General features: G+C 72.0%; 37 protein-coding genes and 3 tRNA genes (1 of these 40 running past the window's edge). 13 read left to right on the plus strand and 27 right to left on the minus strand.

The genetic code is table 11. The annotated features are described in order from the left end of the window. Positions 1–184: the beginning of a DUF305 domain-containing protein gene (locus DQ384_RS30185; RefSeq protein WP_245966885.1), read on the minus strand. 467 nt of this gene lie to the left of the window's left edge; only the first 184 of its 651 coding nucleotides appear in the window; its start codon is at positions 182–184; the stop codon falls past the left edge of the window. Positions 185–279: 95 nt separating this feature from the next. Here DQ384_RS30185 and DQ384_RS30190 point away from each other — a divergent pair, with 95 nt between their 5' ends. Continuing rightward, a complete protein-coding gene (locus DQ384_RS30190; RefSeq protein ID WP_245966886.1) occupies positions 280–1,692 on the plus strand; it encodes an LVIVD repeat-containing protein in 1,413 nt (470 codons plus the stop codon). Here the strand turns inward: DQ384_RS30190 and DQ384_RS30195 are convergent, their stop codons facing one another. The 3 genes from DQ384_RS30195 to hutH form a co-directional block, all read right to left on the minus strand. Next, complete coding sequence (locus tag DQ384_RS30195) at positions 1,693–2,523, minus strand: aminotransferase class IV (protein WP_114032279.1); 831 nt, start codon at positions 2,521–2,523, stop codon at positions 1,693–1,695. A gap of 179 nt (positions 2,524–2,702) precedes the next feature. Next, complete coding sequence (locus DQ384_RS30200) at positions 2,703–3,689, minus strand: chorismate-binding protein (protein WP_245966887.1); 987 nt, start codon at positions 3,687–3,689, stop codon at positions 2,703–2,705. 69 nt (positions 3,690–3,758) lie between these two features. Continuing rightward, positions 3,759–5,354 carry a histidine ammonia-lyase gene (gene hutH, locus DQ384_RS30205; protein ID WP_114032280.1) on the minus strand — a complete coding sequence of 532 codons (1,596 nt, stop codon included), beginning with the start codon at positions 5,352–5,354 and terminating at the stop codon, positions 3,759–3,761. A 406-nt stretch (positions 5,355–5,760) separates the two neighbouring features. On the opposite strand from hutH, the gene DQ384_RS30210 reads away from it, so the two are divergent. From DQ384_RS30210 to DQ384_RS30220, 3 genes are all read left to right on the plus strand, one after another. Further along, positions 5,761–5,833 (plus strand) — tRNA-Gly (locus tag DQ384_RS30210). Positions 5,834–5,863: 30 nt separating this feature from the next. After that, positions 5,864–5,934, plus strand: a tRNA-Cys gene (locus tag DQ384_RS30215). A gap of 11 nt (positions 5,935–5,945) precedes the next feature. Beyond that, a tRNA-Val gene (locus tag DQ384_RS30220) sits at positions 5,946–6,020 on the plus strand. A gap of 197 nt (positions 6,021–6,217) precedes the next feature. On the opposite strand, the gene DQ384_RS30225 is transcribed toward DQ384_RS30220, so the two are convergent. The 3 genes from DQ384_RS30225 to DQ384_RS30235 are packed head-to-tail and all read right to left on the minus strand — an operon-like array spanning position 6,218 to position 9,550. Beyond that, positions 6,218–7,234, minus strand: coding sequence for a lysylphosphatidylglycerol synthase domain-containing protein (locus DQ384_RS30225; protein ID WP_181871497.1), 1,017 nt, complete (start codon positions 7,232–7,234; stop codon positions 6,218–6,220). Further along, positions 7,231–8,313 carry a glycosyltransferase gene (locus tag DQ384_RS30230; RefSeq protein WP_114032281.1) on the minus strand — a complete coding sequence of 361 codons (1,083 nt, stop codon included), beginning with the start codon at positions 8,311–8,313 and terminating at the stop codon, positions 7,231–7,233. Before DQ384_RS30230 ends, DQ384_RS30225 begins: the two co-directional genes overlap by 4 nt. Before the next feature lie 10 nt (positions 8,314–8,323). After that, entirely contained in the window at positions 8,324–9,550 is a 1,227-nt protein-coding gene (locus tag DQ384_RS30235) for an endonuclease/exonuclease/phosphatase family protein (RefSeq protein ID WP_114032282.1), read from the minus strand. Positions 9,551–9,746: 196 nt separating this feature from the next. Here DQ384_RS30235 and DQ384_RS30240 point away from each other — a divergent pair, with 196 nt between their 5' ends. The 4 genes from DQ384_RS30240 (at position 9,747) to DQ384_RS30255 (ending at position 14,132) form a co-directional block, all read left to right on the plus strand. Beyond that, the gene (locus tag DQ384_RS30240) at positions 9,747–10,754 is read left to right on the plus strand and encodes a glycosyltransferase family A protein (RefSeq protein ID WP_114032283.1); all 1,008 of its coding nucleotides are present in this window, start codon (positions 9,747–9,749) and stop codon (positions 10,752–10,754) included. Between the two features lie 89 nt (positions 10,755–10,843). Continuing rightward, positions 10,844–11,875, plus strand: coding sequence for a glycosyltransferase family 2 protein (locus DQ384_RS30245; protein WP_114032284.1), 1,032 nt, complete (start codon positions 10,844–10,846; stop codon positions 11,873–11,875). A 3-nt stretch (positions 11,876–11,878) separates the two neighbouring features. Next, a complete protein-coding gene (locus tag DQ384_RS30250; protein ID WP_114032285.1) occupies positions 11,879–12,922 on the plus strand; it encodes a glycosyltransferase family 2 protein in 1,044 nt (347 codons plus the stop codon). Between the two features lie 52 nt (positions 12,923–12,974). Then, a complete protein-coding gene (locus tag DQ384_RS30255; protein WP_114032286.1) occupies positions 12,975–14,132 on the plus strand; it encodes an endonuclease/exonuclease/phosphatase family protein in 1,158 nt (385 codons plus the stop codon). On the opposite strand, the gene DQ384_RS30260 is transcribed toward DQ384_RS30255, so the two are convergent. The 6 genes from DQ384_RS30260 to DQ384_RS42405 all read right to left on the minus strand — a co-directional run bounded on the left by DQ384_RS30260 (position 14,113) and on the right by DQ384_RS42405 (position 22,979). Further along, entirely contained in the window at positions 14,113–14,901 is a 789-nt protein-coding gene (locus DQ384_RS30260) for an AfsR/SARP family transcriptional regulator (RefSeq protein ID WP_181871499.1), read from the minus strand. The genes DQ384_RS30255 and DQ384_RS30260 overlap by 20 nt on opposite strands. Before the next feature lie 48 nt (positions 14,902–14,949). Next, on the minus strand, positions 14,950–15,843 hold the full coding sequence (locus tag DQ384_RS30265; protein WP_181871500.1) for a UbiA prenyltransferase family protein: 894 nt from the start codon (positions 15,841–15,843) through the stop codon (positions 14,950–14,952). 107 nt (positions 15,844–15,950) lie between these two features. Then, the gene (locus tag DQ384_RS30270) at positions 15,951–16,991 is read right to left on the minus strand and encodes an NAD-dependent epimerase/dehydratase family protein (RefSeq protein ID WP_114032289.1); all 1,041 of its coding nucleotides are present in this window, start codon (positions 16,989–16,991) and stop codon (positions 15,951–15,953) included. Beyond that, entirely contained in the window at positions 16,973–18,406 is a 1,434-nt protein-coding gene (locus tag DQ384_RS30275) for an aspartate aminotransferase family protein (RefSeq protein ID WP_114032290.1), read from the minus strand. The genes DQ384_RS30270 and DQ384_RS30275 overlap by 19 nt, the downstream gene beginning before the upstream one ends. Positions 18,407–18,597: 191 nt before the next feature. After that, on the minus strand, positions 18,598–20,880 hold the full coding sequence (locus DQ384_RS30280; RefSeq protein WP_147268942.1) for an AfsR/SARP family transcriptional regulator: 2,283 nt from the start codon (positions 20,878–20,880) through the stop codon (positions 18,598–18,600). Between the two features lie 455 nt (positions 20,881–21,335). Next, complete coding sequence (locus tag DQ384_RS42405; protein ID WP_245966888.1) at positions 21,336–22,979, minus strand: serine/threonine-protein kinase; 1,644 nt, start codon at positions 22,977–22,979, stop codon at positions 21,336–21,338. 441 nt (positions 22,980–23,420) lie between these two features. Between DQ384_RS42405 and DQ384_RS43775 the strand changes: the two genes are divergently transcribed. Continuing rightward, entirely contained in the window at positions 23,421–23,552 is a 132-nt protein-coding gene (locus tag DQ384_RS43775; RefSeq protein ID WP_281274129.1) for a hypothetical protein, read from the plus strand. Beyond that, positions 23,552–24,670 carry a YeiH family protein gene (locus DQ384_RS30290; RefSeq protein ID WP_114032292.1) on the plus strand — a complete coding sequence of 373 codons (1,119 nt, stop codon included), beginning with the start codon at positions 23,552–23,554 and terminating at the stop codon, positions 24,668–24,670. The genes DQ384_RS43775 and DQ384_RS30290 overlap by 1 nt, the downstream gene beginning before the upstream one ends. Positions 24,671–24,781: 111 nt before the next feature. Here DQ384_RS30290 and DQ384_RS30295 read toward each other — a convergent pair whose 3' ends face one another. The 3 genes from DQ384_RS30295 to DQ384_RS30305 all read right to left on the minus strand — a co-directional run bounded on the left by DQ384_RS30295 (position 24,782) and on the right by DQ384_RS30305 (position 30,026). Then, the gene (locus tag DQ384_RS30295; RefSeq protein WP_114032293.1) at positions 24,782–26,809 is read right to left on the minus strand and encodes a family 20 glycosylhydrolase; all 2,028 of its coding nucleotides are present in this window, start codon (positions 26,807–26,809) and stop codon (positions 24,782–24,784) included. 104 nt (positions 26,810–26,913) lie between these two features. After that, positions 26,914–28,371, minus strand: a complete 1,458-nt coding sequence (locus DQ384_RS30300; RefSeq protein ID WP_114032294.1) for an ATP-binding protein — start codon at positions 28,369–28,371, stop codon at positions 26,914–26,916. Next, positions 28,368–30,026 (minus strand): NAD(P)/FAD-dependent oxidoreductase, encoded by a 1,659-nt coding sequence (locus DQ384_RS30305; protein ID WP_114032295.1) that lies wholly within the window; start codon positions 30,024–30,026, stop codon positions 28,368–28,370. The genes DQ384_RS30300 and DQ384_RS30305 overlap by 4 nt, the downstream gene beginning before the upstream one ends. A gap of 162 nt (positions 30,027–30,188) precedes the next feature. On the opposite strand from DQ384_RS30305, the gene DQ384_RS30310 reads away from it, so the two are divergent. After that, positions 30,189–30,758 carry a hypothetical protein gene (locus DQ384_RS30310; protein ID WP_114032319.1) on the plus strand — a complete coding sequence of 190 codons (570 nt, stop codon included), beginning with the start codon at positions 30,189–30,191 and terminating at the stop codon, positions 30,756–30,758. A 40-nt stretch (positions 30,759–30,798) separates the two neighbouring features. Here the strand turns inward: DQ384_RS30310 and DQ384_RS30315 are convergent, their stop codons facing one another. The 3 genes from DQ384_RS30315 to DQ384_RS30325 all read right to left on the minus strand — a co-directional run bounded on the left by DQ384_RS30315 (position 30,799) and on the right by DQ384_RS30325 (position 34,287). After that, positions 30,799–31,440: a phosphatase PAP2 family protein gene (locus tag DQ384_RS30315; RefSeq protein WP_245966889.1), complete on the minus strand. Its 642-nt coding sequence runs from the start codon at positions 31,438–31,440 to the stop codon at positions 30,799–30,801. Between the two features lie 95 nt (positions 31,441–31,535). Further along, positions 31,536–32,630 (minus strand): N-acetylglucosamine kinase, encoded by a 1,095-nt coding sequence (locus tag DQ384_RS30320; protein WP_114032296.1) that lies wholly within the window; start codon positions 32,628–32,630, stop codon positions 31,536–31,538. Between the two features lie 67 nt (positions 32,631–32,697). After that, entirely contained in the window at positions 32,698–34,287 is a 1,590-nt protein-coding gene (locus DQ384_RS30325) for a glycoside hydrolase family 10-like protein (RefSeq protein ID WP_245966890.1), read from the minus strand. Positions 34,288–34,593: 306 nt separating this feature from the next. Between DQ384_RS30325 and DQ384_RS30330 the strand changes: the two genes are divergently transcribed. After that, positions 34,594–36,180, plus strand: coding sequence for a glycoside hydrolase family 3 protein (locus tag DQ384_RS30330; protein ID WP_245966891.1), 1,587 nt, complete (start codon positions 34,594–34,596; stop codon positions 36,178–36,180). An 84-nt stretch (positions 36,181–36,264) separates the two neighbouring features. Beyond that, entirely contained in the window at positions 36,265–37,173 is a 909-nt protein-coding gene (locus tag DQ384_RS30335) for a MurR/RpiR family transcriptional regulator (protein WP_114032298.1), read from the plus strand. Between the two features lie 46 nt (positions 37,174–37,219). Here the strand turns inward: DQ384_RS30335 and DQ384_RS30340 are convergent, their stop codons facing one another. From DQ384_RS30340 to DQ384_RS30375, 8 genes are all read right to left on the minus strand, one after another. Next, entirely contained in the window at positions 37,220–37,651 is a 432-nt protein-coding gene (locus DQ384_RS30340) for a hypothetical protein (RefSeq protein ID WP_114032299.1), read from the minus strand. A 125-nt stretch (positions 37,652–37,776) separates the two neighbouring features. Continuing rightward, positions 37,777–37,944, minus strand: coding sequence for a DUF4175 domain-containing protein (locus DQ384_RS40560; protein ID WP_147268943.1), 168 nt, complete (start codon positions 37,942–37,944; stop codon positions 37,777–37,779). 159 nt (positions 37,945–38,103) lie between these two features. Next, positions 38,104–38,817 (minus strand): hypothetical protein, encoded by a 714-nt coding sequence (locus tag DQ384_RS30345; protein ID WP_114032300.1) that lies wholly within the window; start codon positions 38,815–38,817, stop codon positions 38,104–38,106. Positions 38,818–38,986: 169 nt separating this feature from the next. Continuing rightward, positions 38,987–42,433: a glycosyl hydrolase 2 galactose-binding domain-containing protein gene (locus DQ384_RS30355; RefSeq protein WP_220183220.1), complete on the minus strand. Its 3,447-nt coding sequence runs from the start codon at positions 42,431–42,433 to the stop codon at positions 38,987–38,989. Positions 42,434–42,693: 260 nt separating this feature from the next. Next, positions 42,694–43,755, minus strand: coding sequence for a hypothetical protein (locus tag DQ384_RS30360; RefSeq protein WP_114032301.1), 1,062 nt, complete (start codon positions 43,753–43,755; stop codon positions 42,694–42,696). 482 nt (positions 43,756–44,237) lie between these two features. Then, positions 44,238–47,747 carry an ATP-binding protein gene (locus DQ384_RS42410; RefSeq protein ID WP_220183221.1) on the minus strand — a complete coding sequence of 1,170 codons (3,510 nt, stop codon included), beginning with the start codon at positions 47,745–47,747 and terminating at the stop codon, positions 44,238–44,240. Continuing rightward, positions 47,744–48,451, minus strand: coding sequence for a hypothetical protein (locus DQ384_RS30370; protein ID WP_114032302.1), 708 nt, complete (start codon positions 48,449–48,451; stop codon positions 47,744–47,746). Before DQ384_RS30370 ends, DQ384_RS42410 begins: the two co-directional genes overlap by 4 nt. Further along, the gene (locus tag DQ384_RS30375; protein ID WP_147268944.1) at positions 48,444–49,418 is read right to left on the minus strand and encodes an endonuclease domain-containing protein; all 975 of its coding nucleotides are present in this window, start codon (positions 49,416–49,418) and stop codon (positions 48,444–48,446) included. Before DQ384_RS30375 ends, DQ384_RS30370 begins: the two co-directional genes overlap by 8 nt. Positions 49,419–49,714 lie beyond the last annotated feature (296 nt).

Below are 49,714 nucleotides of genomic sequence, written 5' to 3' on the forward strand. Positions count from 1 at the left end.
ACGCCCGTGACTCCGACCGGCCGACGCGCTCGCCGGGCGTGGCCGTGCGGCCGGTCTCCCCAGGGGCTCCCGGGACGATCACCGGGGCGCCGTCACCGGCGACGACGGGCGCGCCCTGTCCCCCGGCCGTCCGGTCCGTGGCGGTGCAGCCGGCCAGGACGGAAGCCGCCCCGGATGCCAGCACAACCGTTACGAAAACCCCCCACGCACGGGTCCGGTTCGACATAGCTTCCATACTGGGGCACATTCCCAGCATTCGATCCGACAACGGGGGGCATAGTGGGCACGTGGCGAATCGGGGCAACCGCCGCCGCACTGGGGACGGTCCTGATCCTGGGAGGCTGCGCCGGCGACCCGGAGCCCTCCGCCACCCCCGCGGCGACGTCCGGCGGCACGCCCGCGTCCTCGGCTCCCCTCACGACCGGCGGCGTCCAGCACAGCGCCAACGCCCGGCTCCTGGCGAACGTCCCGCTCTCGGCGCCCTTCGACGGCGAGGAGGCGTGGGGCACGGACCTGGCCTTCCAGGGGAACTACGCGTTCACCGGCAACTACGAGGGCTTCACGATCCACGACATCAGCGATCCCGCCAAGCCGAAGGTCGTGACGCGGGTGGTCTGCCCCGGCGGGCAGAACGATATCTCGGTGACCGGGAACCTGCTCTTCCTCTCCATCGACGAGCCGAGGAACGACAACACCTGCGAGAGCGACCGCGGTGACGAGCTCACGGGATGGGAGGGCATCCGGATCTTCGACATCTCGGACAAGACCCACCCCCGGTACGTCAAGTCGCTGGCGACCGACTGCGGCTCGCACACCCACACCCTCGTGCCCGGCAAGGACGCCTCGAAGGTGTACCTCTACATCTCCTCGTTCGGCCCCGACCCGGCGGCCTCGCACTGCAAGCCGCCCCACGACTCCATCGGGGTCGTCGAGGTGCCGGTGGCCGACCCGGCCCAGGCGCGGACGGTGGCCCAGCCGGTGCTGTTCGACGACGGCGACGACGAGTCCAAGCCCGGTTCCACCAGCGGCTGCCACGACATCACGGTCTACCCGGAGAAGGACCTGGCCGCGGGCGCCTGCCTCGGCAACGGCATCCTGATGGACATCTCCGACCGCGCCCACCCGAAGGTGCTGCAGGAGGTCACCGACACGGAGAACTTCTCCATCTGGCACTCGGCGACCTTCAGCAACGACGCGAGCCGCGTGATCTTCTCCGACGAGCTCGGCGGTGGAGTCGCCCCCACCTGCGACGCCAAGACCGGATCGCTGCGGGGCGCGGACGCGGTGTACGACATCACGCCGGACCACACGCTCCGGCGCCGGGGATACTTCAAGATCCCGCGCCACCAGACCGCGGCGGAGAACTGCGTGGCGCACAACGGCTCGCTGCTGCCGGTGCCCGGCAAGACCATCCTGGTGCAGGCGTGGTACCAGGGCGGCGTCTCGGTGATCGACTTCACCGACCCGGACGCCCCCAAGGAGATCGCCTACGTCGACCGGGGCCCGATCGACACCGAGGAGCCCAAGCTGGGCGGGTCGTGGTCGGCCTACTACTACAACGGCTACATCTACTCCAGCGACATCACCAAGGGCCTGGACGTCATCGCGATCGACGATCCGCTCACCGATCCGGCGAAGACCGTCAGGATGGACGAGTTGAACGCCCAGACCCAGGTGTCGTACCCGGAGTGATCACGGGTCGACGTCGGCCGCGGAGCGCTCGGCGAAGACGCGCATCGCCTTGGCGGTCACCGGGCCGGGCGCGGCCGGCAGGACCGTGTCGTCCACCAGCCGGATCGGCTGGATGTCGCGGGTCGTGGAGGTCAGGAACGCCTCGTCCGCCCCGTACAGCGCGGAGATCGGGACGTCGGCCTCCTCACCGCCGTGCCATTCGAGCACCAGCGCCCGCGTCACGCCCGCCAGGCACCCCGAGGCGAGCGTCGGGGTGACGAGGTGGCCGTCCCGGACCACGAAGATGTTGCTGCCCGTGCCCTCGCACAGGTCGCCCGCGAGGTTGGCGAAGATCGCCTCCTCGCCGCCGCGCACCTTGGCGTAGGCGAGCGCCTTGGCGTTGTCGCCGTAGGAGGTGCTCTTCACGCCGGCGAGCGCGCCGCGCTCGTTGCGGGGCCAGGGGACGACGGTGACGCTCGCGGTCTCCGGGAACGGGGGCTGCGCCGCGACGATCACGATCGCGGTCGTGCCCTGGTTGCCGCGGTCGGAGCCGAGGGGGCCGTTTCCGCTGGTGTAGGTGACGCGGACGCGCCCGAGCGGCCACGGCGGCGCCGCGGCGAGGCAGGAGCGCACGCCCTCGGCGATGGCCGAGAGGTCGGGGGCGGGCAGGCCGAGGCGCTCGGCCGACAGCGCGAGGCGGTCCAGGTGCCGGGTGAGCGCGAACGACGCGCCGTTCACGCACTTGATCGTCTCGAAGACGCCGTCGCCGACCATCAGCCCGTGGTCGAAGACGGAAACGCTGGCCTCTGCGGGATCCAGCAGTTCGCCGTTGACCCAGACCGGTACGTTCATCCCAGTTCTCCGTTCTTGCGAAATATGGCCGGGCACAGCCAGGTCTACCCGGTTCGAGGTGCCTCCTCCGCGGTGACCTGCCGTGGAACGGCGGTCGCGTGCGGCGAGGGGACCGTGCGTGCTGATTCGTTCGTGCTCATTCGTGCGGGCCGATCCGCGCGGGCCGGGGCGTACGGCCGTCAGGCCTGCCCCGAGGCGAGCGCGATGAGCCGGGCCGCCTTCAGCTCGGTCTCGCGCCACTCGCGCTCCGGGTCGGAGCCCCAGGTGATGCCGGCTCCGGTGCCGAAACGGATGAGGTCGCGCTCGACCCAGAAGGTGCGGATGCCGACGGCCAGCGCGGCCTCGCGCCGGTCGGCGTCGACCCAGCCCACTGCCCCACAGTACGGCCCCCGGGGCTCAGGTTCGAGTTCATTGATGATACGCAGGGCCGAGGACTTCGGCGCGCCGGTCACCGAACCAGGCGGGAACGTCGAGGCGAACAGCTCGGCCCAGCCCTGTCCCGGCGCCAGCCGGGCGCGGACGGTCGAGACCAGGTGGACGAGGCCGGGATGCTCCTCGACCGCGCACAGGGACGGGACCGTGACCGACCCCACCTCGGCCACCCGGCCGAGATCGTTGCGCACCAGGTCGACGATCATGACGTTCTCGGCGTAGTCCTTCTCCAGGAGGTCCTCCGCGGTCACCCCCGTCCCCTTGATCGGCCCGGACTCGACCACGTCCCCCGAACGCGAGAGGTACAGCTCGGGCGAGGCGGAGACCAGGGTCATCCCCGGCACCACCACGGTCGCGGCGTACGGCGCGGGGTTGCCGCGCGCCAGCCGGCCGGCCAGCACGAGCGGGTCGGAGTCCGGGGGCAGCTCGGCGGTCAGGACGCGGCACAGGTTGGCCTGGTAGACCTCGCCCTGCTCGATGTAGGCCCGGATCCGCCGGACGCCGTCCTCGTAGCCCTCCCGGTCGAGCGAGCCGGTCCACCGCAGGGAGGCGGGCCAGGGGCCGGCCGGCCGGGGCAGCGGGGCCGGGCGCACGTCGTCGAAGCGGGCGCAGGTGACCTTCCCCTCGTAGGTCACCACGACGGCCCACCAGCCGGTGGCGTCCAGGGCCGCGAGGTCGGTGGTCACATCCCGCAGCCCGGTCGCCAACCGGCCTCCGACATGGGCGAAATACACCCTTCCATTGTCTCGCGGTCCGGCCACTCGCCCGCCCCGCCCGGGAGACGCTCGCCTACATCCTCACTGTCAGGCGAGGGGGCCGGTGACGGACTCGGCGGCGGTGACCAGCGCGCCGTCGCCGACCATCCGGACCACGGCCTCGATCTCCGGGGCGAGGAACCGGTCCGGGCCGGGGCCGGGGACCTCCTGGCGCAGCGCGGCGACCACGGCGCCCGTCGCGGGGGCGGGCCGGAGCGGCCGGCGCAGGTCGATGGCCCGCGCGGCGGTCAGGATCTCGATGGCCAGCACGCGCGTGAGCCCGTCGATCGAGCGGCGCAGCTTGCGCGCGGCCGACCAGCCCATGGAGACGTGGTCCTCCTGCATGGCCGAGCTCGGGATCGAGTCGACGCTCGCCGGGACCGCCAGGCGCTTGAGCTCCGAGACGATCGCCGCCTGCGTGTACTGGGCGATCATGTGCCCGGAGTCCACGCCCGGGTCGCCGGCCAGGAAGGCGGGCAGGCCGTGGCTGCGCGCGACGTCCAGCATGCGGTCGGTCCTGCGCTCGGCCATGGAGGCGACGTCGGCCAGGGCGATCGCCAGGAAGTCCAGCACGTAGCCGACCGGCGCGCCGTGGAAGTTGCCGTTCGACTCCACCCGGCCGTCGTCGAGCACGACCGGGTTGTCGATCGCCGAGGCCAGCTCCCTGCCCGCCACCACGGCGGCGTGCGCGGCGGTGTCGCGGGCGGCCCCGGCCACCTGGGGCGCGCAGCGCAGCGAGTACGCGTCCTGCACGCGGGTGCACGAATCGTCACGGTGGGAGGCCATGATGCCGGAATCGCGGAGCAGCGCCCGCAGGTTCGCCGCGGAGTCCGCCTGACCTGGGTGGGGCCGAAGGGCCTGCAGGTCGGCGGCGAAGACGCGGTCGGTGCCGAGCAGGGCCTCCACGGACATGGCCGCGCCGACGTCGGCGGCCCGGAACAGCCGGCCGAGGTCGTCCAGGGCGAGCACGAGCATGCCGAGCATGCCGTCGGTGCCGTTGATCAGGGCGAGCCCCTCCTTGGCCACCAGCTCGACCGGCTCCAGGCCCGCGCGCTTCATCGCCTCCCGCGCGGGCCTCAGCACGCCCTCGCCGTCCCGCACGTCGCCCTCGCCCATGAGCGCGAGCGCGACGTGGGACAACGGCGCCAGGTCCCCCGAGCAGCCGAGGCTCCCGTACTCGTGGACGACCGGCGTGATCCGCGCGTTCAGCAGGCCCGCGAGCAGCGCGGCGGTGGCGGGTCGCACGCCGGTGTGGCCGGTCGCCAGCGTGTGCAGGCGAAGGAGCATCATCGCGCGCACGACCTCGGCCTCGACCTCGGGGCCCGACCCGGCGGCGTGCGAGCGGATCAGGGAGCGCTGCAACTGGGCGCGCAGCTCCGGGTCGATGTGCCGGGTGGCCAGGGCGCCGAAGCCGGTGGACACGCCGTAGGAGGGGGTGGGGCTGGCGGCCAGCTCGTCCACGCGGGCACGGGCCTTGGCCATGGCCGTGACCGCCTCGTCGGTGAGGCGGACGGCGGCGCCGTGCCGGGCCACCTGGACGACGTCGGCGAAGCCCAGCGGGCGCGGGCCGACCTCGACGACGGCGGCGGCCCGGACCGGGCCGTCGTGATGCTCCCCGAAGTTCACGACCTCGTTGTCGCGCATGGTGTCACTCTCTTGCTAGGTAACTGGCGTATTGGATGTTAGCCCCTTACAGGGGAACATCGCCGCCAGGCCCTTCCTGCCCAGGTCGGTGAGCTGGAGCACGCGCCTGGTGGTCCCGCGCCGGTACCAGTCGCGCTCCAGCAGCGCGCGGGTGATCTCGGCGCCGTTGTGCCACCATGTCTCGACGCTAACCCACCCACGCTTCGGCCCGCACCGAAGCGTCCCCGGCCCGCGACGCCCCTCACGTGGGCGTTTCCCTCGCGTGGGCGCCGGGGCGATCCCCCGAGCACGGGACCGCCGCCGGGCTCACGGGGCACGGAGGGCCGGGGTGCGATTTCGGTTTGGGGAGTTGGCCGGGATTCGCTAGAGTTCTCTGCGTGAGGCCGGGTGTTCACCGGCCGATCACGCGGACGTGGCTCAGCTGGTAGAGCATCACCTTGCCAAGGTGAGGGTCGCGGGTTCGAATCCCGTCGTCCGCTCGGAGAGGTCTCCACAGAGGGGGCTTGCCCGGTGGAGTGGCCGAGAGGCGAGGCAGCGGCCTGCAAAGCCGCGTACACGGGTTCAAATCCCGTCTCCACCTCTGTTGTACCGGGGCGATTAGCTCAGTGGGAGAGCGCTACCTTGACACGGTAGAGGCCACTGGTTCAATCCCAGTATCGCCCACCACCACCCGCAGCACATCCGGGCCGATCTGGTCGGCCGGCCGCCGAAGTCCCGCTCAGGGCACTTGGCGGCCTTCTCCTTTTCCGGCCGGTATCGGTCTTCCGTGCTCCTGTCAGGCGTGAGGCCGGCAGAGGGTGCCCGGCCGGACAGGTTCACCGCACGGCATCGGAGACGTCAGGCCGGGCCTGACGTGCGCGCGGTCACAGTTCGGCGTGATGGCCGAGTCCGGTGGGCGGGGGGCCGGTGGGCAGGGCGATCTCATGAGGGTCGGCCGGGCGGCGGCGGATCAGGTATTCGGCGACGCCCAAGGCGGCGGCTCCCAGTATCACCTCGCTCACCGTGGAGACCAGGCGGCTGGCCAGGGCGACCACCGCGGCGGCCGGGGCGGGCAGGACCAGGGTGAGGGCGGCCGTCATCACCGCCTCGCGGACGCCGATGCCGTCGGGGATGAAGACGCTCGCGATGCCGATCGTCGTGGCCAGCGTGAACGCACCGACGCACAGCGCCAGCGACCGCGCCGGGGGCGCGCCCATCGCGATGGCCAGCGGCCACACGTGCAGCCCGGTGACCGCCCACGAGACGGTCTGCCAGGCGACCGCCAGCCGTACCCCGCGGGCCGAGGCGGCCTTGGCCGCGTCGGGCCGGCGCAGCAGCCGCAGCAGCAGCGCGGAGCTTCGGTTGATCAGTTGCGGACGCACCAGGACGACCACGATCAGCACGGCGGCCCCCGCCAGCCACGCCGCCCGCGCGCCCAGCAGCTGCACCCCGGCGAGCAGCCCGACCGTGAGCCCGCTGAGCAGGACCAGGCTCATGACCAGCGCCGAGATGCTCATCAGCCGCCCGAAGGTGACGCCGTTGGCCGTGGCCACCTTCGTGATGGCGATCATGCCCGGCACCCGTCCCGGTACGTACTTGGACAGGAAGCCCACGAAGAAGATGCGGACGACCCGGGGCTCGCTGACCGGCGCGCCGGTCTCCAGCAGCACGACGCGCCAGGCCAGGAACCCGAACGACAACCCCGCCATACCGGCCAGCAACGAGCAGGCCAGCAGCAGGCTGATCTGCCCGGTGTCGCGCCGCGAGAACAGGACGGCGACGACGCTCCAGTCCAGCCGGGTGAGCGTCAGCACGATCGCGCCCGCGACGACCAGCGCGAACGCGGCGATCAACGCCCGCGCCAGCGGGCGCGGCAGCCGGGGAAGCCGGAGCGCCCTCACTCGCGCGCACCGGCCGGCGGCGCGGCGGCCAGGCCGGTCCTGACCGGCTCTCCCTGCCGGCGGCCCAGCTCGTAGGCGACGCGCAGCAGCCCGACGCAGGCGCCGAGGAAGAACGCCGTGTGGAAGCAGAGCTGCATCCAGGTGACCCACAGCGCGAACCCGGTGCCCCGGTGGCGGCGGGCGAACCCGAGGAATCTCCGGTTCATCCACGCGAACACCCCGAACGTCACCGCGGGCACGGCCAGCAGCCAGGGGCTGAGGAACGCGAGCGGCAGCGTGAGGAAGGTGGCCGTCGCCGACGCGGAGGAGATCCGAGGCGGTTTGCGGCGCTTGTGCTGGCCCGTTCCGATCATGTTGAGCTGGAAGCCGACCCTCCCGTCGTCGCGCAGCCGCCGCGCCCTGACCATGATCACGGGAAGGGTGGTGGACCGGACGAACCGCTCCGCGAGGCACGCCCAGAACTTGTCCTCGTCGTCGGCCTTCGTGACCACGGAGGTGGTCACCACCAGCCGGTAGCGGGCCGGGACCCGCGTGCCGAACTCGAAGTCCTCGCCGTCGCGCAGCCGCTCGTCCAGCCGCCCCGCCTCCTCGAAGACGTGACGCGGGATCAGCGTGCAGGACAGGAACGTCGCCGTGGTCTGACCGCGCTCGTAGTGCTCGCACAGGACCCGGTAGCGCTCCACCGGGCCGTCGTCGTACAGCGGTTCCCTGTCGTAGATGCCCTGGACCATCCCGGCGTCCGGCGTCTCGCGGTACGCCTTGACCGCGTTGTGTACGGCGTCCGGCGCCAGCGCCGTGTCGGAGTCCACGAAGAACAGCAGCGGGGCCGAGGTGCTGTCCACCCCGAGGTTGCGCGCCCCGGCCGGGCCCTGGTTGCGCGGCGGCTCGACGATCGCGCACGGGAACTCCCGCGCTATCTCCAGCGAGCCGTCGGTGCTGACGTCGTCGACGACGACCACCTCGGCCGCCGGGTACGTCTGCGCGTACACCGACTCCAGGCAGGCCCGCAGGGTCTTCTTCTTGTTGTAGTTCGGCACGATGACCGCGACATCCGCACGCCAGGCCACCACGTCAGGCATATCGTTCCCTTCATCGGCTCACCGACAGGACCACGCGCTGGGCGCGATGGTCGGACAGCCCCGCGGCGCCGGGCAGTTCGTAGCTGTGCACGGTCACGTCGGGGGTGGTGTACATCCAGTCGATCCGCCACAGTTCGGCGGAGCCTGCCAGATAGGTCGCCGGGTACAGCGACGAGAGCGCCGGGGTCTGGTCGACCAGTCCTTCGGGAAGCAGGCGGCGGATTCCCATCGCCGGGGAGGTGTTCAGGTCGCCGGCCAGCACCACGGTGTTCCGGTTGGCCGCGACGTCCGCGCGGATCGCCCGGTAGCTCGCCTCGCGCCGGAGGGTCCTGCTGTGATTGATGTCGCGGGATTCGGCGCTGTACAGCCGCCATTCGAGCGGGGGCTGGGAAATCTGCCCGTCGTAGAAGGAAATGACCTTTCCGTTCACGTCGATGTCGGTCCGCAGCGTCTCGACCGTGTAGCCCTCGGTCCAGTCCCGGAGCGATTCGGGGATCTCCTTCTGGTCGGCCGGCAGCCACGGGCGCAGGTCCAGGCCGCGGTGCCCGGCGATGGGGAACCGCGAGAGCGTGACCTGCTCGCCGGACACCGCGACCTGGTAGCCCGGGAACTCACGGCGAAGCTCCGCCAGCTTGTCGATGCGCAGGGCCATGTCGCCCGTCCAGCGCTTGGTCCGCATGTCCCCCGCCGCGGTGTCGACGTACAGGTACTCCATCAGCAGATAGACGTCGGCGTTCAGCTTGTGGAGGTAGTCGTAGAACCCGGGGGAATACCGGTCGCCGTTGGCGGTGCGCCAGTCCTGGTCCCAGAACTCGGTGTTCCAGGCCACCACGCTGATGGCTCCTGGCGGCGCGGGCGGCGGCGTGTACCAGAGGGTCGCGTAGTTGACCCCGCTCTGCCCGGCGGAGAGCAGGGCGGTGACGACCAGCAGCGACATGATCCGCCAGCGGACCGGACGGGCCAGCGGCGCGACGATCATCAGCAGCGCGGGGACCGCCAGGAACAGCAGCGGCGGGATCAGGTCGACCGGCGCCCACAGCGACGTGCGCCCGCTCGCCAGCAGATGGCAGACCACGAACAGCAGCCACGCGACCGAGGCGGTCACGACCAGCTTGGTGCCCCGGCACCAGCGCCGCCGCGGGCGGACGAAGTGTCCCAGGCGCGCGGCCCAGCCCGTCCGGGGCTGAGATGACGCGCCGGCCAAGTGCTCATCGATCACGACGTCCCGGTCGCTCATCGGCACCACCTCGGTGAGTAGCCAGCGTTGAACGTACTGAGGGGATCTTGTCGCTTTCTTGTCAGCGCCGCCACGGGAGGGCGCGGCCGCTGCGGGAGGGCGCGACAAGAATGGGACAAGCCCAGATGGCTAGCGTGATCCGGACGCGAGGTCCTGCGCACACGGAAGCGACGACCTCTGGCCACGGGAGCACATCATGAGTCGGGAGCACCCGCTAGTCTCGGTCATCATCCCCAGCTTCAACCGATCCGACGTGTTGCGACTCTGCCTGGATGCGGTGAAGAGGCAAACTTATCCGCATATCGAGGTCATCGTCGTGGATGACTGCGGCACCGAGGACGCGGCGCGGGTGGCCGCCTCGATGGGGGCCAAGGTGCTGCGCACCGAGGCGAACGGCGGCCCCACGCCGGCGCGCAACCTCGGCGCCGCGCACGCCACCGGGGAGATCCTGATCTTCCTCGACGCCGACATCGCCCTCGACCCGGACGCCGTCCAGAACGCCGTGGACATAATGGCGGCCAGGCCGGAGATCGGCGCCCTGGGCGGCATCCTGCTCCCGGAGTCACTGATGTCCCAGAGCCTGGCCTCGCGGTACCGCGCCCTCCAGATGTACCGCTGGTGGATGCCGGCCCACCGTCCGACGCTGGAGCTGCACGCGTCCATGCTCGCCGTGCCCGCCAAGGTGTGGGCGGAGATCGGCCCGTTCGACCCGGCGCTGCGCGAGACCGTGTCCGCCGACTATCGCACCCGCGTGCAGCCGTTCTACGAGGTGAAGCTGACCGACACGGTCCGCGGGCGCAAGGACCACGACGCCACGGTGCCGACGATCCTGCGCAAGGTGTTCCGCCGCGCCCGCATCAGCGCCATGGACTGGCGCAAGGGCGAGACGCCCGGCGACTCGGTGCCCCGGGCGATCGGCGGCGTCCTGCTGCTGGCCTCGGTCCCGTCGCTGGCGCTGCCCCTGGTGGCGGGACGGATCGGCCTGGCCGTCCCGCCCGCGCTGGTCGCCGCCGCCATCGCCCTGGACGCCGACACCTACCGCTTCGCGTTCCGTCACCGGGGCGCGGCCTTCGGCCTCTACTTCACCGGCGTGCACGTCACCGTCACGTTCGCGGGCGCCCTCGGCGGAGCGCTCGGCGTGCTGCAACGCGTGGCGGTCTCCCGGCTGAACAAGCGCGCCGAGCTGCTCGCCGCCCAGGAGTAGGCGGTGGCGCGCGTCATCGGCGCCGGCTTCGGCCGGACGCCGGCGCCGCAAGACGCACGTGGACACGATGACCCTGGAGGACATTGATCATGGACGAGCCACGGCCGCTGGTTTCGGTCATCATTCCGAACTACAACTACGCGCGGACGCTGGACCTGTGCCTGGGCGCGCTGGAGCGCCAGACCTATCCTCACGTGGAAGTGATCGTCGTCGACGACCGCAGCACCGACGACTCGGTGGAGGTGGCCCGCCGGCACGGGGCGCGGGTCCTGGTCACCGACACCAACATCGGCGCCCCCGCGGCGCGCAACCTCGGCGTGCGGCACGCGCGCGGGGAGGTGTACTTCTTCCTCGACTCGGACGTGGCGCTGGCCGGGGACGTGGTCGAGAACGCGGTGAACCTGCTGGTCTCCGACCCCGCGATCGGGGTGGTGTGCGGCACGTACGACCCCGAGCCGCTGATCGCCGACAGCCTCGTCGAGCGGTACCGCAGCCTCCAGCTCCACTACTGGATCTCCGGCGACGAGGGCGACATCACCACGATCTACTCGGCGATCTTCGCCATGCGGGCGAAGGTCTTCCACGAGGTGGGGCCGCTCAACCCCGCGCTGCGGCACAGCGAGAACGCCGAGTACGGCCACCGGATCACCCAGGCCGGGTACCGGATCGTGCTGGACAACTCCATCAGGGGCCGGCACGACCACGACGACCGGCTGCGCGTGGTGCTGTCGAAGTTCTTCCACCGCGCGCGCATGCACATCCCCCTCTACCTCCGCCGCCCGGACTTCAACGGCGGCCCGGCCAACAGCAGCCGCGGCTGGGGCTCGCTGGCCGCCCTGTTCGCCGTGGTGACCGCGCCGCTGCCGGCGCTGCTCGGCCCGGCCTGGCTGGTCGCGCCGGTCGCGCTGCTGGCCGCCTCGATCGCCTCCGACCTCGGCATGTACCGCTTCGTCCGCCGTTACGCCGGCACGCCGTTCACGGTGTACTTCGCCGGGGTCCACTTCCTGGTGAACGTCACGGTCGCGGTGGCGGTGTTCGTCGGCGCCGCCCACTGGCTGGTGTCCAGCCGGTTCCGCCGCACCTACGACGTGACCGGCCTGCCCGCGCCGGTGGAGGTGTGAGCGATGAGCGAGCAGGCGCCCCTGGTGTCGGTCATCGTGCCCAACTACAACTACGCCGCCTCGCTGGAGCTGTGCCTGCGCGCGCTCCAGGCCCAGACCTACGCGCCGATCGAGCTGTTGGTGGTGGACGACCACAGCACCGACGACTCGGTCGCGGTCGCGCGGCGGCTCGGCGTCCGGGTCGTCCAGACGGAGCGCAACATGGGCGTGGCGGGCGCGCGCAACCTCGGCGTCGCCCACGCCGGTGGTGAGATCCTGGTGTTCGTGGACTCCGACGTGGCCGCCTACCCCGACGCCGTCGAGGTGGCGGTGGCCATGCTCGCGGCCGACCCTCGTCTCGGGGCGGTGTCCAGCATCCACGACCCCGAACCGCTGATCCGCGACAGCCTCGTCGAGGACTACCGGGCGCTCCAGTACTACTACTGGACGGCCAGCTCCGAGGGGTCCATCTCGTTCCTGTTCCCGGCCCTGGTCGCGATGCCCCGCCGCGTGTACGACGAGATCGGGCCGTTCAACACGCAGCTGCGCGAGACCGAGGAGGTCGACTACGGCCACCGCCTCACCCAGCGGTACGACATGGTGCTCACCTCCGCGGTGCGCTCGCGGCACGACCACGACGACAGGCTGGGCAAGCTGCTGCGCAAGCTGTACCGGCGGGGGCGCGCCCGGGTGCCGCTGTACGCGCAACGGCGGCGCTTCGCCTGCGGGTTCGAGACCTCCAGCCGGGCCGGGGGCAGCCTGGCGGCGCTCGCGGCGCTCGCGGCGCTGCCGGTGGCGGCGCCGCTCGGCCCGGCGGGCGCCATGCTGCCGGCCGCGGCCCTCGCGGTGTCGATCATCGCCGACCTGGGGATGTACCGGTTCGTGCTGCGCAGGCGCGGCCCGCTGTTCCTGCTGTACTTCGGCGTCGTGCACTTCGTGGTGAACGTGACCATCGCGGCCGGGGTGGCGGCCGGGGTCGTGCGGTGGTTGTTCTCGGCCAGGTTCCGCCGGCTCTACGAGCCGGACCTGCACGTGCGGCCCTCGGCCGCCGGAGAGGCGGCGACGTGACGGCCCGCGCGCTCCCCCGGACGCCGACGCGTCCCGAGCCCGGCGGCCGCCGGTGACCGACACGCGGGTCGCGACGCGGCCCGGCGACTCCCGGCGGGCCCCGCGGGCTCGCCGGGGGATCCCGCTGGTGATGACCGCGGCGATCCTCTGGCTGGTGTTCGCGGGGCTCCACCTCGCGCTGTCCGGCCGGGTGTGGTGGTGGCAGGTTCCGGAGCTCGTCCCGCCCTTCGCGTTCGTGGTCGTCCCGGCGCTACTGCTCGTGGCCACCCTGGCGGCGCGCCGGGCGCGGCGGGCCACCATCGTGATCGCGGCGGCCTCGCTGGTGCTCGGCGGGGGTGTGAGCGGGCTCAACCTCGCCGCCCTGTGGCACCGCCCCGTTCCCGCCCCGGCGGACGCGCTCAAGGTGTTCTCCTGGAACACCTGGTACTGGGACCAGCGGGCGGAGGGCGGGCGGCCGATGCCGCCGCCCACCGGCACCCCGCCCCGGGACGTCGCGGACTTCTACCGGTACCTGCGGGACCAGCACGCGGACGTGCTGCTCCTTCAGGAGTACGTCTACTTCGGCGACGGCTCCCAGCCGATCCGGGTGAACGACCTGGACAGGCTGCGCCGGGAGTTCCCCGGCTACCACATCGCCACGGCCAGCGAGCTGGTGACGCTGTCCCGCTACCCGATCGTCCTGGAACGCGGGATCGACGTGCGCCCGTGGGCGGCGGACGATCCGGACACCACCGAGCCGCCGACCCCGGACCTGCCCGACTTCTTCGCGGTCAAGACGCTGCGCACGGACGTGCGCGCCGGCGCGAGGACCGTCTCGTTCTACAACGCCCACATCAACTCGCCCGTGGAGCCGTTCCCGCCCGGCCTGGACCCCCGCCGGCTCAGCCGGAGGCAGCATCTGCTGCGGCAGGCCAACCTCCGCGCGGTCGCGGCCGACGTCGCGGGCAACCCGCACCCGGCCGTCCTGTCCGGGGACTTCAACGCCTCACCGGCGATGGGCCTGCTGCGCATGGTGCCGGAGCGGATGGCCGACGCCACCCCGGCACTCGCGTCGCTCTACCCCGCCTCCTGGGACGAGCGGCTGCCCTGGTGGCGGATCGACTGGACGTTCGCCACGCCGGAGGTCACCGTGCACGAGTACCGGTTCGTCCGCTCGAACGGCCTCTCCGACCACAGCGGGCAGCGCCTGGTCATCTCGACGAGCCGGTGACCTGGGCGAACAGGAGCTCGCGCGTTCCGGACCGCCCGGCCGCCCGCGTCAGCGGGTCGTGGTCGCCGCGCAGCAGCTCCTGGTGCAGCGCGCGCAGCTCCGGCCCCGGCTCGATGCCCAGATGATCGGTGAGGTACCCGCGCAGGCGGGCGTACAGGGCCACCGCCTCCGCGGTGCGTCCCAGGGCGCGAAGGCCGCGCATCAGCATGCCGGCGAGCGGCTCCGCGAGCGGGTGCCGGGGCACCAGGGGGGTTAGCTCGGTGACCACCAGGTCGGGGCGTCCCATCCGCAGCTGCGCCTGCGCCCAGGTGACGATGGCGCCGACGAACTGCTGCTCGATGCTGTACCGCACCCGGGCCGCCCAGTCCCCCGGGATGCCGGTCAGCGGCGCGCCGCGCCACAGGTCCATCGCCTCGGCCAGCAGCGTGGCCCGGGTGAGGTCGTCGCCGGCGTGGGTCTGCGCCTCCTTGGCCAGCCGGCGGAACCGGTGGGCGTCCACCCGGTCGGGGTCGACCTCCAGCGCGTAGCCGCCGCCCCGGCGCTCGATGGAGACCTCGGTCCCCGTCAGCGCCTGCCGGAGGCGCGCGATGTGGGCGTACAGCGAGTCCGTCGCCCGGTCCGGCGGAAGATCCCAGACACGCTCGATCAGCGTCCCGAGTGATACGGGGTGGTCGGCGTCGACCGCCAGGGCGGCCAGCACCGCGCGCCGCTGGGGCGGCCCGAGGGGGACGCCCCGGTCGTCGACGGTCACCTCGACCGGTCCCAACAAGCGGATCTCCATCGCTTCCTTCCGTGTCGCTCTCACAACGGGTCGCTCTCACAACGGGACGGCCGCCGCCAGGGTCGGGTTGTGGGCGATCACGAGCGTCACGCCCAGGGTGGCGGCCCACAGCATCGAGTTCGCGACCATGACGCGGTCGCGCAGCAGGATGCGGACCGGGTCACCGCCCTCTTCGCCCACCAGCTGGAGCTGCAGGTAACGGAAGAGGGCGAACAGCGCGAAGGGGGTGGACAGCATCATCGCCGTCTGACCGAACTGGGGGCCGAACGGGCCTTCGTCGCGCAGGTACATGAGGCCGGAGACGAGGGCGAGCACGGAGGCGATCTGCAGCAGCCAGTTGGTCAGCTCCATCGAGTAGCCGTGCAGCGCCGGCCGGTGCGCGGCCCCGCCCTCCAGCAACTCCCGGCGCCGCTTGCCGATGAGGAGCAGCAGGGACATCGAGAACACCGTGACCAGCAGCCAGGCGGGCAGCCGCGCCCCGGTCACCTCGTACCCCTGGACGACGCGCAGGACGAAGCCGAGCGCCACCGTGCCCACGTCGACCAGCGGGATGTGCTTGAGGATCCGGCTGTAGGCGACGTTGAGGGCCAGGTACACCAGGACCGGCCAGTACGACGCGGGCGATCGGGCGACGATGGCGCCGAGCAGCGCCAGCAGGACGGCGCAGTACAGGTACGCGGCCGGAAGGCCCACCCGGCCGGCGGCGACCGGGCGATGGCACTTGACGGGATGGTGGCGGTCGCGGTGACGGTCGGCGATGTCGTTGCCGATGTAGACGGCGGCGGAGGCCAGGATGAACGCGACCGTGGCCGGCAGGATCCCGCGCACTTCGGCGAGGTTCCACGGGAAGGTGCCGAGGAGCGCGAGCGGCACGAGCAGGATCGCCTTGGCCGTGTGCGAGGGGCGTATCAGCCCGGCGAGATCCGCCATGCGGCGCGCCCGGGTCCTCACCTCCCGGGCCGGTTGCGGTTCCGGACGCTGCGGGCTTTCTGGAACGTCCGCCGATTCGACGACGTGCATGCTTTACCCCGGTCAGCTCAGAAGAACACTTTGGCCAGCGAGAGCGCGCCCTGCCGCCACGCGTCGCGGCTCGTCCGGCCCGCGCCGCGCGGTGAGCCGGTGGCGCGGTGTTCGCGCCACCACGCGTAGGTGCGGAGGATCGCGTCCCGGTTGGACAGCCGTGGCCGGAAGCCGAGGCGCTCACGGGCCTTGTCGATGCTGACGTAGGAGTCGGCGAGCAGTTTGTGCACCAGCCGGCCGTACACCGGGGACAGCCCGCTGCGCTCCAGCAGCCGCAGGCCGGCCAGGGCCGGGCGGGCGGGCAGCGAGACGACGCGCTTACCGTGGCCGGCCGCGTCGAGCACCGCCTGGAAGTCCTCGCGCAGGGTGCCGAACTCGGCGGCGGCGAGGTTGTAGGTGTCGTCGGCGACGTCCGCCGGCGCGGTGAGGACGCCGGCCACGGCGTCCACGAGGTCCTCGATGGCGAACATCTGGATGCGCACGTCGCCGCGGCCGAGTACCGGGAAGCCGCGTCCCTCCTCCGCCCACTCGAAGAGCATGGCGAACAGGCCCATCCGGCCGGGGCCGAGGAAGGTCTTCGGACGCAGGATCGGCACGCACATCCCGCCGGAGCGGTACTTCTCGGCCAGTTCCTCGGCCTCGGTCTTGGCCCTGGTGTAGGGGTCGACCGGCTCGCGGGGATGCTCCTCCGGCGTGGGCACCAGCTTCGGCAGCCCGTACACGGCGGTGGAGGAGATGTAAACCAGCCGCCCCACGCCCGCCCGGCGCCCGGCCTCCAGCACGGTGTGGGTGCCCCCGACGATCAGCCCGTGGATCTGCTCGGGCGGGTAGCTCGGCAGCGCGCCGGCGCAGTGCACGACCGCGTCCGCGCCGGTCATCGCCTCGGTCATCAGCGACAGGTCGCGCACGTCGCCGATCCGGTGCTCCGCCCCGGGAAGGGGGTCGGGCGGCGGGCGCAGGTCCACGCCGAGCACGTCGTGCCCGTCGAGCACGAGCCGGCGGGCCAGGTTGCCGCCGAGCATTCCGGCGCTTCCGGTCACTACGACCCGGTGGACCATCGCGACCCCACCTTCTCGCGCACGAATCCGCCGAGCAGCCGCGGCAGGCCCTTGGCCAGCGTCTTGTCGAGGCTCTCCAGGAAGTACTCGACGTCATCGGGCTCGATGGCGAGGGTCGGCGCGACGACGAGGGGGTTGTCGGCGTTAGGGCTGTAGTACGACACGATCCCGTGCTCACGGTAGAGGTCGGCGATCACCGACAGGGTGATCAGCTTGGTGCGGAACTGCGGATCGCCGGAGAAGCCCGGGGCGAGCTTGGCCGCCAGGTCGAGCACCTTCGGGCCGCCGATCAGGAACACGCCCCACAGCGACCCGGTGCCGGCCACGCGGCCGACCGCGTCCGGGTGGCGCTTCTGGATGTTCTCCAGCCCGGGCCGCAGGATGCGCTCGATCTGCCGCGCCCGCCCGGGGTAATCGTCCTCGACGACCACGTTGATCGCCTCGATCGCGGTGACGGTCTCCTCGCCGAACCCGTAGTAGGTGGTGCTGTGCAGGATGACGTCGGAGAGCCGGTCGTAGGCCTTGCGGAAGATCGACTCGCGCGCGGTGTACCCGGAGATCGACGCCTTCCCGCCGCCCAGCGACTTGGAGTACACCAGGAGGTCGGGCACCAGGTCGGGGTGGCGCATGAAGTAGAAGAGGCTGCCCGTCTTCCCCCAGCCCGTGTAGACCTCGTCGAAGATCAGCATGATGTCCTGCGCGTCGCAGAGCCGCCGCAGCTCGTACAGGTCCGTCTCCGACCAGGAGCGCATGCTCGACGCGCTGTACGGCTCGACCATGATCGCGTAGACGTCGCACTTGCCGTCGGGGGTGCGCGCGGCGTCGACCGCCGCCCGCACGGCCGCCAGGTCGCCATAGGGGTAGACGACGATGCCCGGCAGCCCGGGGAAGCGGAAGGAGTTCTCGGCCGACCCGGTCAGGCTGCCCGCGCCGAGGGTCTTGCCGTGGAAGCTGATGTCGGCGCGCAGGATCGTGTTGCGCCGCCCGCCGTGGTACTTGTACGCCATCTTGACGGCGCCCTCGTTGGCCTCCGCGCCCGAGTTCGGGAAGTAGGAGATGTTCAGGTCCCCCGGCAGCAGCTCGGCCACGTTGTGGCTCAGCGCGGCCACGTACGGAGAGAAGAACGCCTTGTGCACCTCCATGCGCCGCCGCTCGGCGAACCGGCGGCGCGCCTCCAGGATGCGCGGGTGGTTGTGGCCGTGGTTGAGGACGCCGACCCCTCCGGTGACGTCGAGGATCCGGCGGCCGTCGCGTGTCCAGATCCAGGCGCCCTCGGCGCGCTCGACAAGTTCACGGCCGAAGCCAAAGGAGGTCATCAGGTTGACCTGACTGCGGCTGACATACCTTCTGTACAGGTCCTGGACCTGTTTCACGGTGAGGTTTTCGCACTCATCGATGCCGATCAGCTCAGACACGTCTGCCCTTCCCCTTACGTGTTCGCACGAATTCCGCAAGGTGCCGGCCTTCTCCACGCGGGTGAGAAGACGAGAGACATGTCGCTAATAGTGTTCGACGCGGCTATACCTTGCACCATACAAATCTGTATAGGTCCGCGCCGTGGCGCACGATGAGGCGTGGGCGAAAAGGCAGGCCCGAAGCGGCGGCGTCACGGATTCAACGGTGAGATTCCACGGCCGGGACGCGTACAGGGGAGGAAGATTTCCGGCGTGCCCGGCCCATCGCCGGTTTCAGTCGTCCACTTCTCGTCGTCGATCAGATGAAGGGCGTGCAGGATCGTGGCGCTCGTCCTCCAGCATTCGCGGGCCTGCGCGTTGTCCCCGAGCTCCTCGAACGCCCGCCCCAGCCCCCGCCAGTGCTCCACCATGTGGGGCGTCCCGACGGCGCCGCCGGCGAGATCGGCCTCCAGCGCCTTGTAATAGCACAGGGCCGCCATGTCGGGCCGCCCGGCCAGGCGGTGCGCCTCGGCCATGTGCCCCAGGTCCTCGGCCGCCCGCACCGGGTCCCCGGCCACCCGCGGGACGGCGGCGGTCTCGGCGTGAACGTGGCCCGCCTCGCCGGACGGCCCGAGGCGGTGGCCGGCGAACCGGCCGGCGCGGGCGACGGACAGATGGCTGCGCAGCGCCCGCCGCACGGCCTGGGCCTGGTCCTCCTCGCTGTCCTCCTGCCGGGCGCGTTCGCGGGCGAACAGGCGGAGCAGGTCGTGCATGCGATACCGGCCGGGGGCGGAGGCGTCGAGGAGCTGGACGTCGGCGAGGTGGTCCAGCAGGTCCACCGTCCGTTCCTCCGAGCGGCCGGCCAGGGCGGCGGCGACCGTGACGCTGACCTCGGGCACGCCGAGCAAGCTGAGCAGCCGGAACACGCGGGCCCCTTCGGCGTCCAGGTCCCGGTAGCTCATCATGAAGCACGCCCGCACGGCCTGGTCGTCGGCCTGGAGCTCCGACAGGCGGTGGTCCTCGACCGCGAGACGGTCGGCGAGGGCGCGCAGCGACAGGCCGGGCCGCGCGATCAGCCGGGCGGCGGCGATCCTGACCGCGAGGGGCAGGCCGCCGCACAACCGCACGACGGCACGCGCCGCCCACGGGTCGGCGGCGACGCGCTCCTCGCCGATCAGGCGGCTCAGCAGGGTCAACGTCTCGTCCTCGGCCATGACCCCGAGGCGCAGGTGCGCGACGGCGTCCAGCGAGGTGAGCATCCTGCGGGCGGTGATCAGGACGCGGCACGTGGGGCTGGCGGGCAGCAGCGGCCGTACCTGCGCGGCGTCGCGGGCGTTGTCGAGCAGCAGGAGCAGGCGCTTGCCGTCGGTCAGCGAACGGAACCGGGCCGCCGCCTCGTCCACGTCGGCCCGCACGGCCGCGCCGTCCCCGAGGGAGCGCAGCAGGCGGGCCAGGACGTCGGCCGGGTGCAGCGGCGCGACCTCGGGGGTGGATCCGTGCAGGTTCACATAGAGCCGTCCGTCGGGGAACCGGTCCGCGACCTGGTGGGCGACGTGCACGGCGAGTTCGGACTTGCCGATCCCCGCGGGGCCCGTGATCGCCGAGACGACGATCGCGAAGCCCGGGCCCGCGGAGGTCAGCGCCGTCTGTAATCGGGCGATCTCGGGGGTTCGCCCGGTGAAGGCCGCCACGTCGATCGGCAGCTCGGCGGGGGCGAAGACCCGGTGCCTGGCGACCGCCCGCGGCGGCGCCAGGCCGGGGTCGTCGGCGAGGATGCGCCGGTGCATGCGGATCAGGTCAGGGCCCGGGTCGATGCCCAGCTCCGCGGCCAGCGTCTCCCTGGCGCCCTTGTACACCGCGAGCGCGTCGGCCCGGCGGCCGGAGCGGTAAAGAGCGAGCATGAGCTGGGCGCGGAGCCGTTCGTTGAGCGGATCTCTGCGGGTCAGCGCCTCCAGGTCGGCGAGCACCTCGCCGTGCCGGCCCAGTGCCAGCCGGGCCTCCAGCGAGGCGTCCACGACGTCCGCCCTCAACCGTTCCAGCCGCGCCGCCTCGCCACGCAACGGCGCGGGCAGGGACAGCCCCTCGAGGACGGACTCGGCGCGCCACAGGCCGAGGGCCCGGGTCAGCCGTTCGAGCGCGACGTCGTTGCGGCCCTCGGACAACGCCTGACGTCCCTGCGCGGCCAGCTCCTCGAACAGGGTCACGTCGATCTCGCCTGGGGCGACCCGGAGCACGTACCCGTTGGAGCCCGTCTCGATCCGGGAGGGGCCGCCGAGCACCCTGCGCAGGGCGGAGATGTAGGTGTAGAGGTTCGACTCGGCCGTGGCGGGGGCGTGCTCGCCCCACAGCCAGTCGAGCATCCGCTGGCTGGGGATCGCCTTGCCCGCGTTGAGCAACAGGGCGGCGAGCAGCACCCGCTGCTTGCGCCGGCCGAGTGCGATCAGCTTCCCGTGGGGCGCCCGGACCTCGATCGGCCCGAGGATCTTGAAATCCATCCCTGTCCCCCCGTAGCGCACAGCCTTCACCAGCAGGAACACAAATACACATAAATCCTGTTTTGCCCCATAGTCAATGGAAGTGACCTTGAAAGGTACTCACCCGAAAGGAAGAAGAAGATTACGCCGCCGAATGCCCGAACCGCTCACACCGTCGCGACGGCGATGGTGACATAGAGGCGCGTGTTCGCCCCTACAGGCCGCGTGACGAATAATGCAAAACCCCCGAGATTACACGGTGAGAAGGTCGCCGTCACCGCCCGGCCCGCTGAAAGTTTCACATCCCGGCAAATGCGTATGTGTTGGAGCGCTCCTACGACCCGGCCGCGTTAGTCCGCCTTTTTCGTGATCTTCACATGCCCGGCCGGACAGTTCCCCGGGACGTTATTCGAGTCGGCGCTCAGGTCCATTCCGGGAGCGCCCACGGCCGGGCCGCCACTGGATGGGGCCTCACCTCAGCGGGCGGCGAGCAGCGCGGCGTTGACGAGTTTCGCCATACGGTCGGCGGTGGCGAAGCCGGGCCTGTGGCCCGAGTGGTAGACGTGCACCATCACGTTGGCCGTCCGGAACAGCACCATGGTCTGGTAGTTGGGGCTGTCCGGTGCCATCCGCCTGGTCCAGCCGTAGGACGCGTCCCCCACGGCCAGGCCCTCGCGGAGCCTGGTGCCCGGATACCGCCTGGGCTCGTCCTTCATGTTCGACCGGCCGGCGTCGAAGGCCATGGACGCCATGCCGGCCGTCTCGAACCGCGTCTTCTGGATCTCCAGGAAGGTGCCGTCCTTCCGGTCCCACATGCACGCGTCCTTGGTCATGAAACGCTCCTCTGCCTGGCCGCCGAGCAGGGCCCGCGCCTGCGCCGCGGTGAGCAGCGCGCACGCCTCGGGGTTGGCGGCGAGCAGACCGGTCCGCGCCGTCCTGCCGGGCGCGCCCGGCTTCACCGAAGGGCGTCCGGCGCCGGTCGCCGCCACGGAGCCGGTGACACGGGGGGCGGCCCCGAACGGAGAGATGACGCCGCCCCACAGGAGCACGCCCGTCACGGCCGGGACGGTCACCGCCAGCACGGCGCCGACGATCAGTGGCGCCCTGCCGCGGGCACGCCGCCCGGCGGGCGCGGTGTGCGGCGACGGAGCCGCCATACCGGCCGGACCTGTCGGGCCGGTGACGGGGCGGACGGGAGAGCCGACCCGACCGGCGGTGTGGGCCCAGCCGCCCGGACCCGCGGAGTCGGCCGGTCCGGGCGGTGCGGCCGATCCCCTTGGTGATCCCGGAGGCGCCACGCCGGGGGCGGGCGCGCCCGCGGCGATGGCGTGAAGCCGGGCAGCCGCCCACGTCGCGGGACAGCGGCGGGCGGGGTCCTTCTCGAGGATCGCCCCCAGGACGGGGGCGAGCGGGCCCGCCAGACGCATGGGGTTCGGCTCGTGCATCAGCACGGCCGCCATGATCGCGTTGGCGTTGTCGCGCCGGAACGCGGGCGTGCCCTCCACGGCGGTGTAGAGGGTGGCGCCGAGGGACCACAGGTCGGCGGGCGGGCCGTCGGCCTCCCCGCGCAGCCGTTCGGGCGCCATGTAGCCGGGCGAGCCGTTGAGCAGGCCGGTCTGGGTGAGGGCCGGGTCGCCCGCGACCGTCGCGATGCCGAAGTCGGTGAGCAGCACCCTGCCCTCGTCGGTGATCAGCACGTTGCCCGGCTTGACGTCCCGGTGCAGGATGCCGGCCGCGTGGGCGGCGCCCAGCGCGTCCAGGACGGCGAGCCCGATGGCGGCCACACGCCGGGGCGGCAGCGGGCCCTCCGCGTGCACGATCTTGTCCAGCGACCGGCCGCGGACCAGTTCCATGACGATCCACGGCTGGCCGTCCTCCAGGACCACGTCGTGCACGGTGACGATCGAGGGGTGGGATCGCAGCCGCGCGGCGGCCCGGGCCTCGCGCAGGGTGCGTTCGCGCAGCTCCGCGCGGGCGTCCGCGTCGAGCTCCGGCGGCAGCAGCACCTCCTTGATGGCGACCTCCTGGCGCAGGAGCTCGTCGGCGGCGCGCCACACCGTCCCCATGCCGCCCTGCCCGAGCACCGAGACGAGCCGGTAGCGGCCCGCGAGCAGCGTCACCGCCGGGCCGCGATTCTCGGGTGGGAGGAGCTCGTCCGACCGGCGCCGCGCGGGCCGGGGCGCGCGTTCGTCTGGTGGTGGGGCACGGCCGTGGTCCGCGGCGGCCGGACGGCGATCGTCAACATCTCTCCCTCGTGCGATTCGGCAGCGCCATTCTGGCGGCCGGGCCGGGGGCGAGCATCCCGAATTCCCGCATCGCGGAGATTTGGTGTGATCCTGCAACCAGGCCCGCACCCGACCGTACGAGCGTGGACGACCGGCATGACCTTGCCCCGCACGACGCCGAGACACCGCCGTCAAGTTCTATGTATTTCCTATTGATTTGAAGGGGAATATGTCGCAGTATCAGGCTGCGAAACCTCCCACGCGGTGCGGGCGGGAGCCCGGGGGTGCCCCCGCCCGGCCCGAGATGGCCGTGACAGGCCATGGAAAGGCCCTCCCATGAGCGAGCCAGACCTGCCCCCCGCCGGCGGCAGGCGCACGTTGAGCGAGGACTGGGCGGCCACGATCCTCGGCCTCGTGCTGCTGATCCTGATCATCCTCGGCGTCATCCCGACCGGGCTGGTGCCCTGATGAGCGCCGAAGAGATCACCACAACCCGCGAGACCCCCTCCCCCGCCGCCCCCGTGTGGCGGTGGGCCGCCCTCGGCGTCGTCGTCGTGCTGGTCCTCGGCGGCCTCACGCGCTACCTGGACAAGAACGTCGCCACGTGGTTCGCGGGCTCCGACCTCGCCAAGGCCGTCGAGTACCCGGTGTACGCGATCGTCCTCGGCCTGCTCGGCAACGCCGTCCTCACCGCCACCGGCCTGCGCGAGCGCCTGTCCGGCGGGTTCCTCACCGAGTTCTTCATCAAGACCGGCCTCGTCCTGCTCGGCGCGTCGATCAACCTCAAGGTCATCGTCACGGCGGCCGGGCCGGCGATCGTCCAGGCGATCGTGCTCATCACGACGGTGTTCCTGTTCACCTGGTGGCTGGGCGGGCGGCTCGGGCTGGACGACAAGCTGCGGGCGCTGCTGTCGTCGGCGGTGGCGATCTGCGGCGTCAGCGCCGCCATCGCGGCCGCGGGCGCGGTGCAGGCCCGCCGCGAGCAGCTCGCCTACAGCGCCAGCCTGGTGATCGCGTTCGCCCTGCCGTCCATCTTCGTCCTGCCGGCGCTGGCGTCGGCGTTCGGGCTGAGCCCCGAGGTGGCCGGGGCGTGGATCGGCGGCAACATCGACACCACGGCCGCCGTCACCGCGGCGGGCACGATCGCCGGCGAGGACGCCCTGGCGGTGGCGACCATCGTGAAGGTCACCCAGAACGCCCTCATCGGTGTCGTGGTGGTCCTGCTCACCGCGTGGTTCGCGTTCCGTGTCGAGCGCCGCCCCGACGCCGCGCGGCCGGGCGCGATCGAGCTGTGGCGGCGCTTCCCGAAGTTCGTCCTCGGCTTCGTCGCCGCCTCGGTGATCGCGACCTGGTACCTCACCACGGTCTCGGCCGCCGAGGGCAAGGCGGTCATCGGCGTGGCCAACGACCTGCGGGTGTGGTTCCTGATCCTGGCCTTCGTCAGCATCGGGCTGGAGTTCCGGGTCTCGGCGCTGCGCGAGGCCGGGTGGCGTCCGGTGGCCGTCTTCGCCTCGGCGACGATCGTGAACGTCGTGGCCGCGCTGGGGCTGGCCCTGCTGCTGTTCAGCGGCTTCAGCGTGAGCTGACACCTGGGCCGGCCGGGGCCGGAGGGGCCCGGCCGGCCCGCCCCGGGGGCCGTGGCACGTCCGGCCGGGCCTTGCGCTTGAGCTCGGGAGGCCCGGCCGGCGCCCGCGCGCCTAGGGCTGCACCTCCAGGTAGTCGACGTTGGGCCCGCCGTTCGCGGTGGTCGCGGTGGCCCTGATGGTGTTGGTCCCGGCGGCGAGGTTCGCGGTGAGCGTCCCGGTCTGCCACGTGGTCCACGCGCCGGTCCCGGGGAAGGACATCGCGGTGGCCACGGTGGCGCCGTTGACGGTGATGGTCATCGGCCGGTCGGCGGTGGTGCCGTTGGCGTACCGCAGCCGCAGCGTCACGGGACCCGCCGCCGCGGTGACGGTCCACTGGACGTAGGCGCCGCTCGCGTTGTCGTAGTTGACGAACCCGGTGCCCGAGTACCCCGCGTGGTTGGACTCGACGACACCTCGCGAGATCGTGGCGTTCTCCGCCTCGTACCTGCCGGCCGGCGTCCCCGTGCTCCACGGGACCTGCGTGGAGCGGTAGAAGCCGATGCCCATCACCGTCCAGCGCGGCGCCTGCGCGCCGAGGCGGACGCGGAAGGCGTTCCAGTCGTGCGTGGACCACGGCGACCAGCCCAGCTCGGCGATGGCGGGCAGCCGGGGGAAGGCCATGTACTCGATGTGGTCCTCGGTGACGATCGTCTCGGTCCACAGCGGCGCCTCGACGCCGAGCACGGCCGACTCGGGCACGCCGCCGAGGTAGGCGCCCGGGTTCCACTCGTACGCGGTCTGCACCTCGATGTAGCCCGCCCAGTTCAGCCCGAGCGGGGTGGAGGAGTTGTACTTCATGTCGAGGTAGGCCTTGTTGGCCGGGGACAGGACGACCTTGGCGCCGCGCGAGACGGCCGTGGTCACCGCCGAGTCGGAGGTGGTCGTCCCCCAGTACTGCACGACGCGGCCCGGCGAGTGGTTCACCGCAGACATCCCCATCTGGTGCCAGCCCATGACCGTCTTGCCCGTGCCCGTCACCAGGGGCTGGACGCGGTTCATGAACGCGGCGTACTGCGCGGCCGGGGTGGAGCTGGCCTCGTCGCCGCCGATGTGCAGGTACGGGCCGGGCGTGATCGCGGCGAGCTCGGTGAGCACGTTCGCGACGAACGTGTAGGTGTTCTCCTTGGTGGTGCACAGCGAGCTGAAGCCGACGTTGGTGCCGGTGTAGAGCGGCGGGGCGACGCCGTCGCAGTTCAGCTCGGCGTAGGACGCGAGCGCCGCGTTGGTGTGGCCCGGCATGTCGATCTCCGGGACGATCGTGACGTACCGCTGCGCCGCGTAGGCCACGATGTCCTGGTACTGGGCCTTCGTGTAGTACCCACCCGCGCCGCCGCCGACCTGCGTGCTGCCGCCGTAGGTGGCCAGCCGCGGCCAGCCGTCGATCACGATGCGCCAGCCCTGGTCGTCCGAGAGGTGCAGGTGCAGGTAGTTGATCTTGTAGAGGGCGATCCTGTCGATGTACTGCTTGACGGTCGCCACGGGGTGGAAGTGGCGCGCGACGTCGAGCATGGCACCCCGGTAGGCGAACCGGGGGTGGTCGACGACGCGCCCGCCCGGGACGACCCAGGGACCGGGGCGCACCGTGGTGCTCTCGACGTCGGCCGGCAGCAGCTGGCGCAGCGTCTGCACGCCGTTGAACAGCCCGTTGGCGGTCTGCGCGCGGATGATCACCGAGGTGGCGGTCACGTCGAGCTGGTACCCCTGCGCGCCCACGGCCGGATCGGCGCCGGTCAGCAGGAGCGAGATGCCCGAGGACGGCGAGGACGGCGCCGGGGACACCGGCAGCGCGTACCCCGTCGAGCGGCGCAGGAGGGCGGCGAGGTACGCGCCGACGTCGGCGGCCGCGGCCGAGCCCGCCTGGGTGAAGACGCCCGCGCCGGACGGCAGGGTGTAGGTGACGCCGGCGGACGGCTGGGCCGACGCGGGGGCGGGCACGATGTCGGCGATCGACGCGGCCGAGGCCGGAGGGGCCGAGGTGACCGCCACCAGCCCGGTGCCGCCGGCCAGGAGCAGAACCGAGGCGAGCCGGGCGAGCGCGCGGCGGGCCAGGGGACGGAGGCGGGTCGTGCGGGGCGTGCCGGACGGTAAGGAGAGGCTCATTGGCGTCCCTCGCAGGCGAAAGTGGCTTAATTATTAATAAGCTTTACTTTCAGAGAGGGCGCCGTCAAGGCACAGGGCGCCGCCGGGATCGAGTGCTTCGGAGGTCACTCCGCCGCGATCGGCAGCAGCACGCGGAAGCGGGTGTCGCCCGGCGCCGAGTCCACCCGGATGTCGCCGTGGTGCTTGTTCACGATGATCCGGTAGGAGATGTCCAGGCCGAGGCCCGTGCCCTCCCCGACCGGCTTCGTGGTGAAGAACGGCTCGAAGATGCGCGGCCGGATCTCGGCGGGGATGCCCGGCCCGGTGTCGGCGATCTCGACGAAGATGCGGTCGGCCTCGTGCCCGGTGCGGACGGTCAGCACGCCGCCGCGTCCGTTCATCGCCGCGAGGGCGTTGTCGATGAGGTTCGTCCATACCTGGTTGAGCTCGGCGGCGTACGCGGGGATCGCCGGGACGGTGCGGTCGTACTCCTTGACGGTCCGCACCCCGGTGGGGATCTTCGCCTGCATCATGGTCAGCGTGGCGTCGAGCAGCTCGTGCACCTCGACGGTCTGGTAGGGGGTGCGGTCCAGCTGGGAGTACTGCTTGGCCGCCGAGACGAGCGAGGACACGCGGCTGACCGCGTCGTCGATCTCCCCCATCAGCAGCTCGGTCTCGATCGTGTAGGTGAGCCAGCGGATCGCGGGCTCCAGGTTCTCGCCGCCGACCGCGCCGCTGATGCGGTCCAGCCACGTCGAATCGATTCCGCCCGAGACGAGCGTCGAGGCCAGCTCCCAGCCGCCGGTGATGTCGTGGTCGTCGAGCCAGTCGCACAGCGCGTCCTCGGCGTCGGCGGTGGCCAGCGCCGACAGCGGCACCGCGCTCGCCGCCCGCTTGACCGCGTCCTCCTGCAACTCGACCAGGTCGCGCAGCCGCGAGCCGTCCAGCCTGCCGTCGGCGATCAGCGCCAGCTTGTGGCGCATGCCCGCGACCCGCTCGCGCAGCACGGACGTGGCCCGGACGGCCGCCGCCGCCGGGTTGTTCAGCTCGTGGGTCAGCCCGGCCGACAGCGAGCCGAGGGCCAGCAGCCGCTCGCGCTCGCCGACGATCGTCTGGTTCACGCGCATGCCGACGAACATGCCCTCCAGCATGTGCGTCGCCATCGGGAACCACTCGCGCATCGCCGTGGCGAGCACGCTCGCCGGCAGCGCGAACAGCTTGACGTCGCCGATCGCGCGCAGGGTCGCGGTGTAGGTCTGCTTCACCTGGTCGGCGAGATAGGTCTGCATCGCCCCCGCGTACACGCCGCGCTGGTCGGTGCGGGTGACCTCGACCTCGTCGCCCTGGACGCGGCGCGTCAGGGACACGGTGCCGCTCAGCAGGACATAGAAGCAGGTGGCGGGCTCGCCCTCCTGGCAGACCGTCTCACCCGCCCGGTGGCGCTCCACGCGGCCGTGCTCGACGAACACGGCCAGCTGCGAATCGGTCAGTGACTCGAACAAGAACAGGGTGCGCAGCTCGTCGGCGGTGAGGCGATCACCGTCCGCGGCGCCGCGCCCGGCGGTCTCGCCCGGCTCGGTCATTGCGTCTCCAGGTAACGGTGGATCAGCGATACGGCCATCGCGCCCTCGCCTACGGCCGAGGCGACGCGCTTGACCGAGGTGGCGCGCACGTCGCCGGCGGCGAACACGCCCGGCATACTGCATTCCAGGTGGTACGGATCGCGCGGCAGCGACCAGCCCGGCGGTCGCCGGCCGTCGGCGAGCAGGTCCGAGCCGGTGAGCACGAAGCCACGATCGTCCCGCTGGATGGATTTGTCCAGCCAGTCCGTGCGCGGCTCGGCGCCGATGAAGACGAACAGCCAGGACGTGTCCACCTCGCGGACCCGCCCGGAGCGGGGGTCGCACAGCGACAGCCGCTGAAGGTGGCCGTCGCCCTCACCCGCGACCACCGTCGTGTGCGGGTGGACCTCGATGTTCGGCCTGCCCTCGATCTGGGCGATGAGGTACTGCGACATCGAGCGCCGCAGGTCCCCGGCGCGGATGAGGATGTGCACCCGCCGGGCGTACCGCGAGAAGTGCATGGCGGCCTGGCCGGCGGAGTTGGCGCCGCCGACGATGTAGATTTCCTCGCCGGCGCACGCGGGGGCCTCGGTCGACGCCGACCCGTAGAAGACGCCCCTGCCGGTCAGCTCGGCGAGACCGGGGGCCTCCAGCATGCGGTAGGAGACGCCGGTGGCCAGCACGACGGTGTGGGCGGCGATGGCACTGCCGTCGCCGAAGCGCAGCAGCCGCGTGCTGCCGCCCGACTCCAGGCCGACGACCTCGCGCGTGGTGAGGATCTCGGCGCCGAACCGCAGCGCCTGGCGCCGCGCGCGGTCGGTGAGCTGCGCGCCCGACACGCCGTCGGGGAAACCGAGGTAGTTCTCGATGCGGCTGCTCTGCCCGGCCTGGCCTCCGGTGGCGCGCTGCTCCAGCAGCACCGTGCGCAGGCCCTCGGACGCGCCGTACACCGCCGCGCCGAGCCCCGCCGGGCCCGCGCCGACGACCACCAGGTCGTAGAACTCCTCGGCCGGCGTGGTGGTCAGCCCGACGTGCGCGGCCAGGTCGGCCTCGGTGGGCCTGACCAGGGACGTGCCGTCCGGGGTGACCACCAGCGGCACATCGTCCACGGTGAGGCCCGCGGCCGCGAGCAGACGCCCGCCCTCCGCCTCGTCGGCCAGCAGCCATCGGTAGGGGACGAGGTTGCGGGCGAGGAAGTCGCGGACCGCGTAGGACGGGGCCGACCAGCGGTGGCCGACGACCCGGATCTCGTTGACGGCCTCGTCGGGCGCCGCCGCCCACGCGTCCAGCAGCGCGTCCACGACCGGGTAGAGCTTCTCCTCGGGCGGGTTCCACGGCTTCAGCAGGTAGTGGTCCAGGTCGACGATGTTGATCGCGTCGATGGCCGCCTCGGTGTCGGCGTACGCCGTGAGCAGGACGCGGCGGGCGCGCGGGAAGATGTCCATCGCGGACTCGAGGAACTGGATGCCGTTCATCTGGGGCATTCGGTAGTCCGCCAGCATGACGGCGACCTGCTCGCCGCGCAGCTTGAGCTCGCGGAGGGCGTCGAGGGCGTCCTGGCCGGAATCGGCGCGGACCACACGGTAACGATCACCGTAACGTCGCCGGATGTCCCTGGCCACCGACCGCGAGACGGCCGGATCGTCGTCGACGGTCAAAATCGCCGGGTTCGCCATGGATCCAATGAAACCATGTCGTGGAGTAAAGATGGCCCGGTCCCCGACGCCCCCGACCGATCACGTGGACCCCTGGGCCCGCCCCTCCCCAGGACGTCCCGGATGTCGGGACCGGCCTGGTTCCGGGGCTTCGCGGCAGCCGAGTGGGTAGAGTCACCGGCGATGGCGACACAGACGACGCACACCGCACACACGATCACCGTCCAGTGGGACGTGATCCCCGACGACGCCGACGACGTCGCGCTCGTCCGGGACGGCGCGTTCCGCACGTACCGGTGCAGGTGCGCGACGCCTCTGCCCGGCCGGGTCTCCGCCGAGCTGCACGCCATGGAGACGGGCCAGTGCTCGGTCTGCCTCGGATCGGCCGACCAGGAGATCGTGCCCGGGTTCGTCCAGCGCTGCTCCGCCTGCGCGGCCACCGGACGGCGCGACGTCCAGCTCGTGTGGGAGGTCGCGCACGGCGAGGCGCGGGAGGTGATCACCACGGAGCTGGTCCGCGGCCTGATCGGCGACCACGCCGGCCCGTTCCGGCTGTCGGAGGTCGCCGACGCCGTGCGCGAGGCCCTCGCCCTGCCGCGCGGCCGCCTCCCCGTGGGCCCGCGCGTCCGGGACGTGCTGCGCGAGATGGAGGCCGCCGGGGAGCTGGTGATGCTGTCGGCCCCCGACGAGATGCTGCGCGGCCCGTCCGTGGTGGTGTACCGCGACCCGCTGTGGCAGCGGGCTTCCGCCTGAGGCGCGCCTGAGATCGCCCGGGTTCGCACGCGGGCCGGGTTCACACGCCGGTGAGGGCGAGGACGGCCCACGAGGAGACCGCCCCCGTCACGGCCCCCGCCGCGACCTGCGCGAACGTGTGGTGAGCAAGCCGGACGCGCGCCCAGCACACCACCGCGACGACCAGCAGCCCGAAGGTCAGGGTGGGGGTCGCGGGCAGGACGCGCGAGAGCACCAGCACCGTCCCGGCGGACACGGCGGCGTGGAAGGAGATCTTCCACAGCAGCGTCACCGGCACCGTGACCGCGAGGCCCGCGAGCATCGCGCCCACCGTGGCCACCAGCAGCCGGGGCGCGCCGAGACCCGCCAGCAGGACGAGCGCGGCCAGCACCGCGACGACCGCCACCACCAGCGGGATCGTCCTGCGGGAGCGGTCGACGATGTGCCGGGAGTCGAGCCGCCCGGCGCGTACCCCGAGGGCGATCACCAGGGCGGGGACGCCCCCGCACAGCAGCGAGGCCACCAGCCCCCAGCGGAACCCGGCCCACCCGTCGGAGACCAGCCCCACCAGCGGCGGCAGCCCGATCACCAGCACCTGCGGCGCGAAGACCTCGGTGACGCACCGGGCGAGCCGGTCCCGGACGCCGGCGGCCTCCACGACGTCGCTCCCGGCCTCGTCACCCGGCACACGCGCGCCGCCCATGGCACTCCCCCGTCGAGATCTTCTGGAGCTAGCAGACTGCCACACGCCGGCCCCCGGACGCGCCTTCCGGCGCGGCGATCCGGGCGCCCTGAGGGTCAGGACGCCAGGAGCCGGCGGTGGGCGGCCTCGGCGGCGCCCGGGGCGGCCTCGGGGACGGCCCTCAGGGCCAGGGCGGCGGCGCCGGCCGCGCCGTCCAGGGACAGGGCGAGCGGACGGCCGCGCAGGGACTCCCGGACGCGCTCGGCGACCAGGGTGGGGTGGGTGAGCAGCGACCCGGCGAGGACGACCGGCCGCCCCGGGTCCAGGGGGCCGACGGCGTCCAGCGTGGCGACGAGGCGGCGGGCGGCGTCGTCCAGGATGGTCAGCGCGACACGGTCGCCCTCGCGGGCGGCGGCCTCCACGACGGGGCTGACGATGCCGAGCCGCGCGGGCTCGTGGTCGTACACGGCCGCGATGTACGCCTCGATCAGCGCCTGCTCCGACCTCGGAGCCGCCGCGGGGCCCTCCGGGGCGGAGGCCGCCGCAGGGCCGTCCGAGCCCAGGGCCGCCGCGGGGCCGTCCGAGGCCGGGACCGCCGCGGGGCCGTTCGAGGCCGGGGCCTCCAGGGTCGCGAGGACGCGTTCGGTGAGGACGGTGGGGGCTCCGCGCCCGTCGAGGGCGGCCAGGGCGGCCTGGACGGCGCGGCGGCCGATCCACACGCCCGAGCCCTCGTCCCCGAGCAGCCAGCCGTAGCCGTCGCACCGCCGCGCGATCCGCCGGCCCTCCATGCGCGCCGCCACGGCGCCCGTCCCCGAAAGGATCAGGCCGCCGGAAGGCTCGGGCGTCGCGCCGGCGAAGGCGACGACGACGTCCGGGACGACCTCGGGGAGGCCGGGCAGCCCGGCGGCGCGCCACGCCGCGGCGGCCAGCGCGCGCGCCTCCCTGCGGCCGGTCTCGCTGGCGCCCGCGAGCCCGAACACCCCGCCCACGACACTGCGGGCCACCTCACCGGTCGCATCCCCCGGACGGACGCCCGCCAGCGCCTCGGCGAGGGCGCGGGCCAGGTTGCCGCCGGGGTCGCGCGCGGAACGCGGGTTGGCGCCGCCGGCGAATCCCCGCGCGAGGACCTCGCCGCCGGTGGTGGCGACCAGGCAGCGCGTGCTCGTCCCCCCGCCGTCCACCCCGACGACCAACGGCTCGGCCTCGCTCATACGCCTCCCCTGCCCAGTCGTCCCCGGAAGTATAGGCAGGCGAGGATCTTCGCCGCCCGCGCGCGTCTCACCAGCCGGAGGACCCCTCCCCGGGTTCCCAGGAGGCGGGCTCGCTCTGGCGGTTCGCCCGGTCAAGGGCGGTCACGTGGTAGCGGGAGCCGGGCTTGACGCCGGGGTCGGTGTGGCGGGCGTGGCGGGTCCCGGGCAGCACGGCGATCAGCTTGCCGGGGTCGTCCGGCCCGTCCGTCCGGTAGACGGCGTACAGGCGCGGCGCCCGGTGGCCTGCGGCGTGGAAGGTGATCTCGGCTCCGGTGGCGGTGGACCGGACGGCTGTGAGGACGGGCGCGTCCGGCGAGGGCCCGTCGGCCAGGCGCGGGAGCAGCGGCGGCAGTGCCGGGCCGGCGTAGTGGTCGTCGCACAGGCGGGTGGTGGAGCCGAGGCGGTCGGCGCGCAGGTCGCCCGCGCTGTAGTAGACGTCGCCGCCGATCAGCGGGTGGTCGCGGCCGAAGGTCAGGTGCCGGGACAGCTCGGCCGGGTCCTTCCAGGCGCCGGTCTCGCCGGGCGCGCAGGCGCGGTAGGCGGCCTGGCCGATCCACAGCTGGGTGCCGGTGCCGTCCACGACGCGCGCCCACCAGGGGGCGAGCACGGCGTAGTCGGCGGCCCCCGGCCCGATGTGCCAGTAGAGCTGCGGCGTGACGTAGTCCAGCCAGCCCTTCTCCACCCAGCCCCGCGTGTCGGCGTACTGGTCGTCGTACGACTGCAGGGCGGTGGTGGCGGACCCGCCCGGGTCGGAGGAGCGGTTGCGCCAGACGCCGAAGGGGCTGATGCCCCACATGGCCTCGGGCTTGGCCTCCCGCACGCGCTCGGCCATCTCCTCGACGAGCCGGTCGACGTTGTGCCGCCGCCACGCCGCCCGGTCGGGGAAGCCCTTCCCGTGGCGGGCGTAGGCGGCGGCGTCGCCGAACTCCTGCCCGTCGACGGGATAGGGGTAGAAGTAGTCGTCGAAGTGGACGCCGTCGAGGTCGTAGCGGGTGACGGCGTCCATGATCGCCTCCTGGACGAAGGCGCGCACCTCGGGCAGCCCGGGGTTGTAGTACAGCCCGCCCGCGAAGGCGACGCCCCACGCGGGGTGGCGCCGCAGCGGGTGGCCGACCGCGAGCCGCGCCGGGTCGGCCTGGCGGGAGACGCGGTAGGGGTTGAACCACGCGTGGAAGGCCAGCCCTCGCGCGTGCGCGGCCTCGACCATGAACCGCAGCGGGTCGTAGCCGGGGTCGCGTCCCTGAACGCCGGTGAGGTACTGCGACCACGGCTCGTGACGCGAGGGCCAGAACGCGTCGGCGGTGGGCCGCACCTGCACGAACACGGCGTTGAGGCGGCGGGCGGCGGCGAAGTCGAGCCAGGAGGTGAACTCCGCCTTCTGCTCGTCGGCGGTCAGGCCGGCGCGCGAGGGCCAGTTGCCGTTGTCGACGGAGGCGATCCACATGCCGCGCATCTGGCGTGGGGCGGTCAGGGCCGGACGGCGCGCGGCGGCCTGCCCGAGCGTCCCCGCGGAACCGGACGGGCCGGCCGCGCGGGCGCGGGCGTAGGCCACGGGGACGAGGGCGGCGGCGGCGAGCCCGCCGAGGACGGCCCTGCGGCTGATCGGTTCGCGGTTCACGTTTCCTCCCGAGGTCGCGCCGGCCGGGCCGCGTGACGGCGGGCTCCGGGCCGGAGTTGGCGGGGGGTTTCACCTTGACGTAGTGCTTCGAAGAGAATCGTCATCAGGCCGTGACCTAACCGAGAGCCGATGAAGGAAATCTTCATAGAAGATACGCGAAATGTCGAGCAGTGCCACATCGGTGGCAAAGTCCCGCGACGCCCGCCGCGTCCAGACCCGGAAAGGATCTCCGCGCCGGCCTGCGACCGTGCCCGCCACGACGGCCGCGCCGGCCCCGCCATGCCGGCCAGGACGACCGTGCCGATCATGCCGATCACGCCGGCCCTGACGACCCTGACGACCGCCCGTCACGCCCACCACCCACCGGAAGCGCCGCCCATGCCGCACCGCACGCGCGTACCGCGCAGCCCCGACCTGGACCGCCTGGCCGCCACCGTGCTCCAGCCCGGATTCGACGGCACCACCCCGCCGGACTGGCTGCGCGCTCAGCTCGCCGGCGGCCTCGGCGGGGTCGTCCTGTTCGCGCGCAACATCTCGCCCGGCACCGCCGGCCTCGTGCGGAGCCTGCGTGCCGAGAACCCCGAGGTGATCGTGGCCGTGGACGAGGAGGGCGGCATGGTCACCCGCCTGGAGGCCGCGTCCGGCAGCTCGTGGCCGGGCAACGCCGCGCTCGGCCTCCTGGACGACCCGGACCGGACGGAGCGGACCGGCGCGGAGATCGGGCGCATGCTCGCCGCCGAGGGCATCACGCTGAACTACGCCCCCGACGTGGACGTCAACGCCGACCCGGCCAACCCGGTGATCGGCGTGCGGTCCTTCGGCGCGGACCCGGCGCTGGTGGCCCGGCACGCGGCGGCCTGGGTGGCCGGCCACCAGAGCGCGGGGGTGGCCGCCTGCGCCAAGCACTTCCCCGGCCACGGGGACACCGTGACCGACTCCCACCTCGCCCTCCCGGCCGTCCACGCGGCGCGCGACCTGCTGGAGCGCCGCGACCTGCCGCCCTTCCGCGCGGCCATCGCCGCCGGGGTCCGGGCGATCATGTGCGGCCACCTGCTGGTGCCCGCCCTCGACCCTGACCTGCCCGCGACGCTGAGCCCCCGCGTCCTGACCGGCCTGCTGCGCGAGGAGCTCGGCTTCGAGGGCCTGCTGGTCACCGACGCGATCGAGATGCGGGCCGTCGCGGCCCGCCTGCCCCAGCCGGAGATCGCGGTACGGGCGCTGGCGGCGGGCGCCGACGCCGTCTGCGTGGGCGCCTCCTCCCCCGGCGGCGAGAACGTCGTCGCGCTGCGCGAGGCGATCGTGCGCGCCGTCCACGAGGGGGCGCTGGCGGAGTCGCGGCTGGCCGAGGCGGCGGGCCGGGTGCGCGCGCTCGCGGCCTGGCACGAGGCGGCCCGCGCGACCGGCGAGGCGCCCCCCGTCCCGCGCGACCCGGCGTACGGGGTGTCCCGGCTGGGGCTGGAGACGGCGCGGCTGGCGCTGCGCGTCACTGCGGGGGCCGAGAGGGTGGAGCGGCCGGTGCTGACCCGGCCGCCGAGGGTGATCGAGATGACCGCCCGCCCGCACCTGGCGGCCGGCGGCGCTCCCCCGTACGGACCGGCCGAGGCGCTGGCGGCGCTGCTGCCCGGCACGACCCGCGAGACGCTGACCCCCGAACGGCACGACCTTCCCGCCCTGGACGACCCGGGCCGGGCGCCGCTGGTCGTCGTGACCCGCGACGCGCACCGCCACGCGTGGATGCGGGACGGCCTGCGGCGGATCGTCCGCCGCCGCCCGGACGCGATCGTCATGGAGATGGGCCTGCCCGGCTCCCCCGCGGGCGCGCTCTACCTGGCGACCAGCGGCGACTCGCGGGTCACCGCGCTGGCCGCCGCCGAATGGCTGACGTCACGGTGAACGATCGGCCGGGTCGCTTGAGGAGCATGGAGCGGTCCGATAGGACCAGGATTAAGTAATGTGTCGGTAACAGATAGGACCCCCATGATCGACCCGCAGCGCTCGACCCCGGAGAACCTGGTCGCCCGGGTGCGGGCCGTGCTCCCCTCCCTCACCCCGTCGGCGCAGATCATCGCCCGGCTCATCCTCGACGACCCGGCGACCGTCGCCCGCAGCACCATCACCGAGCTGAGCGCCGCGTCGGCGACCAGCGAGGCGACGATCGTGCGGACCGCGCGGGCCCTCGGCTTCTCCGGATACGCCCAGCTCCGGCTCGCGCTCGCCGCCGCCGCGGCCACCACCCGCCAGGGGCCGGACCGGCTCGTGCCCGGCGACCTCGCCCCGGACGACCCGCTGTCGGACGTGATCGCCAAGGTGACCCGCGCCGAGGCGCAGGCGCTGGAGGACACGGCCGCGCAACTCTCCCCCGAGCTGCTCGGCGAGGTCGTCGGGGCCATCACCACGGCCCGGCGGATCGACGTCTACGGGGTCGCCGCCTCCGGGCTGGTCGCCCAGGACATGGCGCAGAAGCTGCTGCGCATCGGCCTGTCGGCGCACGCGTTCACCGACGCGCACCTCGCGCTGACCAGCGCCGTCCTCCTGAGGCCCGGGGACGTCGCGGTCGGGGTGAGCACGACGGGCGAGACGCCCGACGTGGTGGAGCCGTTGCGGCGCGCGGGCAAGGCCGGGGCGGCCACCGTCGCGATCACCAACAACCCGCGGTCCTCGCTGGCCGAGGTCTGCGGGCACGTGCTGATCTCGGCGGGCCGGGAGACGGCCTTCCGCCCGGGCGCGCTGGCCAGCAGGATCAGCCAGCTGCTGATCGTCGACTACGTGTTCGTCGGGGTCGCGCAGCGGACGTCGGAGGTGTCCAACGAGGCCCTGCGCGCGACCCGCGACGCCCTGGACCACTTCGTGTCCGACTCGCGGCAGCGCGGGCGCAAAGCCTGGTGAAGCCCGTCGCGGCAGCGCGGGCGACAAGCCTGCCGAAGCAAGCCCCTCAGGACCTGGCCGGGCGGCGCAGACCGTCGTCCATGACCAGGCCGATGCCGATGCCGAGCAGCCACACGTCCTTGGCGAGTGCCTTGCCCTGCTGGCTCGGCCGCACACTGCCGGGCCGCGTCATGCCGGGCGTGCGCAAGTAGAGCCCGACCAGCCCGGCGGCGAACCCGGTCAGCGCCGCGCCCGCGACGACGGAGGGCACCACCGGCAGCACCAGCGCGGCCCCGATCGCGATCTCGCTGAAAGACAGCACCCGCACCAACAGCACCGGGTCGACGCGGTCCAGGAACGGATAGGCGCGGACCGCCATGCCGTGGATCGACTCCGCGGTCTCCTCGTCGGCGCCGGCCTTCGACAGCCCGGAGTCCAGGAAGTACGCGCCGACGGCGACCCTCGGCGGGATCTGGTGGGGACGTGCGAGAAACCGCATGGTTCCTCCCGTTGCCTTCGCGTACGTTCCGTCACCGACCCCATACCCCACCGGTCCGTGGGCCTACCCGCCGGCCGTCCCGTCCCGTCGCTCACGGGCGGACGGGACGGGCGGCGTCCGGGCGGTCACCCGGCGTCGCGCGAGCGGAGGATCTTGGTCAGGGCCATGACGGCGAGCGCGACCACGCCGATGATCAGGGCCCACTTGACGAGCCCGGCGATGAGGCCGAGCACGCTACCGAGGAGGAAGAAGCCGACGATCACGGCGGCGGCGATAAGAAGAATGCGTCCCATGGCATTCACGCTAGGCCGCCGAGACCCCCGGCGATATGGTCGCGGGCGCCGTTCAGGGAGAAGTCAGGGTCGCCCCTGAGGGCCCGTTCGGGGCGCGGACTCGCAGGCGCCCCGAACCCGCCGAGCGGAGCCAGGCCGTAGGGGGACTTCTGTGCGCGTCTAGAGGACCGCGCAGCCGATCCGCACCGGAACCCTGGCCGACCAGCGGCCGGACACCACGTCGTACGCCTGGGCGTACCCGTTGGCGGGGCGCCCGGGGGCCGAGCAGTCGAAGACGCCGGTCTTCTTGCCGAAGCTGCCGCCCGCGAACCCGCCGTGCGCGGAGGCGCCGACGGTCCCGGTCCAGAACGTGCGCCCGGTGTTGTAGCGCAGGTAGAGCCTGACCTGGCCGAAGTTGTAGTGGTCGCCGCTCAGCTTGAGCCGCGGGATGTCGTCCACCGAGGTCGTGGTCGAGGTGCCGTCGCCGTTGTCGCGCGGCGGGACGGTGTACCGGTTGATCCACAGGCGGGCGGAGACCTTGCGGTCGGCGGCGGCGGCGTTGTCGGCGCGGGTCTGCGAGCGGACGCCGGGGGTCACGCAGACGTCGTCGCCGCTGAACGCCTCGCGCCACACGTAGCCGTTGACGCAGGTGTGCGGGCCGAACGCGCCTGAGGTCCACCGGCCCGCGGCGGCGGCGTTGTCGTCGCGGGCCTGCGTGCGGTTGCCGGAGGTGACGCAGACGTGGTCGGAGGGCCGGGCCTCGCGCCAGACGTAGCCCTGGCGGCAGGTGTCGGGGCCGAAGTCGCCGGTGGCGGCGGAGGCGGAGGTCGCGGGGACGGTGACGGCCAGACCGGCGATCGCGGTGGCGGCGAGACCGAGCAGGGTGCGCTTCATCTTTCTTCTCCTGAGGGTGAGTGCTTCCCGGTCCGGTTGATGCCGCCGGGGCCTTGCACGCTCAGTTAAAGGGGGGCCGCCTGCACGCCCATTGACATCCGCTTGACCTCGCCGCCGCAAGGCGCCTGCAAGTCGTTCAAGGCGCCTCGCGGGGGGCGTCGGCCGGTCCTCAGCCTGTCACTGTGATCTTGTCGACGTTGGGGCCTCCGTTGGATTGCGTCGCGGTCGCGCGGATCTTGTTGACCCCGGCCGCCAGGGTGAGCGTGAGGGTCCTGGTCGTCCAGGTGTCCCAGTTCGCGGTCGGGGTGAAGACCACTCCCGGCGCGGCCACGGTGCCGTTCACCGCGAGGTCCATCGGGCGGTCGGAGCTGGTGCCGTTGGCGTAGCGGACGGCCACGGTCACGGGTCCGGCCGAAGCGGCGTCGACCGTCCACTCGATGTACCCGCCGGTCGTGTTGACGTAGTCGACGAAACCGGTCCCGGTGTACCCGGTGTGGTTGGTGAACACCCCGGCCTGGGACAGCGTGGCGTCCTCGGCCTGGTACTCCGTGACCGTCCCCCCAGGGGTGGTGGTGGCCGTCACGGGCGCCGAGGCGGCGGAGACGTTGCCCGCCGCGTCCCTGGCCCTGACCGTGAAGGTGTGGGAGGTGCCGGGCGCCAGGCCGCCCACGGTGGCCGACGTCCCGCTCACCGAGGCCACCACCGCCGCCCCCTCGTACACGTCGTACCCGGTGACCCCCACGTCGTCCGTCGAGGCGTCCCACGCCAGCGACACACCGGAGGAGGTGACGCCCGTGGAACGCGGGTTGCCCGGGGCCGACGGCGGCGTCGTGTCGGGGCCTCCCCCGCCTCCGGCGGGCACGGTCTGCGTCGCGACGTTCCACCCGGAGACCCGCACGCTCGGCGCGGAGCCGTTCAGGTCGGAGGTGCGGTAGGTCGCCGTGAGGGTCCTGGACTCACCCGGCCAGAGGCTGATCGCGTTGTCCGTCCACCGCGCCGGCAGCACCGGCCTGCCCGTCGCGTCCACCACGTGGGCGTCCAGGTAGAAGGCGGGGATCTTCCCCGTGCCGGTGTTCCTGATCGTCACGCTGGTCGTCGTGGTGCCGCCGGAGGCCGAGGAGGACGCGGAGGCGCTCACCGGCGACCGCGCCATGCCCGCCAGGCCCTTGTGGTCGGCGTAGGAGGTGGTCGGGGTGTAGTACCAGTCGGTGGCCCCCCAGTTGATCACGTCGTCCTTGGTGGACAGCCAGTAGACGTTCCTGTCGATCTCACCGGAGCCGTCGCTCAGCGTGAGCCGCACCAGATGGCTGGTGGACAGGCCGCTGATCGACGGGACCGTGACGGCCTTGACCTTGCCGCCGTCGCCGGGCGCTGTGACCGTCGCGGTGTTGGTGTACTTGTTCGTGCCGTCCAGGTTGAAGACGTCCGTCCGCACGGTCAGGCCGGGGGCCGCCGCGTGGTTCTGGTTCACCACCACGACGCTCTTGTCGTCGTAGGAGTACATGACGTGCAGCGGCTTGTTCGCCTCACGGGCGCCGTGGTAGGAGCCGCCCTGGTCGAGGTAGGTGTCGAAGAGCTGCCAGTGCAGGGAGCTCCACCCGCTGTTCAGCATCCAGTAGATGACGCCGGTCGAGGGGTTGGAGGAGTCGGTGAAGTTGCGCCGGTACGCCTCGTACTGCGCGCGGACGTTCTCGTACTGCTGGAGCTGTGCCTTGCGGACGTAGTCGTCCAGGCTGGTGGCGGTGCCGTACCTGCCGATCATCGCGTTGTTGAACAGCTTGAGGTTGTTGAACGTGCTGGACGGCGACCGGTGGTACTGGGTGGCCGTCGGGCTCTGCCACAGCGTGGTCAGCTCGCTCGCCGACATCATCCGCTTCAGCGAGTCACCGGTGGGGACGTCCGGCCCGGCGCTGGTCTCGGAGTTGAAGCCGAACGCGCCGCCCTCCTGCTTGGCGAACCAGTAGTTCGGCGGCACCCAGTCGTACGGGCCGCTCATCTTCATGCCGGACCTGCCGAGCGTGGGCGAGGACTTGTCGGACGCCGCCGCGATGACGGGGGTCTTCCAGTCCGCGGCGTTCAGCGCGTCCAGGTAGCCCGTCTCCTGCTGGGCGTTCGGGGCGAAGTCGCTGCCGATCAGGAAGGTGAAGACGCTCGGGTGGTCGCGCAGGCGCACGGCCTCGGCCGTCATCGAGGCCTTGGCGATCGGGAAGTCCGCGGCGGTCCAGGTGTCGCCCGGCTCGCCGCCGTTGGTCTGGCCCTCCCACTTGTCGCAGCACTCCCAGCGGGCCATGACCAGGATGCCCATCTCGTCGGTCATGTCGAAGAGCTGGTCGACCTCCAGGTGGCCTTCGAGGCGGATCGTGTTCAGGCCGAGGTCGCGGACGTACCCGAGCTTGTCCCGGGCGTACGTCGGATCCCAGCGCATGAAGATGTCCGACGACCACCCGCCGCCGCGGATCAGCAGAGGCCGGCCGTTGATCTTGTACAGCCGGTGCCCGCTGCCGTCGAGCGCAGAGGTGACGGTCCGGATCCCGAAGCGGGTGTGGGCCGTGTCGCTCGCGGCGCCGGCGACGGCCGCAGTGAGGTCGAGGTCGTGGAGTGGCTGCCCGCCCATGCCGTACGGCCACCACACCTGCGGGTTCGTGACGGACTGGGTGAACGTCAGCGTCTTGGTCTGCCCGGCCGCGAGGTCGACGTCCTGGCTGATCGCGGACGAGCCGACGGTCCCGGAGACGGTCGCGTGCACGGCGGCGCCGGAGTCGTTGCGGGCGTCCACCTTGACCGTCAGGTCGGCGCGGTCCAGCGCCGAGGTGAGGGTGGTCAGGACGTGGGCGTCGCGCAGGGCCACCGCGCCGCTGCGGCGGACGAAGATGTCGCGGAAGAGGCCCATGTTGTTGTCGGGGGGCAACTGCACCCAGTCGATCCAGCCGATCGTCAGGTGCTTGTTCGGACTGTTCGGGTTCACCTTGAAGGCGACCGAGTTGACCCCGGAGCGCACCAGCGCGGTGACGTCGAGCTCGTGACGGGGGTAGGCGCCGGCGATCTGCGCGCTGGTGGCGACCTGCGTGCCGTTCACCCACACGTCGGCGCTGGAGACGACGCCGGTGACGTCCAGGAAGGTCTTCAGCCCGGTCTCGGCGCCGAGGGTGAAGTCGGAGCGGTACCACCAGGGGACCGTGAAGTCGGCGGCCGGGATGTTCTTCATGTTGGTGGAGTAGAAGGGGTCCGCGTACTTGCCGTTCTGCAGCAGACCGGCGAGGACGGTCGAGCGCGGGCCCACCGCCAACCATCCGGACGCCGCGTAGCCGGGGGTGGAGATCGCGGCGGGCGAGTCGGTGACCTTGGACGACGACTGGATCTTGTACCCGCTGAGGGCGGTCGGGGCCGCGGCCGCCGTGACGGCCGGGGCCGTGCTGGTCCGGATCGCTTGGACCGCGTGGACCCTGTGGGCGGTCTGGGCGGTCTGGGCGGTCTGGGCGGTCTGGGCGGTCCGGCTCGGCGGGCCCGTCCGGCCGGATGCCGCCATCGCGGGCACTCCTCCCGTGGCCGTGACCGCCAGCGCGAACGCGGCGATCAGCCGCGTCCTCGCCCAGCTTGCCCTGTTTGATCTGACCATAGGTCAACTCCGGGGGGTGTTAGTTAAGGAGGCTTCCTAACTATCCTCGGATTTTGACCCTCACATCCAGGTGAGTCAAGGCTCCGGCCGGTTACCGGAAACGCACACTCCCCACGCCCGCGCGGTATCCCTCGTCCTCCCGCGCACGGACGAGCGGGTGCGGACGCGGACGCGGACGGACGCGGGCGCGGACGGACGCGGGCGCGGGCGGACGCGGGCGGACGGGCGGTTCAGAAGGCGCGAGCCCAGAGAGGGATGGCTCAGACGGGGACGGCGAAGAGGGCTCTGCGGCCCTTGTACTCGGTGACGCTCCAGAGCTGGTTCTTCTCCGACCAGCAGGTGAGATCCTCCGGCCCGATCGGGAACTTCCTGACCTGGGCGGTCTGCCCGTCCGGCACGACCAGCAGCGAGCCGTTCGCCGTGGACGACGCCGCCTGGCTGAGGTACCACTTCCCCTTGTACGACAGCGCGCCCTGGATCTTCGCCGCCGGAAGCGCGAAGGCGTCCGCGGCCGCCGCCGTCCCGTCCGCGCCGGCGACCGGCGTACCGTCCGCCGCGAGCGGCCAGCGCGCCACCCTGCCCACCAGGCCGGGGTCCTCGGCGGGGTCGACGTACTCGCCGGAGACGAGGGTGTGCGGGGTCGTGCCGCGGTCGACGGCGGCGAACGAGAACCGGGCCTTCGCGGTGGCCGCCCACGCGTCCACCTGCGGCATCACGTACCGGTACCCGAACGCGTGGTACCTGCCGTTCCGCTTGCCGATCTTGTCGTCGTCGCCGTTCACCTCGAAGACGCGCCGGGTGTCGAAGACGCGCAGCCCGCGCGAGGTGTCGGCCACGTAGATCAGGTCGCCATACCACGCCACGCCGCCCGCGTGGATGTCGATCGCGACGTACGAGCCGTCCACCTTCGGCTCGACCAGCAGGACGTGCCGGTACTTGCGGGTCACCGTGCTCAGGAACGACAGGCGCACCCCGCGCTCGGTGGAGGCGCCCTCCGGCTTCCAGTACCAGCTGACCACGAACGCCTGGACGTCCTTGCGGCCCGCCTCGGACGACGAGGCGACGCCCTGCGGATACCAGTCGGTGGTCTGGTCGTCGCCCTCCTCGAAGCAGTACCAGTCCACGGGCCTGGGGTTCATGGATCCGAACGCGGACGTGCTCCCCTTGCGCACGGCCGTCCGGTTGGCGTCGGCGAGAACGGTCCTCAGGTCGCGGGCGGGCAGGGCCTTGGCGAGCGCCTCTACGGCCTTCGGGAGGTCGCGGGTGTTCCTGCGGAGCCGGAACGGTGCCGGATCCGTGGCGGTCATGCGGCTCGCGGTCATGCGGCGCTCCCGTCGCGCGTCAGGAGCGAGGACGCGTGCCGCCGTGGCGCCTGCCCGCGCCTTCCCCGCTCGGCCGGTGATCGATCTCGACAGTCTGCCGCAGAAGCGGAATATCCGCACACGTAATGACCAATCCGGCACTGATGGTCACCGCCGCCTCTCGGGGACCCGCACTCCGGACCGGCGACCACGTCCGTGGGGTGTACGCCGCCGGATCACAACGATTCGCGACGTCGCGCCGACCGGACGAGACACGACGTGCGTGGCGGGCGCCCCCCGCCCGCCGCACGGGCGCCCGCTCCGGCATGCCGAGCAGGCGCCCCCTCCATGAACGGCGAGCGATCCGCCAGACGGCTCAACGTGCCACGTACCGGACGCTCACGAGTTGGCACGTGGAAGGAACCCGCCCGCGCCGGTCACTCCCCCCGCGTCCACTCCCCGTTTCCCGCCTTGGGCGGGACGCCCATGAGGCGGTGGCGTCATCAGGCCTCGGGCTCCTCCAGGGACCTCCTCGCGCGCTCGATCACCTCGTCCCCGGTGAGCGCGCTCTTCGGATGGTGGCTCAGGCACAGAGACGTGCGCACCTTGCGGAACCCCCCGCCCTCCAGGGCCGCGTAGAACTCGCCCGTGCCGAGGTGCGCGACGTCCGCGACGGCGCCGCCCTTCGCGCGGGCCAGTTCCTTGGCCGCCTCGATCTGCACCGGGGCGTTCAGCAGGCCGAAGAACTGCGTGGCGGCGTTCCCCGGGATCCGGTTGTGCAGCCCCTTCGGCGACTGCGTCGCGAACACCAGCCCCAGCCCGTACTTGCGGGCCTGCGACGCCAGCGCCAGCGTGCTGTGCGTGCACGCCGTCATCGCCCCGGACGGCGCGAACGTCTGCGCCTCGTCCATGACGAACAGGCCGCCCAGGGGGCGGTTCCCGGCCGGGTTGCGCTTGATCCACGAGAACAGCGCCATCTGGAGCTGGTTGACGAACCCCTGCCGCTGGCCGTCCGAGGGGAGCCCGGCGAGGTTGATGACCGAGACGCGCGCCCGCTTGCCCTTCGCGGGGGTCAGCAGCACCCCCGGGTCCACCGGGGTCCCGGTGCCGCCGAACAACGGGTCGATGACCATCGCGGCGTGGAGGTTCTCGGCGATGTCCGCCGCCAGCTTCTCGGCGTTCTTGAGCTCGCTCACCCCCTCCGGCAGCGCCGCCAGGACCTCGATCAGGCCCTTCAGGTTCGTCGCCCCCCGGCCCGCGTAGTACATGAGGGCCTCCCGGAGCACGGCCAGGCCCTGGTGCACCTTCGCCGCGTTGCCGACCAGCTTCGCGCGCGGGGCCAGGGACTCCACGGCGCTGTCCACGGCCTCGCGGAACTCGTCCCGGTCGTCGATGACGCCGCTGAAGTCGGGCAGCGGACGGAACGTCAGCGGCCGTCCGGCGTCGCGGCGGGGCGTCCAGACCACGACGTCGGTGTTCTCCAGGTAGTCCTTGGCCCTGGCCGCGTCCCCGGGGGCCCACTGCGGCGGGTCCTCGGGCCACGCGTCGCCGAGGCGGGCCAGGTCGTTGTTGGGGTCCAGGACGATGGCGGAGACCCCGTTCAGCGCGCACTCCTCGACCAGCCGCCGGATCAGCACGGTCTTCCCGGACCCCGACCCCGCGAAGATCACGGTGTGCTTCCGCAACGCCTCCAGCTCGATCTCGACCGGCGTGCCCTCGGCGAACGTGGTTCCCACCCTGATGACGGAGGGCCGCCCCGCCTCCAGATCCACAGCGTCCCGCCGCGCCACCATCCCGGTCACCGCTCCCAGCGCGTCACCCACCCCGCGCCCTGCCACCGCCCCGGCCGCGCCGTCGGATGGGCCGGTGGCATCGGGCTCACCGGCCATGCTGGACGAGGTCGGCGCGGTCGGCGCGGTGGACGAGGTGGGCACGGTGGACGAGGTGGGCACGGTGGACGAGGTGGGCGCGGTGGACGAGGTGGGCGCGGTGGACGAGGTGGGCGCGGTGGACGAGGTGGCGGTGCCCGCCGAGGAACCCGCCGGGTGCAGCGAGGCGAGGCCGTTCAGGGCCGTGGCGCCTCCGGGGCCTAACCCTCCTTTGGGCGGCCGGATCGCGCCCTTCCCACCCTGGCCGTCCTCACCGTCCGTCTCGCCCGGGTCCCCGGTGCCGGAATCGTCCCGCCGCGTCTCCGGAACGCTCCAGACATCAACCAGGGCCTCGGTGAACAGCTTGACGTCGTCGGCGGGCCGGCGGGCCAGCAGCCAGGCGGGCAGATCCGGCGCGTTCTCCGCGAACATGTCCCGGAGGGCGGCGAGGATCTTCAGGTCCTCCTCGTCCACCGCGAGGGTGCGACCACCTGCCCGCTCGAACTCCGCGACCGCTTCCTGCGTACGCGGCCCGCCCGACCAGTCCCCGTTGCGCAGGACGAACAGCCGCCGCGCCGGGGACCCGCTCATCAACCCCGCCGCCACGGCCGCGGTCCGCAGCCGGTTGAGCGAGGCCAGAGCGTTCCGCGAGGAGATGGCGCGAAAAGCCCAGTGCGCCTCTTCCTCGGACTCCTCGTTCAGACTCCGCCGGAGCCGCGCATGCAGGGGCGGCTTCGCACTCGGCGGCGCATCCTGACTGAACTCCCGACCAGCCTCCCCCTGCCCGGCGATCCAGGCCGCCAGCCCAGCGGACAGCAACGCGGGGATCACCGTGTCCTCGGACGGGAACTCAAGGGCCGGACCGATGACCGCCGCCGCCTTGAGCTCGGCGAACCTCGCATCCAAAGCGCTCAGATCCGGCAGGTCGACAGGATCGGGGCGCACGATGATCGAGGTGATCGGGTCCCTGAGATTCTCCAGCTCACGTACTTCATCCCCGGCCAGACAGGCGCGGACATGCTGGTCGATCTTTATGAGAAGCTGCCGCGCAGTGAAGTAGGGGGCGTTCTCGAACGCGGACGGCTTGACCGGCCAGGTCGGATAGGGTGGCCGGAATCCGACGGCTCGAAAGCGAGACTGCAGCCGTTTTTCGACCAATTCCATGCCGATCTTGGCATTTGGAATGGACTGCAGGTGAGGAACCTCTCTGAACCGATCACGCACAGCGTCGACAGCCACCGTCTTGATAAGCGCCCACGACGCTGGCAGGCAGGACAGCACCGTAAGTGTTCGACTCGTGTACTCGCGGAGCGACATCAGACCGCCCGCGATGTGCTCAATCCCCAGAGCTTCACGCCAGTCGTATTCTGACCCACTCTTGGTGGCGATCGATGTCTGTGCAATGAGAGCGTCCACTTGGTCGACGGCGATCACAGAAGGACCGATCATCGCCAGCAGACGAGAGACGTCTCGAACGATCTCCTGGGGGGACTTCTTGGTCTTTTGAATTCCCCACGCGGCACGCTCTCCTGACTCTTCCTCAGGCTGAGAGGCCAGGTAGGAGGCGCCGATGTCCTGAGCATGGAAATTGTCCGAGGCCAGCAGCACCAGCGCCCGCGCGGTGTCCTGCGTCTCACGACCGATCTTGCCGTCGAAGCGGCGCAACGCCTCAATGAATCCGTCCAGCGTCGCCTTAGTCAACGGCGCATGCCCGATCAGGTGAAGACGTTCCACACGTTGCATTCCGACGTAGGCGGACAGTTTCCTCAGGAACATTCTAAGCTGGCTGTCACCGTCCACCTCACGTGCGAGGCTGTCCAGCATCGACACGAGGATGCTGTCCCAGAAGTCTCTCGCGTCCAGCAGGTTCACCAGGAAGAAGTGACCGCCCACTTCCTGAACTCTTTCACGAACCCACCCTACGAGGTGTGTCTTTCCGGACCCGCGTTGCCCTTCGATGACCACCCCGATCGGACTCGCCGTGAGACTGTCGCCTGCCTCCGCGATTCCGTATGTGAGCGCCTGAACGGTGGCGCGGTGCAGACCGTTCACATGGAACTCGGACGGACGCCACACGTCGTCGGGAACCTCTGCGTAGTTGAACCGTAAGGCTTGCAGGGCAAGCCGCTCCTCAGTTCTCATCATGCTCCGATCCAGAGAAGATGCTTGTCCTGGTCGCCGATGTTCACGGCCGCCTCGCGGTCCTCCTTGGTGAGTGCCTTGCTGTTGGATTCCGGAACCAAGTCAACGTCGGCGGAAAGGATCATCGTTGTCAGCACCTCATCCACCTCCGCCCGGGGAATATCGCCGAGGTGCAACCTGATCTCCGCGAGGCCGACCCATGCGCCGGGTTCCTTGGCCACCTCGCGGTATGTGGCTCGGATGCGTGCCTCGATGCTTTCTCCCTCCAGGGAATTCATCGATACATCAGAAGCCGCGGATGAGGGCTCTGACGCGTCTACCGACCCAGACACGAGCAAATCGGGATCGGACAGACCCCCAGAACTGGCGTAGACATCCAGGAGCCTGACTTTAGGCCGGTGTAGAACGTTTTGGATTCCATCGGCCAACACCTGGACCAAGGCGCCCGCATACCCCGTGGGCCTTTGGATGCCCTCACGGAGCATCTCCTCCAGTTGCTTCCACCCATGGTCGCTCAGCACATGAACGAACGAACGGCCCTGCCTCCTGCTATCAACCAGCTTGAGATCGTTCAGCTTGAGGCGCTCCTTGCCGGTGATCGTCAGACCCCACGTCTCCTGGAGCTCGGGGTTCGAGACCTCTCTGTTCTCCCGCATCAGTACTGCCAGGTAGGTGAGCAAGAGCGGTGGCAACTTCTCGTCAGCCATGACGTTTTCCTTCCAGTAGTCCGTTTCGGCGGCCTTGGAGGAATTGCTCCAGCTGACCGACGACCTTCTCTACATCTGTCAAAACCTGGGTGTTCGTGAAGCGCAGGACCGCGTAGCCGTCGAGTTGGAGGCGTACGTCGCGTTGGCGGTCGGCGGCGAAGTGGTCAGGTTTGAGGTGTTCCTCGCCGTCGATCTCCACGGCGCAGCGCTCGTCGTGCCACAGGAGGTCGACGCGGATCGGGTTGGTGAGGGGGTGGGATCGGTAGGTCTGGTTCCAGGCGCGGCCTTGGGCCCAGGGGCGGGAGGCGAGGGCCTTTTCCAGGGTTTTCTCCGCTTTGCTGCCTGGGTGCGGGGATCCGGAGACGGCCGGGTAGACGATGGCACGTTCCACTGGATGGGCGGACCAGCGCGGCGATATCCGTCCGTCGCGGCCCGGGAAGCGCAGCGTCACCGGTTCGACGCGGTCGGCGGACGCGGTCAGGTCGCCCGCCAGCCAGACGCCGAACCCGCCCCGGGCGGCCAGCCATTCGCACGCCGCGACGAGCACGTCCTCCTCAGACGCGGACAACCTCTCGGGCACCCTCACCAGGATCGCCGCCTGGGAGCGGCCGAATCCGGAGGCGAGTACCCGGGCGAGCCCCGCCGCGCGGACTTCGGGGGTGAACCTGGAGCTGACGGGCACTCCGCGTAGTGCCGATTCGGCGAGGTCGGCGAGGAACGGACCGAAATGACGGCTGGTGGACGCGGCCCGGAGCGCCAGGGTCCGTACGGCGATGACCGACGCCCCGCCCGGCCCCTCGATGCCCTCGGCGCCCGGCAACCAGGCGGGGAACAACTCGACCGCGGCGGCTTCCAGCTCGCGCAGCGCCCTGGCCACCGTCTCCGCCAGGGAGCCGGCGGCCGGGGGGATGTAGGTGAGGATGGCGGGCGCGTCCTCGGGGAGCGGTTCGACGGTGAGCGCGCTCACCGCGGCGTCCGCCTGTAACAGGCGTGCGACACGCCCCACCGGCAACTCAGCCCACGAATGTGCCACAGGTATCCCTCTGCGCATCGATCACTTCAGGTTGCGCACTTTATACGTGAGCGATACCGGCGCGCACGCCTTTGCCCGAGACCCGGCTATTTGCCCTGTTTAACCTCGATCTTTCATGAGTGGGCTCTGGTCGCGTAGCGACCGCACCCGACCTTGTTTTCGCGGGTGGCCATGCTCGTGGTCCGACTGTCGCGTCGGGTGGCGGGGTTCCACGGGCCCGGGTGGTCTCC

This window comes from Sphaerisporangium album (genome assembly GCF_003323745.1).
Lineage (GTDB): Bacteria > Actinomycetota > Actinomycetes > Streptosporangiales > Streptosporangiaceae > Sphaerisporangium > Sphaerisporangium album.

Bases quoted from the DNA above. Each gene is read 5' to 3' on its own strand.
- DQ384_RS30265 (WP_181871500.1), bottom strand. From the start codon at position 15,843: ATGGCGGATCTCGCCGGGCTGATACGCCCCTCGCACACGGCCAAGGCG.
- DQ384_RS30235 (WP_114032282.1), bottom strand. From the start codon at position 9,550: ATGAGCGACCGGGACGTCGTGATCGATGAGCACTTGGCCGGCGCGTCA.
- DQ384_RS30320 (WP_114032296.1), bottom strand. From the start codon at position 32,630: ATGAGCGAGGCCGAGCCGTTGGTCGTCGGGGTGGACGGCGGGGGGACG.
- DQ384_RS30340 (WP_114032299.1), bottom strand. From the start codon at position 37,651: ATGCGGTTTCTCGCACGTCCCCACCAGATCCCGCCGAGGGTCGCCGTC.
- DQ384_RS30345 (WP_114032300.1), bottom strand. From the start codon at position 38,817: ATGAAGCGCACCCTGCTCGGTCTCGCCGCCACCGCGATCGCCGGTCTG.
- DQ384_RS30245 (WP_114032284.1), top strand. From the start codon at position 10,844: ATGGACGAGCCACGGCCGCTGGTTTCGGTCATCATTCCGAACTACAAC.
- DQ384_RS42410 (WP_220183221.1), bottom strand. From the start codon at position 47,747: ATGATGAGAACTGAGGAGCGGCTTGCCCTGCAAGCCTTACGGTTCAAC.
- DQ384_RS30250 (WP_114032285.1), top strand. From the start codon at position 11,879: ATGAGCGAGCAGGCGCCCCTGGTGTCGGTCATCGTGCCCAACTACAAC.
- DQ384_RS30270 (WP_114032289.1), bottom strand. From the start codon at position 16,991: ATGGTCCACCGGGTCGTAGTGACCGGAAGCGCCGGAATGCTCGGCGGC.
- DQ384_RS30230 (WP_114032281.1), bottom strand. From the start codon at position 8,313: ATGCCTGACGTGGTGGCCTGGCGTGCGGATGTCGCGGTCATCGTGCCG.
- DQ384_RS40560 (WP_147268943.1), bottom strand. From the start codon at position 37,944: ATGGGACGCATTCTTCTTATCGCCGCCGCCGTGATCGTCGGCTTCTTC.
- DQ384_RS30195 (WP_114032279.1), bottom strand. From the start codon at position 2,523: ATGAACGTACCGGTCTGGGTCAACGGCGAACTGCTGGATCCCGCAGAG.
- DQ384_RS30295 (WP_114032293.1), bottom strand. From the start codon at position 26,809: ATGAGCCTCTCCTTACCGTCCGGCACGCCCCGCACGACCCGCCTCCGT.
- DQ384_RS43775 (WP_281274129.1), top strand. From the start codon at position 23,421: ATGAGCGAGCCAGACCTGCCCCCCGCCGGCGGCAGGCGCACGTTGAGC.
- DQ384_RS30240 (WP_114032283.1), top strand. From the start codon at position 9,747: ATGAGTCGGGAGCACCCGCTAGTCTCGGTCATCATCCCCAGCTTCAAC.
- DQ384_RS30330 (WP_245966891.1), top strand. From the start codon at position 34,594: ATGCCGATCACGCCGGCCCTGACGACCCTGACGACCGCCCGTCACGCC.
- DQ384_RS30290 (WP_114032292.1), top strand. From the start codon at position 23,552: ATGAGCGCCGAAGAGATCACCACAACCCGCGAGACCCCCTCCCCCGCC.
- DQ384_RS30360 (WP_114032301.1), bottom strand. From the start codon at position 43,755: ATGACCGCGAGCCGCATGACCGCCACGGATCCGGCACCGTTCCGGCTC.
- DQ384_RS30370 (WP_114032302.1), bottom strand. From the start codon at position 48,451: ATGGCTGACGAGAAGTTGCCACCGCTCTTGCTCACCTACCTGGCAGTA.
- DQ384_RS30315 (WP_245966889.1), bottom strand. From the start codon at position 31,440: ATGGGCGGCGCGCGTGTGCCGGGTGACGAGGCCGGGAGCGACGTCGTG.
- DQ384_RS30305 (WP_114032295.1), bottom strand. From the start codon at position 30,026: ATGGCGAACCCGGCGATTTTGACCGTCGACGACGATCCGGCCGTCTCG.
- DQ384_RS30335 (WP_114032298.1), top strand. From the start codon at position 36,265: ATGATCGACCCGCAGCGCTCGACCCCGGAGAACCTGGTCGCCCGGGTG.
- DQ384_RS30310 (WP_114032319.1), top strand. From the start codon at position 30,189: ATGGCGACACAGACGACGCACACCGCACACACGATCACCGTCCAGTGG.
- DQ384_RS30300 (WP_114032294.1), bottom strand. From the start codon at position 28,371: ATGACCGAGCCGGGCGAGACCGCCGGGCGCGGCGCCGCGGACGGTGAT.
- hutH (WP_114032280.1), bottom strand. From the start codon at position 5,354: ATGCGCGACAACGAGGTCGTGAACTTCGGGGAGCATCACGACGGCCCG.
- DQ384_RS30280 (WP_147268942.1), bottom strand. From the start codon at position 20,880: ATGGATTTCAAGATCCTCGGGCCGATCGAGGTCCGGGCGCCCCACGGG.
- DQ384_RS30355 (WP_220183220.1), bottom strand. From the start codon at position 42,433: ATGGTCAGATCAAACAGGGCAAGCTGGGCGAGGACGCGGCTGATCGCC.